54 protein-coding genes and 1 pseudogene are annotated in these 56,291 nt (G+C 57.8%); 36 read left to right on the top strand and 19 right to left on the bottom strand.

Translation table 11 applies throughout. The features are described 5' to 3' along the window. Positions 1 to 528: 528 nt before the first annotated feature. Positions 529 to 1,425 carry a LysR family transcriptional regulator gene (locus tag RAC79_RS13500; protein ID WP_374997119.1) on the bottom strand — a complete coding sequence of 299 codons (897 nt, stop codon included), beginning with the start codon at positions 1,423 to 1,425 and terminating at the stop codon, positions 529 to 531. 123 nt (positions 1,426 to 1,548) lie between these two features. On the opposite strand from RAC79_RS13500, the gene RAC79_RS13495 reads away from it, so the two are divergent. The 6 genes from RAC79_RS13495 (at position 1,549) to RAC79_RS13470 (ending at position 8,595) form a co-directional block, all read left to right on the top strand. After that, a complete protein-coding gene (locus RAC79_RS13495) occupies positions 1,549 to 2,445 on the top strand; it encodes an arginase family protein (RefSeq protein WP_374997118.1) in 897 nt (298 codons plus the stop codon). A gap of 240 nt (positions 2,446 to 2,685) precedes the next feature. Next, a complete protein-coding gene (locus RAC79_RS13490) occupies positions 2,686 to 2,970 on the top strand; it encodes a YMGG-like glycine zipper-containing protein (RefSeq protein WP_374997117.1) in 285 nt (94 codons plus the stop codon). Between the two features lie 201 nt (positions 2,971 to 3,171). Continuing rightward, positions 3,172 to 3,846, top strand: coding sequence for a response regulator transcription factor (locus tag RAC79_RS13485; RefSeq protein WP_137005972.1), 675 nt, complete (start codon positions 3,172 to 3,174; stop codon positions 3,844 to 3,846). 1 nt (position 3,847) lies between these two features. Beyond that, positions 3,848 to 5,197: a sensor histidine kinase gene (locus RAC79_RS13480; RefSeq protein WP_374997116.1), complete on the top strand. Its 1,350-nt coding sequence runs from the start codon at positions 3,848 to 3,850 to the stop codon at positions 5,195 to 5,197. Between the two features lie 246 nt (positions 5,198 to 5,443). Then, positions 5,444 to 6,637: an efflux RND transporter periplasmic adaptor subunit gene (locus tag RAC79_RS13475; protein WP_374997115.1), complete on the top strand. Its 1,194-nt coding sequence runs from the start codon at positions 5,444 to 5,446 to the stop codon at positions 6,635 to 6,637. An 8-nt stretch (positions 6,638 to 6,645) separates the two neighbouring features. Then, positions 6,646 to 8,595: a MacB family efflux pump subunit gene (locus RAC79_RS13470; protein WP_374997114.1), complete on the top strand. Its 1,950-nt coding sequence runs from the start codon at positions 6,646 to 6,648 to the stop codon at positions 8,593 to 8,595. A gap of 446 nt (positions 8,596 to 9,041) precedes the next feature. On the opposite strand, the gene RAC79_RS13465 is transcribed toward RAC79_RS13470, so the two are convergent. The 3 genes from RAC79_RS13465 to RAC79_RS13455 all read right to left on the bottom strand — a co-directional run bounded on the left by RAC79_RS13465 (position 9,042) and on the right by RAC79_RS13455 (position 11,628). Next, the gene (locus RAC79_RS13465) at positions 9,042 to 9,779 is read right to left on the bottom strand and encodes an SDR family NAD(P)-dependent oxidoreductase (protein ID WP_374997113.1); all 738 of its coding nucleotides are present in this window, start codon (positions 9,777 to 9,779) and stop codon (positions 9,042 to 9,044) included. Positions 9,780 to 9,872: 93 nt separating this feature from the next. Further along, positions 9,873 to 10,826, bottom strand: a complete 954-nt coding sequence (locus tag RAC79_RS13460) for a zinc-binding dehydrogenase (RefSeq protein ID WP_374997112.1) — start codon at positions 10,824 to 10,826, stop codon at positions 9,873 to 9,875. A gap of 67 nt (positions 10,827 to 10,893) precedes the next feature. Then, on the bottom strand, positions 10,894 to 11,628 hold the full coding sequence (locus tag RAC79_RS13455) for an NADPH-dependent F420 reductase (RefSeq protein ID WP_374997111.1): 735 nt from the start codon (positions 11,626 to 11,628) through the stop codon (positions 10,894 to 10,896). Between the two features lie 52 nt (positions 11,629 to 11,680). Between RAC79_RS13455 and RAC79_RS13450 the strand changes: the two genes are divergently transcribed. Next, positions 11,681 to 12,610: a LysR family transcriptional regulator gene (locus RAC79_RS13450; RefSeq protein WP_137005811.1), complete on the top strand. Its 930-nt coding sequence runs from the start codon at positions 11,681 to 11,683 to the stop codon at positions 12,608 to 12,610. Positions 12,611 to 12,777: 167 nt separating this feature from the next. Continuing rightward, positions 12,778 to 13,542 carry a 3-oxoacyl-ACP reductase family protein gene (locus RAC79_RS13445; RefSeq protein WP_374997170.1) on the top strand — a complete coding sequence of 255 codons (765 nt, stop codon included), beginning with the start codon at positions 12,778 to 12,780 and terminating at the stop codon, positions 13,540 to 13,542. 70 nt (positions 13,543 to 13,612) lie between these two features. Here RAC79_RS13445 and RAC79_RS13440 read toward each other — a convergent pair whose 3' ends face one another. Beyond that, positions 13,613 to 14,539 carry a LysR family transcriptional regulator gene (locus RAC79_RS13440; protein ID WP_374997110.1) on the bottom strand — a complete coding sequence of 309 codons (927 nt, stop codon included), beginning with the start codon at positions 14,537 to 14,539 and terminating at the stop codon, positions 13,613 to 13,615. Positions 14,540 to 14,740: 201 nt separating this feature from the next. Between RAC79_RS13440 and RAC79_RS13435 the strand changes: the two genes are divergently transcribed. The 8 genes from RAC79_RS13435 (at position 14,741) to RAC79_RS13400 (ending at position 23,669) form a co-directional block, all read left to right on the top strand. After that, positions 14,741 to 15,727, top strand: a complete 987-nt coding sequence (locus tag RAC79_RS13435; RefSeq protein WP_374997109.1) for a zinc-dependent alcohol dehydrogenase family protein — start codon at positions 14,741 to 14,743, stop codon at positions 15,725 to 15,727. Further along, positions 15,724 to 16,056: an antibiotic biosynthesis monooxygenase family protein gene (locus RAC79_RS13430; protein WP_374997108.1), complete on the top strand. Its 333-nt coding sequence runs from the start codon at positions 15,724 to 15,726 to the stop codon at positions 16,054 to 16,056. Before RAC79_RS13435 ends, RAC79_RS13430 begins: the two co-directional genes overlap by 4 nt. 114 nt (positions 16,057 to 16,170) lie before the next feature. Further along, positions 16,171 to 16,893: an alpha/beta fold hydrolase gene (locus RAC79_RS13425; protein ID WP_374997107.1), complete on the top strand. Its 723-nt coding sequence runs from the start codon at positions 16,171 to 16,173 to the stop codon at positions 16,891 to 16,893. 159 nt (positions 16,894 to 17,052) lie between these two features. Next, positions 17,053 to 18,189: a Gfo/Idh/MocA family protein gene (locus RAC79_RS13420; protein WP_374997106.1), complete on the top strand. Its 1,137-nt coding sequence runs from the start codon at positions 17,053 to 17,055 to the stop codon at positions 18,187 to 18,189. Positions 18,190 to 19,081: 892 nt separating this feature from the next. Then, positions 19,082 to 20,983: a S9 family peptidase gene (locus RAC79_RS13415; RefSeq protein ID WP_374997105.1), complete on the top strand. Its 1,902-nt coding sequence runs from the start codon at positions 19,082 to 19,084 to the stop codon at positions 20,981 to 20,983. A gap of 12 nt (positions 20,984 to 20,995) precedes the next feature. Beyond that, positions 20,996 to 21,745 (top strand): MerR family transcriptional regulator, encoded by a 750-nt coding sequence (locus RAC79_RS13410; RefSeq protein WP_374997104.1) that lies wholly within the window; start codon positions 20,996 to 20,998, stop codon positions 21,743 to 21,745. A 159-nt stretch (positions 21,746 to 21,904) separates the two neighbouring features. Further along, positions 21,905 to 22,822, top strand: coding sequence for a LysR substrate-binding domain-containing protein (locus RAC79_RS13405; protein WP_374997103.1), 918 nt, complete (start codon positions 21,905 to 21,907; stop codon positions 22,820 to 22,822). A gap of 124 nt (positions 22,823 to 22,946) precedes the next feature. Next, the gene (locus tag RAC79_RS13400; RefSeq protein WP_374997169.1) at positions 22,947 to 23,669 is read left to right on the top strand and encodes a L,D-transpeptidase family protein; all 723 of its coding nucleotides are present in this window, start codon (positions 22,947 to 22,949) and stop codon (positions 23,667 to 23,669) included. Positions 23,670 to 23,722: 53 nt separating this feature from the next. Here the strand turns inward: RAC79_RS13400 and RAC79_RS13395 are convergent, their stop codons facing one another. From RAC79_RS13395 to RAC79_RS13385, 3 genes are all read right to left on the bottom strand, one after another. Beyond that, positions 23,723 to 24,700: a LysR family transcriptional regulator gene (locus RAC79_RS13395; RefSeq protein WP_374997102.1), complete on the bottom strand. Its 978-nt coding sequence runs from the start codon at positions 24,698 to 24,700 to the stop codon at positions 23,723 to 23,725. 30 nt (positions 24,701 to 24,730) lie between these two features. Beyond that, entirely contained in the window at positions 24,731 to 25,747 is a 1,017-nt protein-coding gene (locus RAC79_RS13390; RefSeq protein WP_374997101.1) for an aldo/keto reductase, read from the bottom strand. A 130-nt stretch (positions 25,748 to 25,877) separates the two neighbouring features. Next, positions 25,878 to 26,978, bottom strand: coding sequence for a Gfo/Idh/MocA family protein (locus tag RAC79_RS13385; RefSeq protein ID WP_374997100.1), 1,101 nt, complete (start codon positions 26,976 to 26,978; stop codon positions 25,878 to 25,880). Between the two features lie 482 nt (positions 26,979 to 27,460). On the opposite strand from RAC79_RS13385, the gene RAC79_RS13380 reads away from it, so the two are divergent. The 6 genes and pseudogenes from RAC79_RS13380 to RAC79_RS13355 all read left to right on the top strand — a co-directional run bounded on the left by RAC79_RS13380 (position 27,461) and on the right by RAC79_RS13355 (position 32,563). Next, positions 27,461 to 28,315: a pirin family protein gene (locus tag RAC79_RS13380; RefSeq protein ID WP_374997099.1), complete on the top strand. Its 855-nt coding sequence runs from the start codon at positions 27,461 to 27,463 to the stop codon at positions 28,313 to 28,315. A 270-nt stretch (positions 28,316 to 28,585) separates the two neighbouring features. After that, positions 28,586 to 29,704: an NAD(P)-dependent alcohol dehydrogenase gene (locus tag RAC79_RS13375; RefSeq protein ID WP_374997098.1), complete on the top strand. Its 1,119-nt coding sequence runs from the start codon at positions 28,586 to 28,588 to the stop codon at positions 29,702 to 29,704. Between the two features lie 44 nt (positions 29,705 to 29,748). Beyond that, the gene (locus RAC79_RS13370) at positions 29,749 to 30,828 is read left to right on the top strand and encodes an MBL fold metallo-hydrolase (RefSeq protein WP_374997097.1); all 1,080 of its coding nucleotides are present in this window, start codon (positions 29,749 to 29,751) and stop codon (positions 30,826 to 30,828) included. Between the two features lie 124 nt (positions 30,829 to 30,952). Next, positions 30,953 to 31,647: pseudogene (locus RAC79_RS13365) on the top strand (aldehyde dehydrogenase family protein). Further along, positions 31,583 to 31,756 carry an aldehyde dehydrogenase family protein gene (locus tag RAC79_RS13360; protein ID WP_374997096.1) on the top strand — a complete coding sequence of 58 codons (174 nt, stop codon included), beginning with the start codon at positions 31,583 to 31,585 and terminating at the stop codon, positions 31,754 to 31,756. Before RAC79_RS13365 ends, RAC79_RS13360 begins: the two are co-directional and overlap by 65 nt. A 288-nt stretch (positions 31,757 to 32,044) precedes the next feature. Continuing rightward, positions 32,045 to 32,563, top strand: coding sequence for a hypothetical protein (locus RAC79_RS13355; RefSeq protein ID WP_374997095.1), 519 nt, complete (start codon positions 32,045 to 32,047; stop codon positions 32,561 to 32,563). Positions 32,564 to 32,806: 243 nt separating this feature from the next. Here RAC79_RS13355 and RAC79_RS13350 read toward each other — a convergent pair whose 3' ends face one another. After that, positions 32,807 to 33,706: a LysR family transcriptional regulator gene (locus tag RAC79_RS13350; RefSeq protein WP_374997094.1), complete on the bottom strand. Its 900-nt coding sequence runs from the start codon at positions 33,704 to 33,706 to the stop codon at positions 32,807 to 32,809. A 407-nt stretch (positions 33,707 to 34,113) separates the two neighbouring features. Here RAC79_RS13350 and RAC79_RS13345 point away from each other — a divergent pair, with 407 nt between their 5' ends. The 3 genes from RAC79_RS13345 (at position 34,114) to RAC79_RS13335 (ending at position 35,495) form a co-directional block, all read left to right on the top strand. Continuing rightward, positions 34,114 to 34,707, top strand: coding sequence for a nitroreductase family protein (locus tag RAC79_RS13345; protein WP_137005977.1), 594 nt, complete (start codon positions 34,114 to 34,116; stop codon positions 34,705 to 34,707). Between the two features lie 189 nt (positions 34,708 to 34,896). Beyond that, a complete protein-coding gene (locus RAC79_RS13340; RefSeq protein ID WP_374997093.1) occupies positions 34,897 to 35,205 on the top strand; it encodes a type II toxin-antitoxin system RelB/DinJ family antitoxin in 309 nt (102 codons plus the stop codon). Further along, entirely contained in the window at positions 35,202 to 35,495 is a 294-nt protein-coding gene (locus RAC79_RS13335) for a type II toxin-antitoxin system RelE/ParE family toxin (protein ID WP_374997092.1), read from the top strand. Before RAC79_RS13340 ends, RAC79_RS13335 begins: the two co-directional genes overlap by 4 nt. A 271-nt stretch (positions 35,496 to 35,766) precedes the next feature. On the opposite strand, the gene RAC79_RS13330 is transcribed toward RAC79_RS13335, so the two are convergent. The 3 genes from RAC79_RS13330 to RAC79_RS13320 all read right to left on the bottom strand — a co-directional run bounded on the left by RAC79_RS13330 (position 35,767) and on the right by RAC79_RS13320 (position 41,473). After that, positions 35,767 to 38,304, bottom strand: coding sequence for an autotransporter outer membrane beta-barrel domain-containing protein (locus tag RAC79_RS13330; RefSeq protein WP_374997168.1), 2,538 nt, complete (start codon positions 38,302 to 38,304; stop codon positions 35,767 to 35,769). A 1,508-nt stretch (positions 38,305 to 39,812) separates the two neighbouring features. Then, complete coding sequence (locus tag RAC79_RS13325) at positions 39,813 to 40,442, bottom strand: alpha/beta fold hydrolase (protein ID WP_374997091.1); 630 nt, start codon at positions 40,440 to 40,442, stop codon at positions 39,813 to 39,815. 137 nt (positions 40,443 to 40,579) lie between these two features. Next, complete coding sequence (locus RAC79_RS13320; protein ID WP_374997090.1) at positions 40,580 to 41,473, bottom strand: DMT family transporter; 894 nt, start codon at positions 41,471 to 41,473, stop codon at positions 40,580 to 40,582. 143 nt (positions 41,474 to 41,616) lie between these two features. Here RAC79_RS13320 and RAC79_RS13315 point away from each other — a divergent pair, with 143 nt between their 5' ends. Then, complete coding sequence (locus tag RAC79_RS13315) at positions 41,617 to 42,504, top strand: LysR family transcriptional regulator (RefSeq protein WP_374997089.1); 888 nt, start codon at positions 41,617 to 41,619, stop codon at positions 42,502 to 42,504. Positions 42,505 to 42,751: 247 nt separating this feature from the next. Here the strand turns inward: RAC79_RS13315 and RAC79_RS13310 are convergent, their stop codons facing one another. The 3 genes from RAC79_RS13310 to RAC79_RS13300 form a co-directional block, all read right to left on the bottom strand. After that, the gene (locus RAC79_RS13310; protein WP_374997088.1) at positions 42,752 to 43,744 is read right to left on the bottom strand and encodes an MBL fold metallo-hydrolase; all 993 of its coding nucleotides are present in this window, start codon (positions 43,742 to 43,744) and stop codon (positions 42,752 to 42,754) included. Positions 43,745 to 43,902: 158 nt separating this feature from the next. Then, positions 43,903 to 44,805 carry a LysR family transcriptional regulator gene (locus RAC79_RS13305; protein ID WP_374997087.1) on the bottom strand — a complete coding sequence of 301 codons (903 nt, stop codon included), beginning with the start codon at positions 44,803 to 44,805 and terminating at the stop codon, positions 43,903 to 43,905. After that, on the bottom strand, positions 44,802 to 45,485 hold the full coding sequence (locus RAC79_RS13300; protein WP_144579120.1) for a TetR/AcrR family transcriptional regulator: 684 nt from the start codon (positions 45,483 to 45,485) through the stop codon (positions 44,802 to 44,804). Before RAC79_RS13300 ends, RAC79_RS13305 begins: the two co-directional genes overlap by 4 nt. A 72-nt stretch (positions 45,486 to 45,557) precedes the next feature. Here RAC79_RS13300 and RAC79_RS13295 point away from each other — a divergent pair, with 72 nt between their 5' ends. Together RAC79_RS13295 and RAC79_RS13290 are read left to right on the top strand one after the other, a co-directional pair. Next, entirely contained in the window at positions 45,558 to 46,289 is a 732-nt protein-coding gene (locus RAC79_RS13295) for an SDR family oxidoreductase (protein WP_374997086.1), read from the top strand. A 237-nt stretch (positions 46,290 to 46,526) separates the two neighbouring features. Beyond that, positions 46,527 to 47,435: a helix-turn-helix domain-containing protein gene (locus RAC79_RS13290; protein WP_374997167.1), complete on the top strand. Its 909-nt coding sequence runs from the start codon at positions 46,527 to 46,529 to the stop codon at positions 47,433 to 47,435. Between the two features lie 47 nt (positions 47,436 to 47,482). Here RAC79_RS13290 and RAC79_RS13285 read toward each other — a convergent pair whose 3' ends face one another. Continuing rightward, a complete protein-coding gene (locus RAC79_RS13285; protein ID WP_374997085.1) occupies positions 47,483 to 48,445 on the bottom strand; it encodes a hypothetical protein in 963 nt (320 codons plus the stop codon). Positions 48,446 to 48,613: 168 nt separating this feature from the next. On the opposite strand from RAC79_RS13285, the gene RAC79_RS13280 reads away from it, so the two are divergent. The 5 genes from RAC79_RS13280 (at position 48,614) to RAC79_RS13260 (ending at position 52,433) form a co-directional block, all read left to right on the top strand. Then, on the top strand, positions 48,614 to 49,471 hold the full coding sequence (locus RAC79_RS13280) for an alpha/beta fold hydrolase (protein WP_223565053.1): 858 nt from the start codon (positions 48,614 to 48,616) through the stop codon (positions 49,469 to 49,471). Between the two features lie 203 nt (positions 49,472 to 49,674). Beyond that, positions 49,675 to 50,073 (top strand): RidA family protein, encoded by a 399-nt coding sequence (locus tag RAC79_RS13275; RefSeq protein ID WP_223565054.1) that lies wholly within the window; start codon positions 49,675 to 49,677, stop codon positions 50,071 to 50,073. Between the two features lie 200 nt (positions 50,074 to 50,273). Beyond that, the gene (locus RAC79_RS13270; RefSeq protein ID WP_374997084.1) at positions 50,274 to 51,023 is read left to right on the top strand and encodes an SDR family oxidoreductase; all 750 of its coding nucleotides are present in this window, start codon (positions 50,274 to 50,276) and stop codon (positions 51,021 to 51,023) included. A 55-nt stretch (positions 51,024 to 51,078) separates the two neighbouring features. After that, positions 51,079 to 51,627 carry a flavin reductase family protein gene (locus RAC79_RS13265; protein WP_112967575.1) on the top strand — a complete coding sequence of 183 codons (549 nt, stop codon included), beginning with the start codon at positions 51,079 to 51,081 and terminating at the stop codon, positions 51,625 to 51,627. Positions 51,628 to 51,701: 74 nt separating this feature from the next. Continuing rightward, on the top strand, positions 51,702 to 52,433 hold the full coding sequence (locus tag RAC79_RS13260; protein WP_252755133.1) for an SDR family oxidoreductase: 732 nt from the start codon (positions 51,702 to 51,704) through the stop codon (positions 52,431 to 52,433). Positions 52,434 to 52,520: 87 nt separating this feature from the next. Here RAC79_RS13260 and RAC79_RS13255 read toward each other — a convergent pair whose 3' ends face one another. After that, positions 52,521 to 52,976: an Rrf2 family transcriptional regulator gene (locus RAC79_RS13255; protein WP_374997083.1), complete on the bottom strand. Its 456-nt coding sequence runs from the start codon at positions 52,974 to 52,976 to the stop codon at positions 52,521 to 52,523. 111 nt (positions 52,977 to 53,087) lie between these two features. On the opposite strand from RAC79_RS13255, the gene RAC79_RS13250 reads away from it, so the two are divergent. The 3 genes from RAC79_RS13250 to RAC79_RS13240 all read left to right on the top strand — a co-directional run bounded on the left by RAC79_RS13250 (position 53,088) and on the right by RAC79_RS13240 (position 55,120). Then, a complete protein-coding gene (locus RAC79_RS13250; protein WP_374997082.1) occupies positions 53,088 to 53,765 on the top strand; it encodes a class I SAM-dependent methyltransferase in 678 nt (225 codons plus the stop codon). Between the two features lie 39 nt (positions 53,766 to 53,804). After that, positions 53,805 to 54,491 carry a glutathione S-transferase family protein gene (locus RAC79_RS13245; RefSeq protein WP_112967579.1) on the top strand — a complete coding sequence of 229 codons (687 nt, stop codon included), beginning with the start codon at positions 53,805 to 53,807 and terminating at the stop codon, positions 54,489 to 54,491. Positions 54,492 to 54,706: 215 nt separating this feature from the next. Beyond that, the gene (locus RAC79_RS13240; protein ID WP_374997081.1) at positions 54,707 to 55,120 is read left to right on the top strand and encodes a hypothetical protein; all 414 of its coding nucleotides are present in this window, start codon (positions 54,707 to 54,709) and stop codon (positions 55,118 to 55,120) included. 331 nt (positions 55,121 to 55,451) lie between these two features. Here the strand turns inward: RAC79_RS13240 and RAC79_RS13235 are convergent, their stop codons facing one another. Then, complete coding sequence (locus RAC79_RS13235; protein ID WP_374997080.1) at positions 55,452 to 55,823, bottom strand: hypothetical protein; 372 nt, start codon at positions 55,821 to 55,823, stop codon at positions 55,452 to 55,454. Beyond that, entirely contained in the window at positions 55,820 to 56,248 is a 429-nt protein-coding gene (locus tag RAC79_RS13230) for a DUF6516 family protein (RefSeq protein ID WP_374997079.1), read from the bottom strand. Before RAC79_RS13230 ends, RAC79_RS13235 begins: the two co-directional genes overlap by 4 nt. Between the last annotated feature and the right edge of the window lie 43 nt (positions 56,249 to 56,291).

Here is a 56,291-nt window from a genome sequence, read left to right as displayed (position 1 = left end):
GGCGCTGGTGGTTTCAAGGTCCGGGAACATTGGCGGCAAATGTGTTTTCACCAGCAAGTGGGACTGTCTATTACGATCCGGTCATCAAGCTGGAGACCGATGTCGCGGGAAACTCCCGGATCAAGCGACGCAGCCAGTTTCGTATCCGGCACGATCGGCTCGGGCGAATATATCACACGACTGAGGAGGTTCAGCTTTCGGTCTGAAGTCTGGCTTTGTAACCGAGCGTTACCGTAGTCGTTAAGAGTCAAAGCTCGGCGACGTCAGATTGATGTCCTTGGGATCAAAACTCTTTTGGTGGGCTCTTGTAGGTCAAATCCTCATGCCGCGGGTTCAAATCCTGCCCCCGATCTGAGGGCCAAGTTTTCTGCGGCAGCCGAAGCGTATTTGACGGAGTTGGCTCCGGAGTCGACGATGGAAAAACACTTTGCAGAGCTGACGCAGGGCTCGGTATCGACGTTGACCGCGATACCGGCGGGGCGGGAAAACCGATAGCGTCAGTCGGCAACGTGCATCATATACCAATCATCAAAGCCGTAGGCCGGTTGCGAGAAGGTCGATGAACTGTCGAACCCTTGCGTCGAGGAGCCGGCGGTCCGGGTAGATGACACTGATCTCAACCGTCTCGCTCGGTATTTCCGGCAGGATGTGAACGAAACGGCCTGACTGAATATCTTCGCCAACCAGGAAGTTCGGCATCAGGGCGATGCCGAGGTCACGAGCTATCGCGCTGTGCAGGGCCTCGCCGCTATCCAACCGCAGTCGGCTTCTGATCTGTGCAGAAACCCAGTGTCCTTCAGCATTTTTGAAACGCCATTGTTGCCTGCTTCCTCGACTGCTGAAGGCGAGACACGGATGGTCCGCCAATTCATCGAGGCTGTCCGGCTTCCCGTGCTGGTCGACATAAGCTGCCGACGCGACGATCAGATATCGGTCGCGGGCAACGACCCGCGACACCAAGCGGCTATCGACCGTGGTGCCGCCGAAGCGGATTACGAGATCGAAACCCTCCTCGACGATATCGACCAGCCTGTCGGTGAAACTTGCCTCGATTTGCGTCTCAGGCCATCGGGCAAGGAATTGCTCGATGAAAGGCATTATAACACGCTGACCGAAACCGTGAGGCGCTGACAGGCGAAGCACACCGCGCGGCACGCCGGTCGGGCTGGCGACGCTCGCCTCCGCCTGATCCACCGCGGCGATGATGTGCATCCCGTGCGCATGAAACGAGCGCCCTTCATCGGTAAGGCTCAGCGCTCTGGTCGTCCTGTTCAACAGGCGTACCCCGAGCCTCTCTTCCAGACGCGCCACAGCCTTGCCGGCTGCGGACCGGGTAAGGCCGGAGACCCTTGCGCCGGCGGCAAAACTCCCGGTATCGGCCACGGCCATAAACACAGCGATATCGTTGAGGTTTGCGCCTGCCATCGGATCCGTCGCTGCGAAAATTCGTGGCCTCTATGTATCCTATAATTCCCCAATAGCCCATAGCTCGGGAGTAATACGATCGCTACATATTCGCAATCAGCAATTGGCAAGGAGTGACATTCCATGGATAACGGCAACAAAACGCTGCGGCTGCTCTTTCCGCAATGGCAGGGCGGCGGCGACCCGTCTTACATGTTTGGTGCAAGGCTTTTGGCATGGCTTGCGCCTCATACGGACGGGCCTGTCGAAGAGGTCTCGGTAGCGGAACCGGACGGCACGCCCATGAAAGTCGTTGACGGAATATTGGCGCGCGACGTGGTGCTGCGCCAGGTCAAGGATGCCCGCAGACGTATCGACCGTCATCAGCCGGACCGAATTGTCGTGCTCGGTGGCGATTGTGGAGTTGACCTGGTGCCATTCGCTTATCTAAATGAGCGATATGGCGGAGACGTTGCGGTCCTCTGGATCGATGCACATAGCGACCTGTTTTCGGACAAGGTTTTCCCCAATTCCCACGCACATGTGCTTGGAAGCTTGCTCGGTCAAGGCGATCCGGAATTTCTGTCTGAGGTAAGGACACCGATCAAGCCCGGAAATGCACTGATTGCGGGTTGGCGAAGGCTTCCGGATAAATTTGCCGAACTGCAGACGTTCGAGGATGAGCTTGCCGGGCGCATGCAAGTTCAGCGGGTAGGGCCCGAGGAGTTGGCTGGCGATAGTGAGCCGGTCCTGCAATGGCTGCGCGCAACAGGCGCCAAGCAGGTGGCGGTCCATTTCGACCTCGACGTTCTCGACGCTGACCTCTTTCGTTCATTGACCTTTTCGAAGCCCGGCGCGTCGGCTCCGACGGAGGACGATATCCAAGCAGGGCGCATGACGCTGCAGCAGGTGGTGCGACTGCTGGGTGACGTCGCGAAAGAGGTCGACGTAGTGGGTCTCGGTATTACGGAGCACATGCCTTGGGATGCGATGGCGCTTAGAGACGCACTTGCCGAACTGCCTCTTATCGGCCGCGCCTAGCAACAGGCCTGATCCGGCGTCTGGCGCTCACCATAACCAACAGTTCGGGTTGAACCCGCGCGAATCCGCCCCATACTCCGCAGGCAGCTGCTGAATATGAGCGCTGCGCGCGATCGACCGATGTGGATGCCGATGGTTCCGCGTAACTTCCACGTAATTTTCGGTGGCCATACGTCCCCCCCTTGGGGCGCCTCAACGGTTGGCAGGCGACCGTAGCGGCGATGGATCGAAAGGACAGACATGAAAAAGATCATTTCAGGCATATTCGTTTGCTTGACGCTGACAGCGTGCAGCAAAACGGAAAAGGGCGCCGGCATTGGTGCGGCAAGCGGCGCTATCATCGGTGGGTTGGCAAGCGGCACTTGGGAAGGCGCTGCAGTGGGAGCCGCCGCAGGAGGGGCGGGAGGCGCGGTCATTGGGAACATCAGCGAACGAAACGACAGGAACCGCCGCGATCGCTGGGAACATCGCGACCGGCGCAATTACGATTGCAGATATCGGGATAACTACGGCCGCTGCCAATAAAGAGCTGGGCTTGGGGGACGGGGGGGCTAAGACCAGCTGGATATCGGGCAGGTTTCGCTTCCCGGTGCCGAACATCTGGACCGCTGATTGACTTGGCGGCCAGACGGTCACGACAGTCGAGTTTATGAAACACACATATATATAAATTTGCTGTTAGAATTCTTGAGAACCGCTGTCCGGGACTTGCACGATCAGGCCACTATGAAACTTCTACTTATCGAAGACGATCCGGAAATGACGGATGCTTTGAGGACGGCCCTCTCGCAGCATGGCATCGTGCTGGACGCTGTTGGAGATCTGGCGATGGCGCGGGAAGCAATCGCTATGGCGGACTACGATATTGTCCTTATCGACCGGCAACTGCCGGATGGTGATGGCAGTACCTTTCTCGCCGATTTGCGTCGCAGAGGTTCAAATACGCGATCGATCATCATCTCCGCTCTGAGATCGACCGACGAGCGAATTTCCGGCCTCAATGACGGCGCCGATGACTATTTGCCGAAGCCGTTCGAAATTCCCGAGCTGATTGCCAGAATGAGCGCTGTACTGAGGCGGGCTCCGACAACGGGATCGTCCGTCCTGGCTGCCGGAAATGTTACCTATGATCGTGTTTCATGCGATGTGCATGTCAACGGCGTCCGGCTTGCGCTTACCCGCAGGGAACTGCTCATCATCGAAACGCTTCTGAGAAACCGTGGTCGTACCGTTTTGCGCTCGTCCCTTGAGGGTCAGGTCTATTCCTTTGACGACGAAATCCAGTCGAACTCACTGGAGTCCAATATGTCTCGCCTGCGCCGAAAGCTTGGCGAAGCGGAGGCCGACATTGTTATCAAGAACATTCGTGGCATAGGCTACTACCTTCATGAGCAGAAATAGGATGACCAGCACATCCCTTCGCTGGCGATTCACTTTTGGTTTTATTGTCCTGCAGCTCTGCGCGGTCATCGCCTCGCTCGGCCTGGTTGTCTATCTCCTTTCTGGCCTCAAGCCCGATGTGGCGATCACGTCCATATGGCTGTCTCAGGAAATCGCAGACTCGGTTCGTCTCGAGCCGAATGGCCGACCCCATCTGGTTCCGACGGTCGAGCTTAAAGAGATTATTGAGGAAGCGCCTGACCTGTGGTTCGTGGCAGACCTGGGCAAAGATATTGTCCTTGCACACGGTGCACCTCCCGGGAAAATTGCCGACAACATGCCATTCCTGCGGACGTTCAGAAGTGTCGAGCTCCATGGTGACCTGAACGATCCGCTGAGTGTCGCCCGCATGGAGCGTTTTGACACAGAGGCCGGTGAGGCAACGATTTTTGCTGGCGGTGTTTCGATGTCCCAATATGGTGTGACCGTGCTGTTGGGGAACCTTGCCATCGGCGTGCCGGCGCTGATCCTTGTCGCCATTTCCCTGATTGGCGTCCCGTTTGTCACACGCTGGGCTTTGCGGTCCTTCAGCGATCTGACCAGGCGTCTCGACAGGATCGATCTCGACACACGTGGCGCCCTGGTGGAGGAGCGGGGCTTGCCCACTGAGGTACTTCGTCTGGTGCGCGACATCAACAGGGCGCTGCGCCGTCTCGACAGCGGCTTCGAGGCGACGGAGCGCTTCTTCGTCAACGCGGCCCATGAACTTCGAACGCCGATTGCTGTCCTGCAGGTGAGAATCGATACGCTTTCACCAGGTGCGGACAAGACACACCTGCAGACGGCCATCAAGCGACTTACAGCAATCGCGAACCAGCTTCTCGACACCGAGAAGTACCGGCAGAAGCCTCAGCAGAATGCACCTGTCGATCTCAACAGCGTTGTGTCCAAGGTGGTCGCCGACCTTGCTCCCCTGGCGATCGCCGAAGGTTACGAGATTTCGTTCGATAGCGATGCGGAAAACCTGTTCGTTCCCGGCGATGCCGAAGCTCTTGAGCGTGCATTTGTCAATCTGGTTCGTAATGCAGTCCAGTACGGAGGCGGACAAGGACAGATATCGGTCAGTATTGAAGCTGACGGCAGCGTGACTGTCGCCGATCAGGGCTGCGGAATTGCCGGCGACAAGCAGTCGCGCATATTCGAGCCGTTCTACCGGGTCAGCCCTCACGGCTCAGGTGCGGGTCTGGGGCTCAGCATGGTCAACGAGATCGTCACCCGTCACGGCGGTTACGTTGAGCTTTCGTCCGCTCCAGGCAAGGGCAGCGCATTTGCCGTACGCTGGCGCGAGAAGCGTGTTTTCCAGCAGCGGTAGGTCCGTCGCCTGCGCCAACAGGTCAAGGCGTTTTCATCCGTCGATGTTGGCTGAGCACGGCCGCGATCGCTTGATGTCTGGCGGGCAATCTCTGGCACGCCATCCACATTACAAACACTCGTTGCCGATCGGTTGATTTTACAACGCGTGCCAAACGGATAGGCGCGACGACGGCTCCCCGTAATTTTCAGGTAACTCTCGTGACAGAGAAAGCCCGCAAATCTCAATGGCATGGACCAAGACTACATGACACGGCACATTACCCGCAAGCGTTTGATCCTCGGGGCGGCAACCCTTGTCGGTCTGCTGGGCGTCTGGCTGCTGTTTCTGCGTCCGCCGGCAAAGCTTGAACTGGTGACAGCTCAGGCGCGAACGGGTGATATTGAAGAGGTGGTGCTGGCGACCGGGATTCTCGAACCGCTCGAGCTGGTGCGTGTCGGCGCCCAGGCCTCGGGTCGCATTGAGCATCTGGCTGTCAAGATCGGTGACATCGTCGAGGCTGGCCAATTGGTGGCCGAGATCGATTCCCAGACCCGGCGCAACACCTTGCGGGACCGCGAGGCCGCTTTGGCCAACATCCGCGCCGTTCACGCCGCGCGCAGCGCCGGTCTGGTGAAAGCCGAGAAGGATTTCGAGCGCGAGCGTGACCTGCTGGCAGGTGGTTCCACGCCGCGCGCCCAGTATGACGCCGCGGTCGCGATGCGAGACACCGCGCGGGCTGAGGTTCAGTCGCTGGACGCTCAGGTCTCCCAAGCGCAGGTCGCGCTGGAGTCTGCTGGTATAGAATTGGACTATACGCGTATCACTGCCCCAATCGCCGGCACAGTGGTCGCGATCGTCACTGACGAGGGCCAAACCGTCAATGCCCTGCAGACCGCGCCGACCATCGTCATGATCGCACGATTGGACACAATGACGGTGCGCGCGGATATCTCCGAGGCTGACGTCGTGCGTGTGCGGCGGGGCCTGCCGGTCTGGTTCAGCATTCTTGGCGATCCGAAGCGCCGTTTCGATGGGGAGTTGCGACAGGTGGAACCGGCCCCGGCCGCCATCGCCAACGAGAGCAACGCCGCCGCGAGCCGGATTGGCTCAACCAACGGCGCGGTCTATTACACCGGGCTGATCGACGTGGCGAATGCGGACGGGGTCCTGCGGCCCTCCATGACGGCGCAGGTGTCCATCGTCTTGAGCCGCGTCAGCGGCGCCGTGCTGGTTCCGCTCAGTGCAGTGGAAGGCGCGCGCCGGGCCGGTGATACGGCGCGTGTGCGCATACTGGACGCGATGGGCGAGGTCCAGATCCGACAGGTCCAGGTCGGTATCGATAACGGCGCGGACATCCAGATCCTTGGCGGTCTTCAGGCAGGCGAGACCATCGTCCTGGGAGCATCCACGGACGAACGCACGGATGGCCAGGCTCAACTGGCCGCAGCGAAGCGGTAGGGCGCGCTATGACGGAGCCACTGATCCGGGTACGTGGGGTATCTCGCGCGTTCCCCGCAGGCGACGAGATGGTGCGGGTCCTGAAAGACGTCGACCTCGACATCGAGGCCGGCGAGATGATGGCCATCATCGGCGCTTCGGGCTCCGGCAAGTCGACGCTGATGAACATCCTTGGCTGCCTCGATCGTCCGACGGACGGCAGCTACTGGATCGAAGGACGCGAGACCTCGAAGATGTCCGTGGACGAACTGGCGGCGCTACGCCGTGAGCGTTTTGGTTTCATCTTTCAGCGTTATCATCTGCTTGGCGATCTCAGCGCGGCCAGCAACGTCGAGGTACCAGCCATCTATGCCGGACGCAGCCGATCCGACCGGCACAAGCGAGCGATCTCCTTGTTGACCCGACTGGGCCTCGCCGAGCGGACGGGCAATATCCCGGGCAAGCTGTCGGGCGGCCAGCAGCAGCGGGTGTCGATCGCCCGCGCCCTGATGAACGGCGGCGAGATAATTCTGGCCGACGAACCGACCGGAGCGCTGGATACGCATAGTGGCGCCGAAGTCATGAAGATCCTGCGCGAGCTTCACGCCGAGGGGCACACCATCATTCTCGTCACTCACGACAAGAAGATCGCCGAACACGCGGATCGGGTTGTAGAGATCAGCGACGGCGTTATCATTTCCGACGAGCGCAATATATCCAAATCCGCCGCGACGGCCCGTCCCATCCGCGAGCACGCGCCGGGCGCCGGCTGGCGTGGTGCAATTGACCGGATGACTGAGGCCTTTCGTATGGCGGGCGCGGCAATATGGGCGCACAAGATGCGCTCGCTTCTGACCATGCTCGGCATCATCATCGGTATCGCCTCAGTGGCGGCTATTTCGGCACTGGGAGCCGGCTCGCAGCAACAAATCCTGAACAGTATCAGTTCGCTCGGCACCAACACGATCGAGGTGCGGGCCGGAAAAAGCTTCGGCGATCTGGAAGCGGGCAAGATACGGACCCTGGTTCCCGCCGATGCAGAAGCGCTGGTGAACCAGCCCTATGTCGACAGCGTGACACCAACCGTCACGACGAGCGTAACTGTCAAGCGCGCCGCCGTGGCCGTCAATGCGTCAGTCACCGGAGTTGGCGCGGACTTCTTTCGTGTACGGGGCCTTGAGCTGGCGCATGGACAACTGTTCGACGCCCAGGACGTTATCGCCTACAGCCAGAATGTGGTGATCGATGCAAACGCTGCGCGAGACCTGTTTCCAGACCGGGTAAACCCGGTGGGGCAGGTCATCCTTCTGGGCACAATGCCGGCGAGGGTCGTGGGTGTGACGAAACGGGAAAACTCCTTCGGCCCGGCGGTTGATCCGTTGACCGTTTATGCGCCTTACACAACCGTCATGGGCCGCATGCTGGGTCGTCCGAACGTCGACGGCATAACGGTCCGTATCAGAGACGATGTCGACCCGGGCAATGTCGAGGCCGCAGTTTCCCGCCTTATCGAGCGTCGGCATGGCGCGAAAGACTTCTTCCTCACCAACTCGGCGACCATTCGCGAGACTATCGAGACCACCACGCAAACCCTGACGCTGCTGATTTCGTCAGTCGCAGTGATCTCGCTGATTGTCGGCGGCATCGGTGTGATGAATATCATGCTGGTATCCGTGACCGAACGTACCAGGGAGATCGGCGTTCGTGTGGCTGTCGGCGCGCGCTGCAGCGACATCCTTTCCCAGTTCCTGATCGAGGCCATCATGGTCTGCCTTGTCGGCGGCTTCATGGGAGTGATGCTCGCCCTCGGGATCAGCGCTCTTTTCAATTTGCTGAGCCCCGACTTCAAAATGATCTTCTCTTCGGGCTCCATCATGGTGGCCTTTGCCTGCTCGACCCTGATCGGAATCGTCTTCGGCTTCCTTCCCGCCCGAAATGCGGCAAAGCTGGACCCGATCGAAGCCTTGGCGCGCGACTGATGAAATACAAGCGTCCGCTCGGTAGCCGTTGTGGTTCGCTTGTCATTATTGAGGTTGGCGTATGTCCCTAGACCGACGGTTGCAAGGCTGCATCGAGCAGCTTGCGCCCATTGCCAGCGAGCCAAGACCTGAAAGTGAGAAGGTCGGGGTTAATTTCGCGCATGACTTTCAGATCGACGAGCTCGGCGAGCGGCCCGTCTACCAGGCTCTCTGCCATATGCGCGAGAACCGTGTTTGCAGCGAGAACGTCATCGGAAAACCGTTCATAGGTTATCGAGCGACCGGCCGCTTCGCTGAAAGCGTGCCCGGTCAGTCGATCGCTCGGGCCCTTAAGCGTTGTGCCACCTGTTCGGGGTACAGAAAAGGGAGCGTAGCGCTGTGCCGGAAATGTTGAGCGGACATCAACTGGAATGTCTATGTCCGCTCCTTGCTATACCTACCGGTGCTCAGGTCAGTGTGCCGCCATCAACGGTCAGGATGGTTCCGGTGATTTGTCGGGCCGCGCCGGATGCGAGGAAGGCTACCGCAGCCGCGACATCCTCCGGCTCGCCGTACCGGCCGAGCGGTATCAGGGCACGCTGGAAATCTCCGAACGCGCCGTCCGCCGGGTTCATTTCCGTGTTGGTTGATCCCGGCTGAATGAGATTGACAGTGATGTCACGGGGGCCAAGTTCTCGCGCCAGACCGCGGGTAAACGATTGAAGTGCCGATTTGGTCATTGAATAAACCGTCGATGGTCCGACAATGCGTTCTGCGCCTGCGGAGCCAATTGTGACGATCCGGCCACCTTTGCCAAGATAAGGCATCGCGGCTTGCGATGCCAGGATCGGGGAGCGAGCGTTGACAGCGAAAAGAGCATCGATCTCGGCAACGGTGAAGTCCGCCACATCCTTGTAGATCGCGATAGCCGCGTTGTTCACCAAGATGTCGAGGCCGCCCAACGCTTGCGCCGCTTGATCAACCGACCGCTTGACCGCCTCTGGGTCCATGCTGTCAGCCTGGATAGCCAATGCCTTGCGGCCTTTGCCTTCGATTGTTGCGACGACTTGCGCTGCCCGATCAGCGGCGCGTTCGTACGTGATCGCAACGTCGGCGCCTTTTTCTGCCAGAGCTATCGCTATCGCGGCGCCAATGCCGCGGGACGCTCCAGTCACGAGCGCACGTTTACCTGCTAGTTCACTCATCGATCATTCCTTTCATTATCGATAGGGGAAATGTTCGCCCGGCCGAATTGCGCAGGGCGTCGTGCGGCCTGCCGCCGTACGATTATTTTCGGTTCAAGCGATCAGGACCGGCAGACCGCTCAAGCGGCGATTGTCCATGTCGTCATGCGCTCGGGCTATCTCATCAAACGGATAGCGTGTCGTTTCGAGATCGCCGAAAATGCCTGAGCGCAGCGCATCCCATAGCTCGGACGTTGCGGTCTCAACTGCTCGTCCCCGGACATATTGAGGGGTTCCACCACTGCGGACAGCTACCCCCCGACGCACAAGATCGGGAGGCGGCGCTGGCTGACCCGTCGCCGCTCCAATCGCGGCAATCACGCCACCATCTCGGACACTCGACGCGCCCAGAGCAAAGGTCGCCCGGCCAACCAAATCATAGACGATGTCGACACCGTCAGGTGCGATCGCACGGATCTTGGCGGCGATGTCTGGCTCGCCAGCGTGGAAGGCATGGGTGGAGCCGGCCGCGACCCTGTCGAACTTGTTCCGCGATCCCGCGACGCCGATCACGGTTGCGCCCAGCGACTTTGCCCAGCGAGACAGGATAGCGCCTACGCTTCCCGATGCCCCAAGTACCAGCACCGTCTCGGCGGATTTGAGATCGTGGAGACCACGCATCCCCATCCAGGCCGTCGCACCCTTCGCCAGGAAGGTTGCCGCAGTCTCGTTCGAAATATCGGCGGGCAGCCGGATGAGCGGCGCTGTCGGAATGATCCTCTCGGTGGCATAGGCGCCTTCCGAAAAGAAGTAAGCGACCCGGTCACCGACCGACAGCCCCTCGACGCCGGATCCGACCTCGGCGATCGTCCCGGCCGCTTCAAAACCGGGAACCGCCGGCAACGCCATCGGATACTGACCCTTTCGTACCATCGTATCGACGAAGTTGAGGCCGATCGCGTCTTGAATGAGCCTGACCTCGCCGGCACGGGGCGCGCGCAGGTCTTTCTCGATAACTTGCAAAACCGACGGTCCGCCCGCCGACTGCATTTGAATGAATCTTGTCACGATATTGTCTCCGGGTTTCAGATGGCGCGCCGCGCTCCGATTGCAGACGGCTGGAGCGCCGCGATGTTCAGTCGAACTTGACCAGATTGAGAGCGGGCAGGGGGCCGCCTGGGAACTGAAGCAGCTGGCTGCCGACCGCAAGCCCGCCGAGATCGATCCCGAAGAAGCCGATTCGATCAATGATGGCGGCGACCTCAGCCTTCGCCCTCATATCGTCGCCCGAGTAAAACAGGACGCGCCTGCCTCTTTCCGAATGGGGGTCGCCCGACAGTTGGCTTGGCGCCAGATGGTTGAACGCCTTGACGACGCGCGCGCCTGGCACAAGGGCGGTGAAAATATCCGTAGAGGTGCGGCCGCCAAGGTCCGCCGGCCTGTAAAGCGGCGCTTCGATGGAGTTGTTGGCGTCGATTACGATCCTGTCGTCGAAGTTCAAACCGGCGAGCGCGCCAGGTATCTTTGACCAGGGGACTGCCACGAGAACGATGGCTTGCGCCGCGGCCTCTTGGACGCTTCCAGCCCGGATTGAGCTTCCAAGTTTTGAAACAAGCGCCGTGAGGCTTTCCGGTCCTCGGCTGTTTGCAATCACGGCTTCGATTCCTGCCTTGCCGAGCGCAGTGGCAAATGCGCCCCCGATATTGCCGGCTCCGATAATTCCAATGGTCATCACCCACTCCTTTACGTTCGTGAGAATTCTGTCTGCGACGGTCGGTTTTCCCGCTACATCCTGGGCCTGATGCCGGTGGCGTTGCAGAAATCCGCTTTTGCTGTTGACTGGAATATGGCTGGCAAATACACGCAACATAAGTCATAGGTGGATTGTTTTAGTTTCAATCAATACTTGAAGGTTACGTTTTATGGAGACACTGGCAAACCTCGAAGCGTTCGTTCGAAGCGCAGAAGCGAGCAGCTTTTCTGGGGCCGCACGGCGTCTCTCGATCACGCCGGCCGCAGTCAGCCGGAATGTTGCAATGCTGGAACGTAACCTCGGTATACGGCTGTTTCACCGCTCAACGCGGAAGTTGACCCTGACCGAGGCGGGGGAGTCGTTTCTGGCAAGCATCGGCGACAGCCTGAACCACCTTCAGGGGGCAATCGACGGGGCATCACAAACGAAGGGCGAGCCCGTCGGCGTTTTGAAGCTCAGCATGAGTTTGTCGTTCGCGATGGGATACGTTCTCCCCGCACTGCCCGACTTTCTGGCCCGTTATCCGGGCGTCCGACCTGACTGGCATTTCGACAGCCGCAAGGTCGATCTTATCGCCGAGGGTTTCGACGCCGCGATCGGCGGTGGTTTCGAACTCAATCCTGGCATCGTTTCCACGACGCTCGCGCCCGTACACGTTATCGCGGTCGCATCGCCCAGCTATTTTGCTGCACGTCGCCGGCCGACCAGCCCCGCCGATCTGGCCGATCATGCCGGAATCTTGATGCGATCCTCAAATTCGGGCCGGATCAGGCAATGGATGATGCGGGACGCTCAAGGACGCGAAGAGCGTGCGCTCCTCGACGAGACGATTGTGATGAGCGACGCCGCGCCCATGGTGCAGGCGGCAATCGCGGGGTTGGGCATTGCATTGTTGGCTGTACCTGATGTGCTGCCACATATGGAAAGTGGCGCACTCGAACGTGTCCTTCCGAAGTGGTATGCCGACGCCGGATCTATCTCGCTCTACTACTCGGGCCGCGCGCTCCAACCGCTAAAAACACGTGCTTTCATCGACTTCTATACGGAATATTTCCGTCGCGAGCGCCTCAGTGCCCGGTTCGCAGGCAGTCTCGGCTAATGTCCACACGCCTTGTTAGCTTCTTTGAAAACCGTGGTCGTTTGACCGCGTCGAATATCCCATATTCAACACATGCTTGAAGATGATCCAACCGATATGATGCTAATATTCCAGGACATGAACGGGCAAATATATCACTCCACGGACACGTAAAAGGAGTGAAAAAAATGACTGAATTAACCTCGTCTCGATATCTTCCACTAAGCGGAAAGATCGCGCTGGTCACCGGTGGATCGCGATCAATCGGCGCATCAATCGCCCAGCGTCTCGCAGCGGATGGCGCTCAGGTTGCTTTCACCTTTCGCGGATCGCCTGCGAAGGCCGAGGAAGTCGCTGTCGCCATAGAAAAAACGGGCGCGCGCGCGCTGGCCATCGCCGCTGATGCCGCTGATCCGGACGCGATACGCGCCGCCGTTGCCGCGACGGTCGATAAGTTCGGCGGCCTCGACATTTTGGTGAACAATGCCGGTATTGCCTTTGCCGGTCCCATCGACGAAATCGCCTTCGATGACTATCAGGCAATGCTGGCAGTCAATGTAACCGGCGTTTTCGTTACCACGCAGGAGGCCGTACGTCATATGAAGGATGGCGGCCGGATCATACAGATCGGCAGTTCGATCACGAAATATGCCGGCGTTCCTGGGCTATCAGTATACGGCCTCACCAAAGGGGCAGTCGCCGGTTTCAACCGCAGTTTGGCTCATGACCTCGGGCCACGCGGCATTACAGTCAACACGGTGCATCCAGGCCCAACCGACACTGACATGAACCCTGTTGATGGTGAGTTTGCCGCTATGCAGATCTCGCGTATCGCGGCGGGCCGCTATGGAAAGCCCCAGGAAATTGCGAGCGTTGTCGCATTCCTTGCAAGTCCGGAAGCCTCCTTTGTAACGGGTGCCGACATCCGGGCCGATGGTGGTTTCACATCCTGAAAATGCCGGGGCGAAATGCAAAATTCGCTTCGCCTACGCGCGCGCATCGGAACCGGACAATAATCACGTATCATCGACGGTGGTCGAGGATGCTTTCCAGCCCTTTATCCCAATAGGGTTGATTGCCGAACCGATTGACAAGCCAGTCGATGAACACTCTCACTTTCGGTGCCAGTTCGCGAGAACTTGGATACAATGCCCAAAGCGTCTGGGTTGAGATCAGCGGGTACTCCGGAAGGACCGGCACCAATGCGCCGGACTGTAGTTCTTCCGATGCGCACCATGTGGCCATCAGCGCAATGCCCAGCCCGTCAGAAGCGGCATCGCGCACTGCAGTGCCGTCATTGATGCGGAGACTCGGAGTAACACGTCGTTCGATCACCACCGAACCTTTCCCCCGAAATGTCCACAGATCCAGCGTGCCGACGACGAGGCAGGTATGTTCCGCCAGGTCGTCGGGCGTGCTGGGCAGGCCGTGTCTTTCGAGATATTCGGGCGACGCGACCAGCACGCGATTGTCGGGAGCAAGCCGCCGCGCGACAAAGGATGAATCGCTGAGCTCAGTATAACGAACCGCGACATCGAAGGCGCCCTCGACCAGATCAACGATGCTGTCCGAAATGCGCAAATCAAGTGCCAAGTCGGGATATTGCCTGCAGAAGTCAGCCAGACCCGGCACAATATGCATTCGCGCGAACGAGGCGGGGGCCGCTATTCGTAATGTGCCGCGAGGCGCTGCTTGCTCTCGCCCAAGTGCCGCTCTGGCAGCCTCCGCAGCGACGACAATATGTTCCGCATGCGGCAGGAACGCCAGACCGTCTTCAGTCAAAGTTGCTTGCCGTGTGGTACGATGGACGAGCCTTGCACTGAGTTTTCGCTCAAGAACCAACAGTTTGGCGCTGGCGCCAGCAGGCGTCAGACCCAAGTCGCGCGCTGCGGCACTGATGCTGCGCAGTTGAGCAATCCGTACGAAGAGATTTAATTCGTCCACGTCCATTCGCTGACTTTCAAATTTTTTTTGAAGGTGATCCTTAATCTGGGCCACTACCGAAAGCAATCGCGATAAATCACATAGGAGCTATTGAAACGGCGGCGGACGCTTTGAGGCCGGCAATGCTCCAACGGCGGAGCATGTTTCTCGTCCTACGCCGACGCCGGCGACCAGAATCATCACCTTCGACAGAAGAGGAGCCTGAAAATGAAAGCGATGTCACTCAAATCCTTTGGCGGTCCGGAAGCCTTTGATCTCGTCGAAGTTCCAAAGCCTCTTCCGAAGGCGGGACAGGTTTTGGTACGGGTCCATGCCACATCGATCAATCCCCTCGACTACCAAGTTCGGCGAGGCGATTATCGCGATCTGGTAGCGTTGCCGGCAATTACCGGCCATGACGTATCGGGCGTTGTCGAAGCTACCGGTCCGGGGGTAACAATGTTCGCTCCAGGGGACGAGGTCTGGTACACGCCACAGATCTTCGACGGGCCAGGCAGTTATGCCGAATACCACGTTGCGAACGAAAACATCATCGGGCGCAAACCCAGCTCGCTGACCCATCTTGAGGCCGCGAGCCTTAGCCTGGTTGGCGGAACCGCCTGGGAAGCGCTTGTCTCGCGTGCTGCCCTGAGGGTGGGTGAAAGCATATTGATCCATGGCGGCGCGGGAGGGGTAGGGCACGTCGCTATCCAAGTTGCGAAAGCCATCGGAGCAAAGGTCTACACGACTGTCCGCGAAGAAAACTTCGAGTTTGCGCGAAGTGTCGGAGCTGACGTCGTCATTGATTACAGGAGAGAGGATTATGTGGCCGCCATCATGCGGGAGACCGAAGGCCTCGGAGTAGACGTCGTGTTTGACACCCTCGGCGGCGAAACATTGTCCCACAGCCCGAAGGCGCTTGCACAACTCGGTCGCGTCGTCTCAATCGTGGACATCGCACACCCGCAAAATCTCATTGAGGCATGGGGCAGGAACGCGAGCTACCACTTCGTCTTCACGAGGCAGAACCAAGGCAAGCTCAACGAGCTGAGCACTTTGGTGGAACGCGGTCAGCTGAGGCCGCATGTGGGCGCCGTCTATTCGCTCGCCGACCTTGCGCTTGCCCATGCGCTCCTTGAGAAACCAAACAACGGTTTGCGCGGTAAGATCGCGATTGCCGTTGACCCGCAGGCCGACACAAAGGTGCAATCATGATTTATGAGATCGCTGTGCTGCCTGTCCAAAAGGACAAGATCAGCGAGTTCAGGCAAGCGTTCGGAGGTGTTGTTCCTCTGCTCACGCGTGCGCGGGGTTACCGCGGTCATGTCCTCGCCCAGGGGATCGAAACGCCGGAGGTATTCAATCTGATCGTGCGATGGCGGTCGCTTGACGATCATACTCCGGGTTTCGAAGCGAGCGAAGACCATGAGCAGTTCATGGGAGGCATACAGGAATACTTCTCGGGCGAACCGACGGTCTATCATCTCGAGGGCGACAACACCGGCCGGTGTGACTATCGTCGTGGGGAAAGCGGCGCGGCTTAGAGCGCACAACGGCAAGGGTTCCGCTAATAGCAACGCCGGGTTTCTCTGACGCCGACTTCCGCGATGCCACCATGTCCCTATTCTCCTGACAACAACCACCAAGGAGATCGCGACATGCCTGCAGTCCTCGTCCACGGCGTACCCGACACCCACCGGATCTGGGACACCGTTCGCTCTCATCTTGAACGCAGTGACATTATCACGATCGATCTTCCCGGCTTCGGTCATCCGTTGCCGTCGGATTTCAGGTCAACAAAGGAAGAGTATCTCGACTGGCTTATCAACCGGATCGATGAGATCGGCGAACCCGTAGATCTGGTCGGTCATGACTGGGGCTGCCTGCTGACAGGCCGTCTGACGTCGAGCCGGCCGGATCTGGTGCGGACCTGGACCGGCATTAGTGGGCCGATCGATCCGGAATATCCATGGCACTATCTCGCCAAGATCTGGCAGACGCCAGGTGAGGGCGAGCAATGGATGAAGGATCTCGACCTCGCGGAATTTGCGGCGAAACTCGTCGAGGCGCAGATGCCGAGAGATGCGGCGGATGAATCGGTTCGGCATCTCGATACCACTATGCGGGCAAGCATTCTCGCACTTTACCGTTCCGCAATCGAGGTCGGGGCGGAGTGGAAGCCGGGTCTGAGCAGCATAACTGCGCCAGCACTGGTGATCTGGGGCCTGGACGATCCGTTTCTGCCGCACCGCTTCGCCGACGAGCTCGGCAATGCCTCGCACGCACGCGCCGTCGTTAAGCTGCGCGCCTCGCATTGGCCGATGATAGAGCGTCCGGCCGATGTCGCGCGCGAACTCGAGGCCCATTGGAGACGCGCTTAACTCCCTACGCTTGCGTCACTTGGGCTCAAACCCACGCAGCCGCAACGTGAACGGCAATGCTTGGTCACTCGCTTGCGCCCAAGCATTTGTCCGGAAACGAAACCATGTGGCGCAGCAAGGCGAGCATTGCCGGGCTGTACCAGACAGGAGCACGCCTACATGACCAATTCACCAAACACCCGGATCGGCGTCGGCATCGTCGGCGCCAGTGCCGATCGAGGCTGGGGCGGAATTGCTCACGTCCCGGCACTGCGGGCGCTCGATGCATTCCAGATTCGCGCCGTCAGCACGAGGCGCATGGAGAGTGCGAACGCGACCGCTAGCCGACTGGGCGCCGATCTCGCCTTTGACACACATCAGGCACTGGTCGTTCGGCCGGAGGTCGACTTGGTGGTGGTTGCGGTCAAGGTGCCGGATCACAAGCAGATCGTTTCCGACGCGCTCGCCGCGGGCAAGATGGTCTATTGCGAATGGCCGCTCGCGCGAAATCTATCGGAAGCCGAAGCGCTGGAGGGGCTTGCCCGTAAACGGCGGCTGCGTACGGTTATTGGCCTGCAGGGTGGCCTGCACCCGCCGATCCGCTACGTTCACGACCTCGTCCGGCAGGGCGTGATCGGCATGCCGCTTAGCACGAGCATCCGAGCGCATCTGAACGACGACATGTGGGGCGGCCGATATGACCCGCCATTCGAGTATATGGCTCGCGCAGAGAATGGCGCGACGCTTCAAAGCATCATGCTCGGCCACGCGCTCCAACCACTGGCCCACGTACTCGGCGGATTCGAGAGCCTGTCCGCCATCGTCGCCAATCAGCGCGGCGACGGCGTCCGCCTTTCGGATGGCTCGTCTCTCCTGAAGGATTCGCCGGACGAGATCATCGTCGCCGGCGTTCTCGAAGGCGGGATCGTCACTTCGCTGCATTACAGTGCCGGACAGTCCGCCGGCTTGGTGTGGGAGATCCAGGGCACGGAAGGCAGTCTGAGCGTGGAGACGGCGTCGGGCTACATCCACTTCGGTGATATGACCATCACCTTGCGCCGCGGCAGCGAGCCTGTCCAGCAGCTACGGGTCCCAACAGCATATGCGGCTCCCGATCTGCAACTCGAAGCGCCCGCGGCGGGTGTCGCCCGGCTCTACGCCCAACTCGCCGCCGACCTCCGCGACGGAACCGCAGATGCGCCAGACTTCGCAGTCGCACTCGATCGTCATCGGGTGCTCGAGGCGATCACACAGGCCGCTGAAACGGGTCATCGGCAGCATCTGTCCCTCCGCGATACAGGCAAACCCAATCCCTAAAAACCCAGGAAGGGCTCTAGCGTGCGCGCTGTGGCTCATCTGCGCGCGTGTAACCGAAAGGCCGAGCAACCGCGTAAGCACCCAGCCTGCTTTCGAGTATGCTCTAGGTCGACGTGTTGAGCGCCCCGGCAATGCAAGCAAAGTCTGGCTTCGGCACAGTTGTGTGGTCGGGTTCCAGCGTGTGTCCGGCGTTAGAAAGCAGCTTCAACACGTCGCGGGCCTTTATGGAATACGAAGATCAGATCCAATTAAGCCACCGCTTTCCGGTATTATGGCTTCGACCAGACGCGGCTTACTTAAAGGGGCGCATCATTGGTGGGAGGCTGGGCGCAAACGTCTCCGCTCGAGCCTCACACCGAACTCGGAACTAGTCCCGTCGTCTCTCTCTTCTCATGCGCTCATGCTGCCGGCGTGCATCTTCTGCCATGATCTGGCTTAGCCTTGCTGACTCAAGGGTCCGCAGTTGCGCCTCGTCGCGACGCTGCTGTTGCTGGAGCATGCATGCGGTATGAGACGATGATCCGTATCTTGTGCCCATTCCAGAGCAGGTGTCGAAATCGGCGTAGCGTTCCTGTTCCGGTGTCTGGCAACCGGTCAGAATAAGGAGGCCTGCGAACATTGTTCCGGCAGACAGGCGTCGGACGACGATGTGATCTTGGGAGGCTTTGCTCATTTGATGTACCTTCTTTTTAGGCAAGTCAGTCAATTGCGAGAGCGAAGCGCGATCCCGCCAAAGCCATATGGAATCTCACAGTTACGCAGAAATTACGTGATCTCGGAGCGAGCTGATTTTCACGGTTGACCCCGACGCGACGTCATAGTTCAGGCAGTGTGTCGATATTGTTTGAGTGTGGCGGCCCGCGATGGCGCCGTCGACGATACGAGGTTCGATATGACTGCACCTGATCTCATCCCGATTGAAACACTTTTTGGAATGCCAGAATTTTCGCGGGCGCAGATTTCGCCCGATGGCCGGCTGGTGGCCTATCTGGCGCCCTGGCATGGGCGATTGAATATCTGGGTGCGGCCAGTCGGACAAGGCAAGGCGCGGCGACTGACGGGCGATGACATGCGCAATATCGACGGCTTCAGTTGGACGCGTGATGCTCGCTACATTCTCTTTGTACAAGACAACCTGGGCGACGAGAACTGGCACCTTCATCGTGTGGAGGTGGACGGGGCAGAGACGGTGGGCGGGAAGGCCAGGACTGTCGACTTGACGCCCTATTCCGGCGTGCGGGTAGTGGGACTGGACTTGTCCGCCGCGTTTCCAGGTAAGGCTTTCGTGCAGATGAACCTCAGAAGTCCGGATTTGATCGACCTGTACGAGGTCGATATCGAAAGCGCTGAAACCAGGGGCGCTGCCTTGAATCCTGGTCGGTTCGTACGCTGGATCGTTACGCCGAATGGACCGATGCATGCCTTCATCATCAACGACGTGGGTGACCACGAACTGGCTCGGTACGAGAACGGTGCTTTCACCACGTTGGCGAAGCTGAGCGGACGCGACCAGCCAATCGGGCCGATGCCGCTGATGGTGGCGGCGGATGGAAAGAGCATCTTGGTTGGCTGCAACGCGGGCAGCGACCACACCTATCTTGCTGCCATTGACCTTGCGACGGGCAAGCACAGCGTAGTCGACAGCCAGCCCGATTTCAGCCTCGATACGCCGCGGCCCGAGGCCGATCCGCGCTTTCCCTCAAGCCTGATAACCAATCCTGTGACAGGCGAGCTGCTGGGACTACGGTATCTTGGCAAAAGACAGGTGATACAGCCTCTGAACGCGCATTTTGCCGCCGTGCTAGACAGCCTGCAGCGGCTGTCGGAGGGGGAAATAGGATACATTTCCTGCGATGCCGATGGGCGACAATGGGTGGCAGAATTTTGGGATGACCGGCATCCCGGCACGACATGGTATTTCGAACATGAGAGCGGCGAAGCGCATGTGCTTGGCGAGCGATTCCCAGCGCTCGAAGCCGAGCGGCTGGCGAGCGTGCGACCCGTCGATGTGATGTCGCGCGACGGATTGACGTTGCCGTGCCATGCCACGCTGCCCGTCTGGTTCGATGCCAAGGATGAGCCGCGTGCGCTGCCGACCGTGCTTCTGGTACATGGCGGGCCATGGTATCGCGACGCCTGCGTTTATGATCCGGAAGTCCAGTTCCTCGCCAACCGCGGCTATGCCGTGCTGCAGGTGAATTTTCGCGGCTCGACCGGCTATGGCAAGGCGTTCATGCAAGCCGCGATAGGGGAGTTCTCCGGGCGCATGCATGACGACCTGATCGACGGGCTCGACTGGCTAATCGGGCAGGGTATTGCCGACCCGGCGCGGGTGGCGATCTACGGTTGCTCCTATGGCGGTTACGCCGCGCTGGTGGGCGCCAGCTTCACGCCGGAGCGCTTCGCCGCAACCATTTCCTACTCCGGCATGTCCGATCTCCGGATGCTGGTGGATGGAGTTGTCCCGTTCGTAAGGCCTACGCTGATCAACACCTACCTTTCTTACATGGGCGACCCTGACATCGAGACGCAGAACCGGGACATGATTGCACGCTCGCCGGTCAGCCGGCTTGATTGCATTTCCAAACCGCTTTTGGTGGTTCACGGCGCGAACGATGTGCGTGTCGCAAAGGAACAGGCGGATCTGGTGGTGGAAAGGGTGCGTGCGAATGGTGTGGAGGTCGACTATCTCCTCAACGAGCGCGAAGGGCACTGGTTCATCAACGAGGATAGCAATATTGAGCTTTATCGGAGGATCGAGCGCTTTCTTGCGCGGCATTTGAGGGGCGAATAATGAGGGCGGCGCATGCGCAGTAAGGAGATTGCAGGACTGGCGGGCGTGAGCATCCGCACGCTGCGGCACTACCACCAGATCGGACTCTTGCCGGAGCCGCCAAGACAGAACAATGGGTATCGCGCTTACAGCGTGCCGCATTTGATCCGACTGCTGCGTATCGGTCAATTGACAGCGCTCGGTTTCTCGCTCTCGCAAATCCCGGCGTTTCTCGACGGTCGTGCCGAGATGAGCGAGGAGCGTTTGGACGCTCTTCTTGAGGGGCTCACGCGGCAGATCGAACTTCTGGAGCGTCAACGCCGGACTGTTACAGCCCTGCGTGACGGCAAAGGACCGCCCGACATGGCACCGGAATTTGCTGCGTCTCTGATGCCGCTGGAGGTCGGGCGAGAGCCTAAAGCGGTGCGGGCCGGTCGGGAGCAATCCGTACTCCTGTCACACCTTTTGGATGAAGGGCAGCGCGCAGAACTGGCCCGGCTCTATGACCAACTCGCGGATCTCGAATATGGTGCTACCGTGCGAGAGCTGGGGGATCGTTTCGACGCGTTGGGGCCAGATAGTGATGACGTCGAGATTTCAGCGCTTGCCGAAGATTACATCGCCCATCTTGGATCATGGATGAGAGACTTCGACAACGCGTTGAGCGGCGGCAGGAAGCACCAGGCAGCAACGCTGCTTTGGCTTCATGCCCTGGAGAATACGAACGATCAGCAGAAACGCTTACTGAGGGAAATCAACAGCGGGCTGAAATCCAAGCGGTGATTGCCCGCTTTGCGCTGATAGTCGTGAGATGATTGACCGATTGCGGGCGGCAAGCGGATCCATGACGTTGAAATGCACCCCTGTCCCGCGCAGACATCATCAAGCCATATTCCAAACATTTGGTTATGGTTTGGGTCAATCATAACCAAGCGCAATATCATGGATATCAACGTTGCTTTAAAAGCCTTCATCCGCACTGTCGAGAAGGGGTCGATTACTGCTGCGGCACGGGACCTAGGGGTAACGCAGCCGGCGGTCACGAAGCATATTTCGAACCTCGAACGGCTCGTTCAAGCCAGGCTTCTGGAGCGCTCGTCGAAAATCGTTCGCCCGACGGCGCATGGGCTCGAATTATACGAGGCCAGCCGTGTTGCGATCGCATCGATCGACGCGGCGCTGGAGGGCGTTCGCATCAACACAGGTGAAATCGAAGGCAATCTAAAAATTCACGCCCCATCCTGCATTGGTGTTGGTCATCTCGAACAGATGGTCGGGGAATTTCAGGATAAGTATTGCGGGATCTCCGTCGAACTGGCTCTCGACGAGCGCACAGTCGACTTGGTCTATGACAATTTCGATTTGTCAGTTCACTACGGGAAAATCGAGGATCAGGACGTCATCGCACGCCGCATCGGGTGGGTGGAGCGATTTCTCGTCGCTTCCCCTCTCTACCTGCAACAGGTGGGGCAGATTGACGATACGGGACGACTTTCAGAGCTTGAGGTCATTGGCACGCCGAAGATGCTTGCCCAGCGCAATACTATTTCCCTGTTGGGACCTGATGCGCGCGCCGAAGACGTCACCGTCAGGCCATTGCTCATAACGAACAATGCGCATGTCATGATTGCAACACTTTTACGAGGACGGGGTGTGGGACTTGTGCAGAAGAACCTCGTATTGGACTTGTTGGCCAGCGGCGAGCTTGTAAGGGTGCTTCCCGAATATTGGCTGCGATCTACCGAAGCATTTCTCGCTTATCCGTCCACAAAGTTCATGCGACCGGTCGTCCGGGCATTTACGGACTTTGTTATGCCGCGGCTCAGGAACATTGACGGGATCTCCCCGGAGCAGCGGTAACGGCGCATGGCATAGCCAACGGTTATGACGGCTATCACTCATGCAGATATGGAATATTCCGTCTGTTGGAGGATACCGTGCGATGCAAGCACGTGTGCCAGCCGCAACCCGAAAGTCGCCTTCCATGATGCAGAACCGAAACAGTTTCATATCCCGTCGTACGTTCATAGTCGGCTCTTTAGCCACGCCGGTCATACTCGGCGGATGCACAACAGTTCAGGAAAGATCGGCGTCAGGCTCGTCCCAGCCCATTGCCACTCCGCAGCCTTCACCGGTCGACCCGGATCTCGCTTCCCGTTACGCTGCATTTGAGGACGGGGGACATTTCGTTCCTGCAGTTCCTTTTGAGCGAATGAACCCGGAATATCTCAGGCAGCGCGTTGCTGACCCGACCGGGGAGGCGCCGGGAACTGTTGTCGTCGATACGCCAAGGCGATTTCTCTATCTGGTGGAAAACGGCGGAACTGCGTTACGATATGGCGTTGGCATCGGGCGCGACGGATTTTCATGGGAAGGGAACGGATATATTCACTGGCGTCAGCATTGGCCAAGATGGAAGCCGCCAAGCGAGATGATTGCAAGGCAACCCGAACTGGAAAAATACTCTGTCGCAAACGGAGGGATGGATCCTGGACTGCATAACCCGCTCGGCGCTCGCGCTCTTTATATTTTCCAGAACGGAAAAGATACGCTGTATCGTCTCCACGGCAATCCCGAATGGCAATCCATCGGCAAGGCTGTTTCATCCGGCTGCGTCCGCCTTATGAACCAGGACATCGTTGACCTTTACGACCGCGTTCCGTTCCATGCGCCAATCGTCGTGCATCAGACGCCGATGGCCGTGTGATGGTAAATTGAGCGTTACGCGTTCCGAGCTGCTTGCCGCGATACGATGGCCACCTAATAATACTGCGGGGCAAGATCGCTGCAGATATTTTCTGAAGAGAGCCACACGTGGGGAAACGCGGCTAGCAGGCCGTTTCTCAGCCATTGCTGTGCCGGGTGCCCGTCATTGCGACGATGCCAGGACAGCACGAATGGTACAGGGTTTAGGGGGAGCGGGAAATCGAAGACTGCAAGACGCTCCGCAAAGCCTGAATGAGCAACCACGCTTTCGATGACGGTCGCGACCATATCCGATGATGCAACCAATGCCGGCGCGGCGTGCATATGGGGAATAGTCACGGCCGCCCGCCTCCTGAAATTCTTCGAAGCCAGTGCGGCATCGGCAACATCCAGACCCTCGTTATCGGGCGCGACCAGGATATGCCTCAGAGACAGAAACGTCTCGCGATCGAAAGGGCGGCCGAGGATTGGATGATCCTTCCTAAGGATACAAACGAACCGCTCCTGGAAAAGCCGGGCGCTCAGGATCCGGCTCGTGGGCGTGGGGGGAATGCCGACCGTCAGATCGACGCCGCCGCTGTCGAGCAGGGTAACCGCGTCATCACGGCTGCTATAATCCCTGACCTTGATATCAATTCCGGGGGCTTTTTCCTCAAGCAGCGACAGGAGGCGCGGCAATATGACTGAACCTGCATGTGCCGAAACGGCAATGGAAAAAGACACGGTCGATTTACCGGGATCAAAACCCTGCGTGAATTGCAATGTCCGCTGGATTTCCCGCAGAGCAAGTGAGATCGGTTCGGCAAGTTCTACCGCTCGCGGTGTAGGTTGAAGTCCGTTCGGCCCGCGAACGAATAATTCGTCCCGCAGCAGAAACCGCAATCTCGACAAAGCCGCGCTCATGGCCGGTTGGGTCCGGCCAATACGGCTTCCGGCACGTGTCACATTGCGCTCGGAATTGAGAGCATCAAAGGCAACGAGAAGATTGAGATCGATACCGTGTAAATTCATAGAATGGATAATTAAACTCATCCTTCATCGATCTCAAGCATCTTTTCCGCGTCAGCGCGAGTGTCCGTTTCCGTCATTCAGCAACCAACCCGGATACTCGACGGGTAGACGACTGACCTCATCGAGCTTCGCCATGTCGTTGTCGTCCAGCTCCATCGATGCGGACCGAATGTTTTCCTGCAATTGCTCGACGCGCTTGGCACCGACGATGACGGTCGAGACGATGCTTTGCTTCAGCAACCAGGCGATCGCGATCTGCGCCGGGCTAGCGCCGTGTTTCTCCGCGACGGCTTTAAGGGTCGCGATCAGGGGCTCTCCCCGGATGCGATCGATGGGTGGAAAATCCAATTCCGTTTGTCTGCCCCCTACAGCATTGCCACCTGCGGAATACTTTCCGGTAAGATAGCCGCCGGCAAGCGGACTCCAGACCATGAGGCCAACACGTTCAGATGAGAGCAGCGGGCCGATTTCGCGCTCCAGATCGCGCCCGACAAGCGTATAATATGCCTGCAGTGACGTGACTGGTGCGAGGGCTCTGGCGCGTGTTATCCCGATCGCCTTCATGATCTGCCACGCGGCCCAGTTCGAAAGGCCGATGTAGCGGACGTCCCCCGCACGGACGAGTGTGTCGAGCGCCTCCAGCGTTTCCTCGATCGGCGTCGCGGAATCGAATGCGTGGATTTGGTATAGATCGATGTGGTCCAGACCCAGCCGGCCGAGGCTTGCCCGGCATTCGGAGATTATATGTCCACGCGAAGTGCCGCGATGGTTCGGTCCGTCACCCATGGCGGAGGCGACTTTGGTGGCGATCACGACATCCCTGCGCGACACACCAAGGTTCTTCAGCGAGCGTCCCAGTATTTCTTCGCTGCGTCCGTGCGCATAGACATTTGCTGTATCGAACAGGTTTATGCCGGCGTCGAGAGCGCCCTTGACCAGTGCATTGGCATCCTCCTGGTCAAGTCTCCCCACTTTTCCCCAAAGTCCGTCCGTTCCTCCGAATGTCATGGCGCCGAAGCCCAACTCCGACACGAACAACCCGCTTTCACCCAGCTTGCGCATTTGCATGATGTCGTCCTTCTTTTTGAATTTCCGAGATTGGCCGGCAGCGATAGTTTTTGTTGAGCGTATTCCCAATTGATTGCGCTAACGGCCGGCTCGACATCCGTTGCGAACGCCGAGCCGTTCTGCGACAACCTCAGACGAGGTGTTGCCGTTCGCCAGTTCTTGCCGCAAGCTCGACGGCCGCGATCAAACGGCTGTTATGGCAGGCATGGTCGAAACCGGGAGTGGTATATGTCCCATTCGTCAGATCGCGCCCCAGGGACGCATAAACCTCCCCGACATTGATAGCGGCTCCTGCCCAGAAATCGGCGGCTGTTGGGCCGACACCATTGGCGACCGGCCTATCGGGTGCAGCAAATTCCAGGCTTGATGAAATTGAAATGTCTCCGACCTGTACGCCTGCCACATGATTGCCGGTGAGCTTTAGCCAGCCCTGCGAGCCACGGATCTCGAAAACGAAGCTCGCGTCATCTGCAGGGACGCCGGCCAGAATCTGCACGGATACAGGCGCACCGCTTGCCGTCTTTGCGATCAGATCGAGATGATCCGGAATCTCTCGCTTTGAAGTCTCACCTGTATCGACGATCTCGATCTCCGGCCAGAGCAACTCCGTGCGCGCATCGACCTCGATAATGTTGCCGAGCACTGCCTCAATGACGTCCAGCACGTGGCCTGCCGTAATCGTCATGAAGCTGGCGCCAGAAGCGGCCTTGTTGAAATAGTCGTACATGCTTGGAGATTGCGGACCGTAGCCGAATGTGGTCGCGCCGACACGCGCGGACATCATGCGACCGAGTTTTCCTGACGCGACCAGTTCCGCCGCACGCCGGACAGCAGCATTATGCCGGCCTTGCAGGCCGATCGCGGTATGCAAAGACCCGACTGCTGCCGCCATCTCGTTAGTTTCCTCCAGCGTTGCGCCCAGAGGTGCTTCGCAATAGACAGCTTTACCCGCCCGCAGGGCGGTCATCACGAGGTCCTTGTGGGCCGGCACTTTCACGGCGACCGTGATGACGTCAATGCTCTCGTCTCTTATCATCACGTAGGGATCGGCAAACCAGAGTTCTGCGCCGAATGCTTCGGCCGCCGCCTTGGCGCTTTCCTCGCGTCGGGTCGCGACTGCCGCCAGCGTTAGGTGGGGTTGTGACGCCAGGGCTGGCACATGCGATGCGCCTGCCCAACTTGCGTGAGTGTCTGCTCCGATGATACCCACACGAAATTTCTTATCCGACATCTGCAATGCTCCAAATCACGTTACGGAACGCTACCCCGCGTCCTGAGCAAGATGTAATCGACCCCCGGCACTGCGACGAAATCGATAAATGGTATGAGCAACCATCCACGCCATGGATATCCCTAGCGTGACGATCGAAAGTGCTCTGGGGTGTTCGTCGCCGCCTCCTAACGCCGTCAAAAGTCTGGCGCCGCCGGCGACCAGCGACCACTGGTCTTTCATGCTCGGGAAAGTCCCATGCTTCCTCACGGAAATAGCTGCGAACACGCTGCGTCAGTCTCATCATCTTGCTCTCGTTGTCGGTTTGTCGGCATCAATCCGCAGCAGCGTACCGCAATTCCGGGGGCCTGGACGTTGCTGGTTTGGCAACATTGGGTTCGGGGAATCGTGACTTGTTGCGAGCGGTGTCTCGTTCAAAATCACTGCACATCCGTTGACAGAGCGGACAGGTTTCACCTCTCAACTTCACGAGGGCAGCAAGGATGTTTCAGAGGTCCATCGACAACGTTACAACCACACCGCCTCTCGGCCCCGGCTTTGCGGGTGAGAGACACAAAGCAGCCCTCGTCGTCGCACCGGGAAATTTTTCCGCGACCGACCCGTTCTTCCTGATGGCGGACGATCACGTGACCGGCGAGGGGCAATTCGGCGAAGCCCACCCTCATGCCGGCCTGGAGACCGTCACGTTCATGCTTCACGGCACCATGGAGGATGCCGGAGGACGCCTGGTCGAAGGCGACGTGGAATGGATGACAGCCGGAAGCGGTATCGTGCATTCGGAAGATGCCCGGGTTTCTGCAGGTATGCGTTTGTTTCAGCTATGGCTCGTTCTTCCCGAGCGGGCGCGCAACATGGCACCGAGGGTACAGATCCTGAGACGTGAGGAGATGCCGGTACACCGCGGTCACGGCTTCGAGGCAACGGTCTACAGCGGTCGTTCGGCAGACATCATTGCGCCAGCGAAGAACGCGGTGCCGGTAAGCCTGGTCGATATCCGACTCGATGCCGGAGCCGAGTTCGAACAGTTGCTGCCGTCGTCCTACAATGGTTTCGTCGTGGTCATCGCCGGCGAGATTGAGGCTGGCGCAGGAAGGACAGCTCTCGCCGAGGACAAAGTCGGCTGGACCCGTCCGGTGGCGGTTCACGGTGACAGTTTCATGAGGCTGAAGGCGGGGAAGGGCGGTGCTCGGGTGCTTTTGTATGCAGGTCAGCCGCAAAACATCAACGTCGTTGCGCAGGGTCCTTTCATCGCGGGCTCAAAAGACGAGCTTGCCGGCTACTACGCCGCATACCGAAAGGGAGAGTTCCCGAATGCCGGCGCGATGAGGCCTGTTTGATCCGCATACCCAGCCGCGTGAAGCCGCAAAGGGTTTCACTATCAGCAACCCGACGTTCCACAGTTGCCCTCTTTTTCAGCCTGACGGCACAGGTATTCTCAGGAACAGCAGCGCGAAAAACGGACTGAAAAAACCAGCTACTTCATCGCCGTGACGCTCGTTATCCGAAAATCGAGCGGATCGTATCGAGCTCTTGCAAACATGGATCGTGGCCGGTCCGTGAACGGGGTCGCGCGGCCCACATCAGAAATCAGCCCATGGAGAAAAAGGATGACCCAATTAGCGACCGCAGCGGTACTCGAAGAAAAGGACGGCCCTTTCATTCTTCGGGAAGTGAAGCTTGAGGCTCCGCGCCCCGACGAAGTGCTCGTTCGCATGATTGCTACGGGTATTTGCGCGACCGATGCGCATGTCAGGCAACAGTTCATGCCAACTCCGCTGCCGGCGATCCTAGGCCATGAAGGTGCCGGCATCGTCGAAGATGTCGGATCGGCTGTATCACATCTGAAGCCCGGCGATCACGTCGTTCTTTCCTATCACTCCTGCGGTCACTGCAAGCCCTGCATGTCTTCCCATCCGGCCTACTGCGACCACGTCCGGGAAACGAATTTCGCTGGCGCCAGGCTCGATGGAACGATCGGCGTTACAACGCCCGACGGCAACAGGCTCCATGCGCATTTCTTCGGCCAGTCCTCATTCTCTACATATGCGCTCGCTCACCAGCGCAATGCCGTCAAGGTCCCGGACGATGTTCCGCTCGAACTGCTCGGACCACTCGGTTGTGGCTTCCAGACCGGTGCCGGCTCGGTCTTAAAAGCCCTGGATGTGCCGGTCGGCGCTTCGATCGCGATCTTCGGAGTGGGGGCGGTGGGACTGGCTGCGATCATGGCTGCCCACGTCGCCGATGCGGCAATCATTATCGCCATCGATGTCAATGCCGAACGGCTGAAGCTCGCTTACGAACTTGGCGCGACGCATTGCGTCAACCCGCGTGAGCAAACCGATGTTACCTCGGTGATCAGGGGTATCGCTTCTCGCGGCGTCGAATACGTTCTCGACACGAGCGGTAGGAAGGAGAACCTCGACGCCGGCATCGGCGCTCTTGCTCCGATGGGGCAGTTCGGTTTCGTCGCCTTCAACGACCATTCGGGCGCGGTTGTCGACGCATCCCGGCTCACGGTGGGGCAAAGCCTCATCGGGATTATCCAGGGCGATGCCATTTCCGGCCTGATGATTCCGGAACTGGTCGGCCTCTATCGAAACGGTCGTTTCCCTTTCGACAGGCTGCTCACCTTCTACGACTTCGACGACATTAACGAGGCGTTTGACGATGTCGCGGCGGGGCGCGTGATCAAGGCCGTCCTGCGCTTTCCCCCGCAAGCCGCTTAACCACCCACTTTCTTTCGATATCGCGAACATTGAGGATTGAGCAAATGTGCGACCGACACCAGAAGCTGATCAGAGCGACCGACGAGCCAAACTTTTTCGGGATCGACCATTACGGCTTTCCGGAGGCCGGGGAGCACCCGGCTGATCCGCCGGGATATTATCCTGAGTATTTCTCCTCCGAACGCTTCCAGAGGCTCGGCTACCATGTCGAGGAGCTTCGTGGCGGCTTCTATTGGGTCACCAGCGGTGGCTATGACGCGGCCTTCGTCGTGACCAATGACGGTGTCGTCGCCATCGACGCACCGCCGACGATCGGTGAAAACATGCTGGCCGCCATCGAAGACGTCACGGACAAACCGGTAACGCATTTGATCTACAGCCACTGGCACACCGATCACATCGGCGCCGCCTCTGTTTTCGGACCGAATGTCGAGATCGTCGCGCACGACATCACCAGGGAATTGCTAGAGCGGTTCCCCGATCCGAACCGACCGGTGCCAACCCTGACATTCGACAAGGATCGTCAGCTTGTCGTCGGCGGGGTGACGTTGGAACTGTCCTACAAGGGCGAGAACCACTGCCCCGGCAACATCTTTATCTATGCGCCAACGCAAAAGGTGCTGACCGTCATCGACATCGTCAGTCCAGGCAGCGCCACGTTCATGCATTGCGACGCATCGCAGAATATTACCGGCTGGTACGAAGCACAGAAGCAACTGATGGAATATGACTTCGATTTCCTCGTGGCTGGCCATCATATGAAGTACGGGACGCCAGATACGGTCGCAGCTTCAATCGAATATTTCCAGGACGTTCTCGACGGAGCACAGGCAGCCGTGGATCGCTTCAGCCGATCGGATGCGCTCGTAAGCATCCTGGAGGGCGCCGGCTGGGACAAAGTGTTTTCAGGCACCGAGAACTGGATCAATTCGATGGCCAATTTTGCCACGAAATACGTCCTGGAAAAGAAGAGCAGCAATGGCCAGCTCTGGTCCGAGCGGCTTGCCGGCGTGACGACCCAGACGAAGTACCACGCCTATACCGTGCTGGAGTCTATCCGCCTGGAAAGGCCGCGGCCGAATTATCGCTTGCGGGGCGAAAATCCGCCACCGTTCCTGACCTGACCGGGATCGTCCTCCGGCACACCTCGAAATCGAGTGGGCATAGCATTACCCTGTTGTGTCCGGAGGCCGCCCATGAGCGCGGGCCGGATCTCGCGCGCCCTTGCGACATCAGAAAGACTAGTCAATGACGACGTTTTCCGCACATAACTGGATCGACGGCACCTTTGTCTCGTCTTCCAAACACGGCCGCTCCATCGATCCAGGGACATATGAGACGATCGGAGATTATCCGGACGGCGGAGCGGCCGCGCACTCTGCCATCGAAGCCGCGAAACGCGCATTCCGCGCAACCGCCTGGCGAGACGACACTGATATCGACGCCATGCTACCGGCTCTCGAAAATGCACTGACCATCTTTGCCGGCCAGTTCTGTAGGACGGGCTCGCGGCTGCTGGTACGGAGTTCAATCTACGAACGGGTCCGCCACGGCCTCGCCGAAAGGCTGCGTGCTGTCAAAGTCGGACCGGCATCCGACCCGGCGAGCGATATGGGGCCACTCATCGACAAGGAGAGCGTCGCCCGTGTCGACAACGTGGTGAAAAATGCGCTGTGAAGGGCTGCAGCTGCGGTCGTTCGAGGAGGGCCCGTGAAAGAAGGCCCTTTGGCGAAAGGTGCTTTTTTTTCCGTCCTTCGATGCTGGAGGTCTCCGACAATAGCCTGCCGGTCGTACAGCAGGAAACATTCGGTCCTGTGATCACCATCCAGCGGTTCTCAGAAGAGCGGGAAGCAGTCGTGCTGGCAAACGATAACGATTATGGCCTGTCTGCCTCGATCTGGACGCGGACCTGGATCGCTCGTACGGGTCGCACATGCGCTTGAAGCGGGCAGCGTGTTCATCAACGACTGGGCCAGGGTGTATGACGGGACGGAGGAGGGTGGATTTAAGCAATCCGGTCTCGGCAGGCTGAACGGAAAAAGCCGCCATTGAGGACTTTATCGAATACAAACACATCGCCCTTAAATCTGGCTTGCTTCCATAATTGGAGCTGGTCGGTCAGAAAACTTCCTCCAGGCAGGCTTCTGGTGCTGGAGCTTTAACGGAAGTTTGCATTCGGTCGTGTTGCGTAATTTCCACTTAATGTTGCCAATCCAAATTCGCAGATCGATGGAGATGTCTCACCAACTCGGTCGGCATCTCCCGAATGGGATACGGGACTTCTGAAAGGATAATGATTTGCAGGACAGAGTTGACACCTTGAAGCAGACGGAAAGAGTTATGATGGATGCGATACATGCAGCTATCAGCCAAGCGGCAGTGGAATCGGAGGCTGCATTTCAGTCAGGTGAACCACGAGCCACTGCCCAGACTTACTTCGCGGACGTCGCCATGCGTCGACTGTTTTTGCACCTGTGTGGTGCGAATGCGGATACGGCCAAGGGTGGTGATCCAGACCACGCGTGGGACATACTCTATGTGGGGCGCGGTGTGGCCCGGTATTGGGAAAAAGAACACGGAATTCTGTCGAGGCGCCGAAAGGCAGAGAGCCATGCAGAGCTCGAAAGGGAGAGACACGAGAAATCTACTCTTACGCAAAGCGCTCAAAAGCTCGCAACTGACACCGCCATCCGCGCGCTGATCGAACATGCGAGCATTTCCGACCCAGACCTGCGTGATCGCTTGGTGGCGACGGTTGAAGCGCGTGCCAGCGTCACCGATCCACTTTCGCAAGTCGAGCAGGATTTCGCCGATTTGGCGAAAGTCTCGATCGTCCGCCTTATTGGCGCGGTCACTTGAAAGCCATCGGCAATACGGAGCCATCGCCCGTTATCCGGTCAAGAGCGTCTGGTGCTGCGGTTCTCATCGCAGGATCGCGACCTTCAAAGGGCGTTAGGATTACGGCAACCTGGGTTTCTCAGACTTAGAGTGGTTGGTCCTAAAGGTGCAGTGTCTTGAAATCCCGGGGCAGGCATCATACTCCGATGCCGGCCGAAGGGGGCATCCACCCCATCAGTTATCGAGCTCGACGAGTGGCAGTCATTACAACTCACGTTCGAATTTCTCATACAGGAAGTTTACCAGCGCGCGCACTCGAGCGATGCCTGCGCGCGCTGGTGGCATCAATATGTGCAAATCTGCTCCCGCGTGAGTATAGCCTGGGACGACGACTTCCAGCTCACCTCTGGCAAGCGACTCTTGAACCATGAAGAGGGGCAGCACCACGATACCAATTCCGCCCCGAGCGGCGGCAAGCATCATTTGACCGTTGTCTGTGCGAAATTGTGAGTTAACGCGGACTTGTTCCCATCCATCCGGACCTTGAAAACGCCAGCTGACCGTATCGAACGAGTAGAGTATGGCGTTGTGCGCGGCCAGTTCAGCGGGCTTTGAGGGTCGCCCTCTGGCTTCCAGATAGGATGGACTGGCGACGACAGCCCAACGTACCTTTGCAAGTTTTCTCGTAATCAGAACCGAATCCGGGATGCTTCCGATCCTTACCGCCAAGTCATACGCTTCGGCGACAAGATCCGGCTGACGGTCTTCAAAGCGGACGTCGAAATGGATCCTTGGGTGGAGGAGGGCGAACTCTGCCAACAGCGGAGCGAGACAGAACTCTCCGAAAGCGACGGGAACCGAAACTCTAACCTGACCAGATGCTTCGGTCGTCGACCTTACAACCATCTCCTGCGCTGATTCCAGTTCGGCCAACCCAGATGCTGCTCGTACATGATACTCACGGCCGACGTCTGTAAGGGTTGTTCCCTTTTGGGAACGTGTGAGGAGCGTTGCGCCTAGAAAATTCTCCAAACGACTGACGCGGCGACTGACGATCGATTTAGCGATCCCCAAACGACTAGCCGCACCAGCGATACTACCAGTTTCGACCACCCGAATGAAGGAGATCAAGTCCAGGATCTCGACAGATTCAGGTTCCGCCATTAGCAACTCCGAACTCCAGTAAACGCGGCTACTGCAACACTGGGTGCACGATATTGTCAAGTCTTCCAATTCGTCCGGCGCTCACACTGACGTCCTACAGCGTCCCCTACAGGTCGAGCTGAATAAACGAACCGAGCAAGTTCCGTGGTTGGTAAAAATCGCTGTCCGCCGTCGCCCTGGAAACCGAGCAGTATGGGTGCAGCGGCTCAGTGGAGCGTTGCCGCATCGACCTCACCTCGCCGGATCGCATAACGCTGCATAGGGTGCTGGCATCGTTCTTTTTTCCGCAACAATGGGTTTCGCTTTGGCAGCCTATTTCTCCAACGATTGAGGTCGCATGATTGAATTGATAGAAAAGCCAGGAGAGAAAATTGGACCTCCCAACGCAAAATCCCGATAGCCGCAGTATGACGGTGCAACTTCTTGCAAAACGTCGGACGCAGTATTTTCTGGGCAAAAACATCGCGTTCTCTGACGAAGAGATTGATGCACTTATTCGCGAGGCGGTTCGCCTGTCACCTTCAGCCTTTAATTCGCAAAGTTCGCGCGTTGTGATCCTGCACCGCGATGAAAATCAGAAACTCTGGAACATCGTAAAATCGGAGTTGAGTCATATCGTTGAAGGAGAGGCGAAGATGCACTCCTTCAGAAAAATCGATAGCTTCGCTGCTGGAGCAGGCGCAGTTCTTTTCTTCGAGGACCGAAATGTGGTCAGGATATTACAAGATCAGTGGCCTTTGTACGCTGATCACTTTCCAGATTGGTCCGAGCAGGCCTCCGGGATGGCGCAACTTTCGGTCTGGATCGCGCTTGCTGGCGTGGGTATTGGAGCCAGTCTCCAGCATTATAACCCGCTGGTTGACGCAAAGATCAAAAGGCATTGGGACATACCGGAGACATGGAGGTTACGCGCGCAGATGCCGTTCGGCTCGAACGAGGCACCTTTTCCCGCAAAGACAATCATCTCCGATGGTGACCGCTTCCGAAGCTTCTTTCGCTAGACCTGCGGGAAAGAACCTATGCCTCTTTATTCAGTGTATTCATTGAGTTAGGAGAATTGAAGCGTAGGCCCAAGGTTCACATCCTTTCAAGAGCATTTGAGCGCCGAGAGCGGATTATTCCGGCACAAAACTGCATCTGGAAAACGTCATTCAATTGCATTACTATCTCTGAAAATGTAGGAGATAGTCATGGCTGCAAACGCTCTTGTCCAAACACGCATTGATGCCGAAGTTCGGGATCGGGCTTCGGCCGTGCTTGAAAGCATGGGACTCACGGTATCTGATGCGGTTCGTATTATGCTCACCCGGACTGCTAACGAAGGGGCGCTACCTCTTGAACTTCTTTCTGGGAGTGAAACACACGATGCCTGGTTTCGGACCAAGGTGCTCGAAGCGTTAAATGATACTCGGTCGGATTTAACAGACGACGAGGCCGAGGCGCACTTTGCCAAACGCCGAGCGGCGGCCCGCCTTAAAGTGGGTTCGAAAGAATCGTGAAGCTTACTTGGTCGGCGTTTGCGCTATCGGATCGCGACGCCATCTTCACGTATATTGAGGCAGATAATCCTGCGGCCGCTATTCTCATCGATGAGCGGATAGTATCCGCCGCCCGTCGCTTGCTCGACTTTCCTGCCAGTGGGCGCTTGGGTAGAATCGCCGGTACACGCGAACTCGTCATCAACGGTACACCTTACGTCGCCGCCTACGCCATTACCGAGACGACAGTTCGAATTCTTCGCGTACTCCATGGCGCGCAGGAATGGCCAGAGTATCTGCTGCAAAACTGATCAACCACAGTCGAACCGGACCGACCAGTATCAACACTGCCGATCGATCCCGCGGCGTTTCGTATGGTCCGTTGTGCAAGCGCGCAATCGGTCCGTCAGCATAGCGCTATCTAAACCCACCCTGATGAACTGCTCGCGATGGCCAGAATTATCGGCTTCCGGGGCAGATTCGGAGTATCGGTCCGATCTATGAATTTTCGATCACGGGTGCCGATATCGTCGACGTTCAATACATCGACACGTCCTGGAATGGTCCGATACCGTAAGCCTTTTACCACTTCACGCGTAGGCCCACCTGTCCCTTGACGGAGTAACTGTCGCCGAAGTCATTCAGGCTGGTCTGAACCAGAGCTTCGCCATAGATCGAGTACTTGTCGTCGTCCCAGCTATAGGTTCCTCCGAGCCCCAGGCCGCCCCATATACGATCATCTCGGTTGGTGAAGCTCACGCCCTGGACATTGACACTCGTCCCTTCAAGAAACTCATAGTAGAGATTGCCAATGCCGTAGACGTGAGTGCGATTGAGCAGCCCCTCGTCATTCCGCCGCGAACTTTCATGGTCGAGGGTCACACCGAGACGGCCTTGCAGACTTTCGCCACGGTCGAGGCTGACACGGGCGCCGAATGCATCGGTAAACGCGTTGAAGTCGACATTGGAATAGACCAGCTGGGCCTGCGGCGTGATGGACCAGGCTGGATCGATGGCAATGCGCTTGCCGCTTTCCAACGACAGTGTGTAGCCAAAACCGTCATTGTTGTCGGTGAGGTTCGTACGGGCAAGGAGAGAGTCGAGATCGCTCGTGTACCAGGTCATTTGGGCCTGCCCGTCCAGATACAAGCCACTCTCGCCATACCAGGTCAACGTCCCGCCAAGACCGTAACCTTCCGTGCTGATCTCACCATCGCCGTAAACAGAACCGCTGTCGGTTTTGCCATGGGCGTAATGGACTGTGAACCCGCCAATCAGCATGCCGCTTTCCGTTTCTGTCAACAGCCCATCAATACCGGCCTGAAGCTTGAAGACATTCTGGTCGTACTCGGTGCCGGAGGCGGAGAAACGCGGCTCAATGTGGTTATGTACGCCTTCAATGCGACCCCATACACCATTTCCTTCGACCGCAACGCCTGCTTCTTCGGGAGTGACATAAGGTGTGCCGACAGACGCGCCATTACCGGCCCAGAAACGATTACCGACACGTTGCTGCAAGGTTGGCAGACCGTTCAGACCCAGCAATGCCCGGGGGTATGCCTCGTAGGTCGGAACACCGGCCTGGTAAAGCGGAGCAGTCGGCGCCGGATTCGACACGGTCAATTGCGAACGCAAATACCAGTTGCCATCATTCGGTGTTGAAGTGCCCCCCTGATAAAGCTGATAGGCGTAGGCGCCTGCAACGACCGCCTGCCTGTCGCCGATCGTGTAATCGCCAATGAGCGAGAACGAACCGCTGGAAGCACCGTTCACTTCGATGATACGGATACCTTCACTGGTCTGCGCACCCGTGCCTCCGACGTTATTGACGACGACATTAGTCGTGCCCGATGTGTCGCCATTGACGATGACCATATCCGTCCTGGAGTTGTCGTCACCAAGAGCAACATCGAACAACATCTGTCCGCCATTGCCGTTATAATTTCCACCGATGACGACAACATCGCCGACAGCATCATCTACCGTGGTGATGGTTCCGGCGTTGGCCACATCGCCGCTGAACGAATAGACCCCGGTTCCATTGCCCGTTCCGACTAAAGTGGACGTTGAATCAATCGTCATATTGCCGTCGAAGGCGAGTGATGTCATGCCGTCAAGTGTGGAATTGTTGTTCAGGAACACACCGGTCGTTGCTTCGTCCGGTTCGCCGACATGCCATGTGCCGTCGTCGATCGACAGATTGGCACCATCCAGATTGACAACTTCCCAATTGATGATCCTGCCGCCATTCGTGGTCGCTTTCACACCGCGAAGCGTAAGCGTATCGATCATGCCGTCGGCAACCGAGGTATCATCGCCGCCATCAAGAACCTGCGAACCATCAAAGGCCGATGCGCTTACCACAGCTGTATCGGATCCGTCTTGACCGTAGAAGCCGCCAGCCAGAGTGCCGCCCGTCCAGGTGAACGTATCATTGCCTTCATGGTTTGTGACACCGTCGTTGCTTCGAATGTCGTCTCTGTCGTCACCGAAAATATTACCGGTATAGGTTCCGCCAGCCAGATTGAAGGTGTCATCGCCGAGGCCGAGGATCGCATCACCGGTTACGATGCCAGCGCTGTTAACGGCGACATTCCCGCCAATCGTGTCCGATGCAATCGGGTTACCCGCAACGCCGCCGTCACGAATGGCTGTTCCGGACGTTGCCGTGACCGTTGCAGAAGCTGCGATATCGATCATCGAGCCGTTCGCTGCAATCGTTTGAATACCCGCGCCCGCGCCGCCACTCACCGTACCACCGACACTGACCAGCGAGGCGCCCGTACCCCTATTCGACGCCAGAATGCCGGTTCTGCCAGCAATAGAACCCGCCGTCTGTCTTACAGTCAGATCCGAGGCGCTGCTGGCATTACGCGAATAGACGCCGTAGTCACCGGAGGCGATCACATCGCCGGACAGTGTAACCGTTGTGGAGCCGGTTCCCGCATTGTCTGCGAAAACGCCATAGGTGCCGCCTTTGACGGTTCCGGAGGTCTGGCTTACAACGATACTGTCCGCTGTGGCCGCGTTATAAGCGTAAAGTCCAGCGCGTACGATTGCCGTGGCATCGCCGGAACTAATGATCGTCGTTGAGCCGCTACCCTGGTTATTGGCATACATGCCGAACCAATTGCCGGAGATCGATCCCGCGGTCTGGGTAAGAATCGTATCTGTCCCGGCTATGGAATTGTAGGCATAGACACCAAAGGTGTCGTTATTTGCCGCGCCAGTCTGGGTCTGGTTGATGATCCCGGCTGTCGTGATCGAGATAGCGCCGGCCGCCCAATTATCGGCGCGGATGCCATGCGTATAACCGGTGATCGTGCTACCGGCTGCCTGGGTAATCGTGATGCCTGTCGCGTTAGAGAAATTTTGCGCCCATATACCGTTTTCGGCTACACCGTCCACATTGCCGGCGACACTAATTGCGGTCGCTCCAAATCCCCGATTGGTCGTGAAAATTCCGTTATCCGCGCCAAAAATCGTCCCGCCCGTCTGGCTGACGGTCAGGTCTGTTACGAAGCCGTCATTGGAAACATAGACACCATTACCGATTGTCCCAATCGCCGTGCCTGAGGAGGTGACCGTTGTGGGACCTGTACCGGTATTGATGACATAGATACCGTCAATGCCGGTGATGTTTCCATTCGATGTTATTTCAACCGCGCCGAAAACATCATTGATCGCCAAAATACCCTGCCCACCAGAGGACGTTATGGAGGACGCATTTCCGTCCGTTATGGCGATCCCTCCGATGGTCTCGACTCTGATAGCTTCCCCAGAGGCTGACAAACCAAATCCTGGTTGTGTGACAACCGTTACGGGCGCGGAGGAAAAGATCACCGCCGACGGATCGCTCCCTGTGGCAGCGCCGGAACAGCTCCAGGTTCCAGGGCCAGCGGGATCGCAGCTACCTGCCAGCGATGGCGAAGACCAAATGAGCACCGATGTAACTGCCGCCGCCGAAACGACGGACAAACTTTCAAACGACAGTACCAAACGCGCTTCACAAGGCGCTATGCCACCGACGATCCCCTTACACTTCCCCACTCGGCCGCCACGGATGAGCGTGTTATTTGCTCGATTTGTATCAGAATTATCGAAGTAAGACCCACCCCCGCTAGATGGACGCTTCTCGAAAAATGCTGCAGGTGCGGTCACTCACGGTCCCCATCTTCCGTCCCGAAAAAGCTGAAGAGTGCTTCTCGCGGAACCATCTCCCCGAATCGAATTCGCCCAACGGTTGTTCCAGATGATTGAGATCTATATATTACTAAAATATAATCAACGGTGAACTCGAAGTTGCGTAACCGTTAGAAGACTGGACCGACGCAGCCGAAATGGTTGGTGGTCCGCATCCAGCGGCACCTGGCGTATTAATTTAGGGTGTCGTGGGTCCACACTACTCTTTGCAGCGTTAACCATATAGGGAACCGCCACCCCAAATCCGCTTCGGTTATGTTAACCGTTGGTAAACAGGGGCGACAGGACGGACCAACGACGTGGGCTTTGTGTTGGAGAAACACTGGGAGCGGCTGCTTAAGGAAATCGCGGCCTGCGAAATGGCAGTTCGAGAGATTGAAACCGATCTCCGACTCATCTAAGCCGAAATCAGGCAGAAATTCCACTTATCCTAGCTGTGCAGATTTCCCGAGCCACCTCTCATACATGCTGTAGCGATCAGCGCCGACCTTTTCGGTAAGCTTTTCGACGACGTTGGTCAGGTTCTCGAATGTGTAGGAAAACTGGGTATGGTCCGGTGCGTCACTCTGGCCATAGCCGGGATAGTCGGGGGCAATCACGCGGTAGCGGTCGGCCAGCAGCGGAATGAGGTTGCGGAACATATGGGACGAGGTCGGAAATCCGTGCAGGAGAAGGAGCACCGGTGCGTCCTTGGGACCGGCTTCACGATAGAAGATGTTCACGCCATCGATCACAGTGTTTTTGTACTGAATGACGGGAACGGCCTTCGCGGCGATGACTGGGGTGTTCGGCACGCAGCGGGCTTCAGCTGCAACGGGTGAGATGGCCGCGAGAAGTGCGACAGTGGCGAGCAGATGCTTTTTCATGATGCTTTCCTTTTTCCAGATTGGGTGCCGATCCACATCAGCGCCTCTGGAAAAAGGACTAGCATCGCCGGTCTTCGGACCTGGGATAAATAAGGGTAAAAAGTTGAACAGTTGGCCGTCGAAGGACTCACAATGAGCAGCGTGAATGGCTCGATCCAAACGAAAGCCGATCCATTGAAGCAGCCTCATGGGAGGCTCTCCACGTCTGCGGTTCTTTGAACGACCGATAGTTATGACGATCAGAGAGAGTGTTTTTGCGATAAAATCAGCGTGATAGGTTCTTCGGTTTGCCGGTTCTGGGTTCGATTCCTATCAAGGCGCATCCTTTACGGCCTAGACGTCATCCACACGCCGACTAGAGTTATCACCAGCCCGCTCAGCATCATCAACGTCAGAGGCTCCGAAAACAGCATCCATGCCCACAGCATTGTAACTGGCGGGCTGAGGTAGATGGCCGCGCTGACCTTTGCTGCTGGGAAGAGCCGAAGGCTGGTGTAATACACCGAGTAGGCTAGGAACGTCGCGATCAGCACCAGCCAGGCCATGGCGAGAGCGAATTTCTGCGTGAGAGGAGGCACAAGGCTGCCTTGCATGGACGCGCAAAGCCCGAACAGAACCGCGCCCGTCAGCATTTGGACACAGAGACTTTGATGGACCGGCATGCCGCTCGTCGAGTTCCTCCTGTTCACAACAGAGGCGAGAGCGAGGATCAACATTGATCCAACCGTGAGAATATAGGCCCAGGCCGGAGCGGTGCCTATACCGAGGCTGTCAAAGGATACGATCAACACACCTGAGACTGCGATTGCGGTCCCTTGCCACTGTCGTGTCGTCAAGCGCTCACCGAGGACGGGTTGCGAGAGGGCAGCAACAGCAAGCGGAAGGAGGTCGGCGATGAGTGCTACCAAACCGGTTGGCACTTTCTGCTCTATGGCGAGCGCGAAACCGCCCAGGTACAGAAAAACCGCCATGAACCCGAGCAACGCTTGATACCTGACTGCAGCTAGCGACATTCTGGGACCAAAGGCCAGCGCGAACGGAAGTAAGACCAGTCCGGCCAGCAGGGTGCGCCAGAAGAGCAGCAGCATGACGCTTGCCTCCTCATTCGCATATCGGATCCCCACGAACCCGGAGCTCCAGCCAACGATCAGAAGGGTGGCCAATAGCGGCCACGAACAAAGGCGGTGATGTTGGCCCTTAATGCCTTCGAAAAAATTCATTGTGCCTCGTACATGCAGCTACGTTCCAGGATTAACGAGCCGACATCGCAATGCCGCATGACAAATGTCGATGATGCCATGACATTCGTTCTGTATCTGTCATACTGTTAGGATCGCCCTGCAACACTGACGCGGATGTCAGGATGATCGAGATCAACAGTCGCCGTTTGGAAATTGACGCACTGCGGGCAATGCGCGCGATCAAGCACCACGGCGGAATCACCAGGGCAGCGGCTGCCTTAGGACTTTCGCAATCGGCCGTCAGCCACAAGATCCGGCGACTTGAGTTGAATCTTGACTGCGAGTTGCTCTCGCGCCGAACAGGCGGCCCAGTTTTCACCACAGCTGGTCAAGAGCTCCTGGACTATGCGAACAAGATACTAGACCTGCACGATGAGGCTTTGCGGAGCCTCGCGAAGACGCCACTCGCGGGCCGACTGCTGCTGGGTTTTACAGAGGATACCGCTTGCAGCGACCTTGCACGCGTACTTGGACGCTTCAAAAAACTGCACCCGAATGTGGCTGTTAAGACGAAGGTTCGAATGAGCCTTGTCCTCCGCGGCATGCTGGAGCGTGCCGAGTTGGACGCCGCAATCGTTCAGATTTTTGATCATGAAGTGAGGCCCACGGATGTTGTTCTCTACAATGAAGCTCTTCGCTGGGTAAGCCACCCCGAGCTAGAGCTCCGACGCGAAGAGCCAGTCCCGTTCTTGTCCTTCGATGATGACTGCTTTTACCGGAAGTGGGCGCTTGATGTGGGGCGGGATGATGTCGTTCTGGAAACGGTTTTTGAGTGCTCCAGCTCGGCGGGTATTGTCTCTGCGGTCAATGCCGGGATGGGAGTCGCATTGTTGAGCGATCGTCATATCAGCCGCAACATGCGCCTCATCTCCGATCGCTTACCCGCACCCCCTTCGCTTGCCTATGTTGTACGGCGGGCACGGAAGGCGCGGAACCCGGCTCTTGATAGCCTCATCGCTGAAATACAAGCCGAGGTTGGGCGTCAGGGAGGACTGGCGTTGATTGGCTAAGTTCGACTGGGTTCGGCTTGATGCCACCATCGTTGCCAACTCCGCTCATATAGTCCACGTGCCGAGAGGCAGGCGCCACCTGAATGTGGGCCGGGCCCTACGACCCAGCCCGTGCCGCGATCAGAATTGTCGTCGATGTGACCAGAGAATAAGTGGCGACGCGGGTAACAAGCGACCCATTGCTGTGCCCTCTGTGTATTCCCCCATCGACGAACGATCTAGCTCCTACATCGTCGCCATCAGGTTCTCATCTCACCATGCCAGCTTCACCATCAGAGTAATTCACCGGCATCCAGTCGAAGTGTTCGCCTTCTTTGAGGACATTGCCGATCCCCGGAAAGGCAATATGCGCGCCGGCGACGAGATAACCTTCCGCGATGGCTTCGGCGAAGGCGTCAAGCCGGGATCGCACTGCCCTCGGACGATCGACGTCGAACTCGATGGTCACATCAGGCTGCTCGAACTGAACGATATCGCCATGCGTGATGTCGCCCCAGAACACCAGTTTTTTGCCGCCGCTTTGAACCACGATCGAACTGTGGCCCGGAGTGTGGCCAGGGCGCATGATCGACTGGAAACCCGAAATTACCTCCTTATCATCCTGAAACACTTCAACCCGGCCCCGCTCGAGATACGGCCGAAGGCAATCCTCTGCTTCCTTGAACAGCTGCTGGTTCAAGTCTTTAGGTCGCGCCTCTACCGGAGTTTTCAGCCAGAATTCAAGTTCACGCGCGGGAACATGCAGGGTTGCGTTTTCAAAGACGAGCTTCCCGTCCCGAACCAGGCCACCGGAATGATCCGTGTGGACATGGGTCAAAATGACATGATCAATCTCAGAGGCCTTGTAGCCGGACGCTTCCAGGTTGGCGAATAGATGCCCGGCCTCCGCGCCTAAGTAGCTACCACTACCGGCATCTATGAGGACGAGACGCTGACCGTCATTGACGAGGAAGGCGTTGACCGATGTGTCAGTCGGAATGTCACGGTAAGCTGCGCCAAGCAGTTGAGTGGCTTGCTCTGCGGTCACGTCACGATACATGTCCGGAAGAGGGAGGGGCAGTGTGCCATCCGAGAGTGCCGTGATTTCCAGATCGCCAAGAGCCATCCTGTAAAAACCGGGCGACTGAAAGTGTTGCTTACGGGCAGCCGCGAAAGTGAGGGAAGGGGCTCCCGAAATGGCCGCGACCGTGGTTAGCATGGACGCCCCCTTGAGGACGTTTCGTCGTGTTACGCTGTTCATGATAAATCCTTCATGCATGGTCACCGAGCAGCGCCAATTCGATGCGCCCGGCGATTACCGGATGAAAGTAAGTGGTGGTCGTTCGGGCGATTAGGCACCGAACCTTGATCGCGCTGTCAGCGATTTGATTACAATAAGGGATCGAGCAGTGAGACTGCTCAGGTCAGCTGCAGCACGTTTTCGAGGTTCTCACTCAGATAGTCGATGAAGGACCGGACCTTGAGAGGCTGGACGCGTCCACCGGCCCTGACGGCATACAATATGGCACTGGGTCCGGACCATTCAGGGAGAATACGGACGACGTCGCCGGTTTCCACCGCTTGATGGGCGAGGTGGGGATTGGTGAGCTGTATGCCCTGTCCTCGGATCAGAAATTCGAACAAGGCCTCCGGGTCTGTTGCGACAACCACCGGGTTGATCGGGAAATCCATTACCTCACTCTGCCTTGTCAAAGGCCATGAGTGCTGAGGCTTCCCGTAAAACAATTGCGTCACCAGGCAGGCATGGTCTTTCAGCTGCGACGGATGTTGTGGGACTCCGTGCTGCTGAAGGTATTGCCTCGACGCGTAAAGGCCTGTCTGAACGTTGGCCAAGCGACGGGCGGCGAGGTTGGAATCGGGCATGGGGCCGTTCGACAAGCGGCAGGCGACATCGATATCCTCCTGCACGATGTTCTTGACGTCGTGGTCGAGAAGCAGTTGCAGTTTGACCTCTGGATAGGCTTCTCGAAACCCGACCATGAGCGGGGCGAGGGCCTTGGTGACTAGCCAGTGCGGCGCCGTCACGCTCAACCACCCAGAGGGTTTGCCATGCACCTGCTCGACCGCGCTCTCCGCGTCACCGATAAGCCGCGCGAGATCGCGACAACGATCAAAATAGATCGATCCCGCCTCCGTCAGACGTATGTTGCGGGTGGTTCTGTGAAGGAGCTTCACCCCCAGCCTCTGCTCCAGGTCCTGCACCTTCTTGCTGATCCGCGCCTTGGATGTTCTGAAGCTCTCCGCTGCAGCGGTGAAGCTTCCCCGCTCGACGACTTCAACGAAGGCTAGCGTGTCGCTCATGTCTCGAAGCATCTATGTCGTTCCTCAGGCGGCCGGATTGTCGCACACACCTCACCGGATGCCATAGCGAGGTAGGCGAGACACATGCGCTTCAACTCATCGCGTATGGAAGTCTGCTCCGAAGGTGGCAGGTTGCGCTCGAAAACATTCCTGACCGTTCCGAAGATGACGGAGAGAAGCGTGAGGTTGACGAGATCGATGTTTTCGTAGCGAGCATCAGGAGCGCTCAGCAGCATCGCCCTCGTCGCTGCATCCATGCGCTTGGCGAAAGCATCAATCAGCGCCTCATTATCCAGTTCTACCGCAGAGCTGTAGAGTGCGCGCGTGACATCGCTACGCTCCGTCTTTGCTTCCCAGTAAGTGGTAATAAGCGCCTCGACCATCTCGTCGGTCGACCGAGCATGGTGTGTACGGCAGGTCATCTCCACGCGCTCCGCCAATTTGTCGAGATAGCGTTCGTTGAGCGCGTAGAGCAAGGACTTCTTGTGGGGAAAGTACTGGTACATCGTACCGACCGAGACGCCGGCGCGCTCTGCCACACGCGTGGTGGTCAGCCGGTGCGTTCCCTCCGTAATCAAAACCTGAATAGTCGCCTCGAAAATAGCGTCGATCGTAGTGGCGGAGCGGGCCTGACGCGGCTGTTTCCGGGCCTTCAGGTGGCGAGGGGGAGGCACATCCATATGCGAATCCAAAATCTGAACTATCCTTCATATATTTACCGTCGCATCCTTCCCAAATGCAAAGGTGAATGAATGACAGATACAAAGAAAATCGCGCTCGTCACAGGCGCTAACAAGGGCATCGGCTTGGAGATCGCAAAGCAACTGACGGACGCCGGCGTCACTGTAATCATGGGCGCCCGCAGCTATGCCCGCGGCCAGACGGCTGCGAAGGAACTGACCCAGGCCGGACTGGCTGTGGAAGCCATCGAGGTGGATCTCAATAGGGAGGAGACCATTCTGGCTGCGGCCGCAGCGATCTCGGCCCGCCACGGCAGGCTCGATATCCTCGTCAACAATGCCGGTATTGTCGACGCCGAGGACGGACCGCCCTCGGTTGCAACAGTTAGTGCGGCCAGACGGCTGATGGAGACAAACTTTCTCGGGACGCTGGCCGTGACACAGGCCATGTTACCGCTCTTGCACAAGTCGAGCGCTGGCCGGATCGTCAACCTGGCGACAACGCTCGGCTCACTTACCGTGAATGGTGATCCCACGTCTCCTTACTACGAAGCACGCCTCATCGGCTACAACGCGTCAAAGGCTGCATTAAACATGCTGACGGTGCAACTGGCCGCCGAACTCAAGGGCACCTCCATCATCGTGAACTCGGTCGCGCCAGGCTATGTTAGGACGGACCTGACGGGAGGCAATGGCTACATGACGCCCGCAGAGGGGGCTCGTCTTCCGGTCGAATATGCGTTGCTCGACGACAATGCGGTCTCTGGCCGATTTGTCGCCCCCGAGGGCACTGTCGCTTGGTAGCGTCACGTCATTCGGGCCGGCCTATGCCGGCCCTCTCCGACATCTCTGTCGCGCGACCGCGAACCAAGCCTTTCCCCGGGTATCGATAGCGGGCGTCAGTGAAACGGATAACCGGCACGAAGGCACTTAGTCCCAAGGGAACACATGGTAGAGACAGTCGCAACCTCCGAGTATCCTGAGCCCGGTCCTCTATCGCCAGAGGATGATGAGGATTTTCCGCCGGGCGCAGATGCACCTATGCTGGACCGAACTGTCCCAGATCGCACGTCGCCCCGTGGCCTGGAGCAGTTCATAGCGGGCCGAACCTTGTTGAGCGGGGACGGTCTGGCCTGGAGTGACCTTTTCGTTCAAGTCTACTCACGCCATCAGAACCAAGAGCCGTTTCTGGTCCCGGCAGTGGCCGAACCGTTGGTGGTCTGGGTTATGTCGGGTGAGGCCATCGTCGAAGAGCGAGATCTCGATGGAGAGTGGCAGACTGCTCATGTGACCGTTGGCGATTTTTTTCTGACCCGCACGGACCGGCCTTATGAAATGCGGTGGCGCGCTCTCGGATCCGATCCGTTTCAGGTGATGCACCTATACATGTCTGTCCCTCTGTTCGAGCGGGTCGCAGGCGATGTTCTTGGCTGCGACACTCTTCCACGGATGCGCGATGTGTCGGGAGGCCAGGATCCACGGCTCGCACATTTCCTGGCTCTCATTCACCACGAGCTCACGGCGCAAGGTAGGGGGAGCCAGTTGTATGTCGAAGGGCTAGCCCAAAGTCTTGCTGTTCATCTAATACGAAACTACGCCTCGAACGGCGGCGATGATGATCGGCAAGCCGCATTGCCCGGCTACAAGCTGAGAAGGGCGATCGCTCATCTGGAAGAACACTTGGCTGAACCGTTCAATCTGGCGGAGCTTGCTGAAAAGGCTGGGATGAGCCCTTTCCACTTCAGCCGCTTGTTCAAGAAAGCGACAGGGCTGTCACCTTCTCGCCACTTCATCCGTCAGCGGATGGCGCGCGCCCAGCAACTTCTACAAGAGACAGATCTCAGCATCATCCGAGTAGGCATTGCTGTCGGATACACCAGCCCGAGCCATTTCTCGCAAGTCTTCAGACGGGAGACGGGACTGTCACCCAGCCACTATCGCAAGACGTGAAAACTGAACGCCGCATATCCGGGGTCGTCTTCCGGTGTACTCACACATCAAGGTTCTGGCGGTATCAGGACACGCGTTTGTTTCTCCCACCGCCAGGATGTGTGCCCCAGCAATCGGGTGCCGCCCCACCAGCGATTAACGCCATGCGTCTCGACGAAATCAATTTCGCCCGCGATGATCTTGTGCCCGTCAGCCGTCAATCGAAGGTGGCTTTCGACATACGTGTCCCAGGCGTCGACATCATCAAAAAAGTCTGTCGCCCTCAAGCGTCCAGACAGCCCGGCAATGAGTGGCGAAACGCCTGACGCGAGCGTTGTAATGAGGTCAACGACCAAAGGCAAATCAAGCAGATGCAATGGGTCGCTGGCGAAGGCCCTGGCAACCTCGCCGACGGTACATCCTTCATCGGCGACAGTCTTCAGTACCAGGCGCTCGGACGAGCCAAGGCCCGTTTCGGCGCTCGGCAGATCATCAAGAAGCGCTTCTCTTGTCTGGGTCATAAAGGGAAAATGGGACAGCTCGTCTAAACTTAGGCCAAGCCATGCATGGGGCGTGGAAGCTGAGTAGGCCGACCATATTGCGGCGGCTGCGGTCAGATGCTGATTTTCAACCGACATCGGCGTCACCACCGAACTGGTCTGCGTCTGAGGGGGCTGTTGTCCCCACGGCGTTATGCCCTGGAAGATCAACAATTTTGTGTGGCCGACGTCCGCCGCAAGGGCACGGCTCAATAGATAGACCATCAGCAGTTGGCTGTTGGGGTCGGGATCTATGTACAGCTCCACCTGATCGGCGTCACGCCAGTGCTGCAAGATCTGTTCCACCGCCGGATGGACGGAGGGAAAGGCTTGTTGTTTGTCGCTGTCGCCGAGATCCAATTCACTGACAGGAGGCCTGATGAAGCTGCTGCGCACGGGTATGATTTGTGACCTCGTTGCAATAGATACCTGGCTCGCCTTCAAATAGCCGGCGGCTGCCTCGTCGCAGGTCACGCACAATCGATTTCGCATTCAAGAACCTCAATATTTGTCATGAGCACCGGAGCAAGTGCCGCTGTAGTCTTACTGCCTCAGGTGCAATCTTGACGCCATTTGACGCGAGAGCGCATTGGCGTCCTCGGGCCCAAAGGTGTCGCGGTGGCATCGTTGTTGCCGGCCTGGAGAAGAGTGGAGATACGAATGCAGAATGATCTGATCAACCAGCAGGTTCTCGTCAGGAACTATCGCATTGCCGCGGGGACTCATGGCAACGGTGAACCCATGGTTCTGCTCCATGGAACCCCATCCTCATCGCTTATCTGGCGGAACGTCACGCCACTCCTCATTGAGGCCGGGTTCAAGATCCACGTTTTCGATCTCCTTGGCTTCGGTCTTTCTGAACGCCCGCAAGCAGGAAATGTGGACACGTCCATGTCCGGGCAGGTGCCAATTCTCGAAGAGATGCTGGAGTACTGGGGCCTTGAAAGTTTTCACTTGGTGGCGCACGACATTGGCGGGGGAATAGCGCAAAGATTTGGCATTTCTAGTCCGGATCGATTGAAGACGCTAACGATGATCGACGTCGTCAGCTTCGACAGCTACCCCTCACGGAGGACCAAGCAGCAAATGCAAAATGGTCTTGAGGCGCTGATGAAAGCGCCCGAGGCCACCCATCGGGCGCATTTCCGGGACTGGCTGCTTAGCGCTGTATACGAAAAACACAGGTTCGAAGAAGGCCCGCTTGAGACGTATCTGGATTATATTTCGGGCCCGATAGGGCAGCCGAGCCTGTTTGAGCACCAGGTCAAGCACTACGACCCGGTCCATACGTTGGAGGTTGCTGATAGGCTTGGTGAGCTGGAAAACCTCCCTGTGCAACTGATCTGGGGCGCCAATGACGAGTGGCAGGTCCCAGAGTGGGGGCAAAAGCTTCATGATGCAATCCCTGGGTCAATCCTGACCATCTTGGAAAATTGTGGTCATTTCTCGCCGGAGGATCAGCCGGAGAAAATTGCGGAGCTGGTTTCGCAATTCGTCCAGTCTACTTCGGGCAGGTGATGTGAGGCCATATCGCACGACATGTCGCGGCCTCTTCTTTAGGCCTTAGGCCGATAACCTGCTGTCCCGGCTGCTGCTCTGTCAATTTCAGCAAAAGCCCAACACACGAAGCAAGATCGCGCGAGACGAGCCGCTATCGGCTCCTAGCTTCTTCCCTTTCGACGACGGCGGTTTACGGACCGCCGAGTTAAAGGAGAGAGAAAATGCATTCACGTACCGCCATCTTCCCGCGCGATCGCCACGCCCTCTATCAAGCGCACGGCTACTCGGCAGCCATCGCCTCCGGTGACCTTCTATTCGTTTCTGGCCAGGTTGGAAGCCGGTCCGACGGATCACCAGAGCCCGACTTCGCGGCGCAGGTCCGACTGGCCTTTGCAAACCTCGAAGCCACCCTCTCGGCTGGAGGTTGTAGCTTCGATGATGTTGTCGACGTGACGACCTTTCACACGGACCCCGAAAACCAGTTCAACGTAATCATGGCCGTAAAAAACGAGATATTCCCGGACCCTCCATATCCGAGCTGGACCGCCATCGGCGTCAACTGGCTGGCCGGGTTTGATTTCGAGATCAAGGTCATCGCACGGCTGCCCGGCCAAGGCTGAAGCTCGCCTGGCCTCGCCAAGATGTGGGCTGAGGATCGTGAGCATCGCGCCACCATGTGCGCGCAGATCGCGACTTTTGAGCAAGAGCCCGACAGGCCAAGCAAGACTCCGAAAGAAGCCCACCCAGCGTAGCCTACATCCCAGATTGTCAACACGACAAACCGCTTCTACGCGGCTTCCCAAGAAAAGGAGTGAAGACAATGAGTAAGTTGAATGGAAAAATCGCACTCGTGACCGGCGCCTCCAGTGGTATTGGCGCCGCAACGGCTGTCAAGCTTGCTGAAGCCGGTGCTAAAGTCGGCATTGCCGCGCGCCGCACCGATAAGCTGGAGGACCTGAAGGCAAAGATCGAGGCCGCGGGCGGTGAAGCCCTGGTCCTCGAAATGGACGTCGTCGATCAGGCGTCGATCGATGCTGCAGTGAAGAAGCTGATCGATGCACATGGCGCAATTGACATTCTCGTTAATAACGCCGGACTGATGCCGCTTTCGGATATCGACCAGTTCAAGGTCGATGAATGGCACCGGATGGTAGACGTTAATGTGAAGGGTCTCTTCAACACCACCGCAGCCGTCCTGCCTCAGATGATCAAGCAGCGGTCCGGGCACGTCTTCAACATGTCCTCGATTGCGGGTCGCAAGGTCTTCAAGGGATTGTCTGTCTACTGCGCCACCAAGCATGCAGTAGCCGCCTTTTCGGATGGTCTGCGCATGGAGGTGGGTCCGAAGCACAACATCCGCGTCACCTGTATCCAGCCGGGGGCCGTCGCCACGGAACTGTATGATCACATTACCGATCCTGGCTACCGCCAGCAGATGGACGAGTTGTCCAACCAGATGACCTTCCTCCAGGGTGAAGATATCGGCGATACGATCGTCTTTGCTGCGCAGGCTCCAGCCCATGTGGACTTGGCGGAACTCTTCGTCCTGCCCGTCGAACAGGGATGGTAACGAACGACCCTCCGGCCCCTGTCTGTGCACAGGGGCCCTAAAAGGGAGATACAGAATGAAAGAATTACCCGCATCGCAGGCTTATCGCCTGCTTGAACCCGGTCCAATCGTGATGGTGTCCACGCATGATGATGGCAAATCCAATGTCATGACGATGGGTTTCCACATGATGATCCAGCATGATCCAGCATTGATCGGCTGTGTGATTGGTCCCTGGGACTACAGCTATCGTGCGCTCCGCAAGACAGGTGAATGTGTGATCGCTATCCCCGGCTTAGATCTGGCAGAGACGGTCGTCGACGTCGGAAACTGTTCGGGCGACCAGGTCGACAAATTCGAACGATTTGGCCTTGAGATGAGACCCGCAACAGATGTCGCCGCGCCATTGTTGAGCGATTGCCTCGCCAATATTGAGTGCCGCGTCTTCGACGAGCGGCTGTCTGAGCCATACAATCTCTTTATCCTCGAGGCGAAGCGGATCTGGCTCGATGAGAGCCGGAAAGAGCGTCGAACCCTGCATCATAGGGGGGATGGGACCTTCGTCGTCGACAATGGCACCCTCGACCTCAAGGCGCGGATGGTGAAGTGGCGCCACCTTCCTTGAAGTAGGAGGGAATGACATCCCCACACGCCCTCGGGAGTTTACCGTGAGAGCCAACAGTAAGAAAGGGGCACGTCATGACGAATGTGCAGGATAAGATCGTCCTTATTACCGGTGCCAGCAGCGGTATCGGCCAGGAGACGGCTCGGGTGCTAGCCAGCGCTGGTGCCACAGTCGTTCTTGGTGCGCGGCGCACTGATCGTCTCGAAGAGCTTTCTAATGATATCATCGCAGCCGGCGGCAAGGCCATTTACAAAGACCTTGACGTCACCTCCCGCGACAGCTTTGAGAGTTTCGCCGCCTCGGCCCTAAAGGCTTTTGGACGGATCGATGTCATCATCAACAATGCGGGGATCATGCCGCTTTCGCCCATGGCGTCGTTGAAGGTCGCAGAATGGGATCGGATGATCGACGTCAATATCAAAGGCGTGCTGTATGGCATCGCGGCCGTGCTGCCGGTGATGAATGAGCAGGGATCGGGCCAGATCATCAATGTCTCCTCGATTGGCGGACTTGCCGTGTCCCCGACCGCCGCCGTTTACTGCGCCACCAAATACGCGGTTCGGGCAATCTCAGATGGATTGCGCCAGGAGAACGAAAAGCTCCGTGTCACCTGCGTCTATCCCGGTGTTGTGGAGTCCGAGCTGGCTGACAGCATTACAGATCCGGTGGCAGCCGAAGCCATGAATAGCTATCGCCAAATAGCATTGAAGCCCGCCGCAATCGCCAAGGCAATCCTTCATGTCATCAGCCAACCTGACGATGTCGACACCAGCGAAATCGTTGTTCGTCCCACGGCAAGTGTATGACATCACCCACCGATTGATTGGGTCCGCTTCGACAATCCACTGCGGACCCAGTCTGATGAGCAAAAGAAGATGAGCGCCGTGACTTGTTTATGGGGATGGACGCGGTTTATCTGTGTTGCCCATTGGTTTTGGCTCTGCCTGTGAGGGCATGAGTTGATCCAAGGTTACTTGGCCAAACCTGTCGAGGAGCAGCTTTTCGGCTCGAAGCATCGTTTCTGCGAGTGCGAGGTTGACATTCTGCTCAATCAGACAGGAGGGGTGGCGGTTGCGAGAACCGATGGCAAAGAGGTTCGGCTGTTTAAGTGCGTCGTAGACGGAGAGCAGAGTAATCTGTTCAATGGGTCGCGCTAACTGCCAGCCGCCGCCATGCCCTTTGCCGGATTTGACGTGACCTGCCCGCCGCAGGCCTGCCATGGTTCTGCGAAACACGGCCGGATTTGTGCCCATGCTCCGAGCCAGCACCTCCGAGGTGACCGGCTCATTCACCTTTGCCATATGCAACAGCACATGTAGCACATCAGACAGCCTCGTGTCCTTGTTCACTAGTCCCTCCGGTTGATGAGGTGCTTAATCCGCTGCAAGTCATGTAGCATCGCTTGATACAAGAAGCCAAATCGTGTTACGTAGCTCCAACTGATACATGAAGAGGTTGTCATGAGTGGTGACGCCAACCCATTTCTCAATCCCGCGGCAGTGGCCGACTATGCCGCAGAGACGCCGCGTAAGGTGCCCGGGCTTGCAGACCTTCACAAAATGGCAGCGCTGCTAATTGCCGAACAGGCACTTGGGGCGGCGAATGTTCTCGTTGTGGGCGCTGGCGGCGGTTTGGAAATCAGAGGCATGGCTGAGATCCGGCCGCACTGGCGGTTTACCGGTGTTGATCCGTCTCCCGCTATGCTGGACATCGCCCGCCAAACCACATCGCGTTTCGCGAAGCGGACGCACCTAGTTTGCGGAACGGCGGTGGATGCACCCGCCGGTCCTTTCGATGGGGCAGTGTGCCTCCTGACACTGCATTTCTTAGCTTTGCGGGAGCGGCTGGAGACGCTCCAGGAGATCCGCAGGCGAATTAAACCGGGCGGTGTTTTCGTTGCCGCACATCACACAGAAATCGATGGTCAAGCGCAAATTTGGTTGGCGCGGTCTGCGACATTTGCCGCAGGCCCGGGTTCACTGCCTGCCCAAGCCGCCGCCTCCGCCAGAGCGATGGCCGAGAGGCTGCCGCTGCTTACGCCCCATCAGGAAGAAGCTTGCTTTCGCGATGCGGGCTTCCGGAAACCTAGTTTGTTCTACGCTGCTCTTTCGTTTCGTGGCTGGGTCATGGTCGCCTGATGTTCCACGTAGCGCCCTTAGAGCAAGGAACAGTAAGCCGTGATCGAAATCTTCAATTTCTCCTTTGGGCCTTATCCCCAACGGGTCAACATTTACTTGGCAGAGAAGCAGCCTCGGGGTGTGGCCGTAAAGCTCTATGCGGAGCCGGATAGGCTCACTAACTCACCCCCGCCCGAGATCAGGTCCCTCACTCCCATGGGATCGTTCCCAATGTTGAGGGATGCCGATGGCACCGTGATTGGGCAATCACTGGCGATCCTCGACTACATTGAAGACAAGATACCCCGTCCGAATTTGCGCGGGAACACACCAGCTGCACGGGCAAAGGTCAACCAACTCGTTCAGATGTTCGATGAGGCCCTGACTTTCTTCGGCCTTTGGGCTCGCCACGGAAGTGCACTCGGGGAAGGCGCGGCACGCTCCAGCCACGAAGTTGCGGAAATCTGCGCTGAGCGGTATTTTGAGCAGCTGCGGCTCATCGAAACGTTGATTGGTGATGAACCGTTTATCGCCGGTCAGCACGTTACGCTGGCGGACTGCGTCGCGATGGCTACGCTGCAATACGCGAGAGATTTCTACGATGTGCCGATCCCTCTGGAGTGCGCTAAGCTACAGATGTGGTTCGATAGCTTCATCCAGCGCCCCAGCGCCAAGCGGCCAACCTATCCTGAGCAGCAGCGAAGCAAAGCATTTGGCTTGATGAAGCAGACAGGATTTTGCCTATGACGTTAAATTCAATTCTGACGCTTGGCGAGATGGTCTGAACGATCGGGCGCTAGTTCGATCCCTTTCAAGGCGAAGACGCCGGCCAGACAATTCTCTTGATGCGACCTGCAAAGGACAATGACCGCTTTGCGCCAAAAGCGGACATTGCAGGTTAAACTCCAAGACCATAATTATCATCGCCAAGCCCTGTGGACATGGGCAGTGGAGGTTGGGGAATGGACAACGAACAGAGCTTCTGGATGCAAGTCGGAGATGAGGCAGAGGGGTATTCCGTTGTTGTCGAGGACGACGGCAAGGTAGCCTACGCCTATCTGCTCGATCCGTCTCACGCCATTATCGGCGATGTTTGGCTGTACAACCGAGGGCCAACACCGAAGGCAGTCGACTGGGCTAATCGAGACTTGCTTCCGTTCGCAAACCCACAGGACTTCGCAAGCGCTATAACGATTGAGCCGTTGCAACGCGAGGCCGATGTCCTGGTGCAATGGAAACGGGCTTCAGGACAACCACTTCAGGCTCACCTATACATCCGGGGAGAGCTTTTCGCTATTCTCAAGGATGGCTTCGCTCCGGGGTGGTCGCGCCTTGCCGCAAGAAGCGGCCCTCTGGCGCTAGTGCTGGAAGGCTGACTGAGTCCGCTTCGGGCCGAATCCGGACTACGGAGTCCACGTGCCCGTCTTCGCAGATGGGACAGAGGGAGAGCAGCCACCAGCCCCAGTTCGTCCAGCCCCGGCAGCCTAAGCTCCTTGCTCACCAGCGGAATCTGTGACGCGGAGCTATACAAGGGCAGGGGTCGTAGGTCCGACTCCTTTCAAGAGCGAATACTTTGGTTAGCGCTTGGTCCGGGGTGGTCATGTTTCTGATACAGGCAGTGCCACTATTACATATCGGGCTGGCGAGCCCGGCTCGCAGAAGGTGAGAAGCATCAGAATCGTTCCGCTGGAAGGGAGGATGCCTGCGTCATGCAACCCTTCGTGTGGGAGCCATCACCATGTCGACATGAATATTCGAAAACGGGCAGTTCAGCGCACCGCGCTCATCCTTTTCGATCAGTCCCAATTCGACCAATGCCGCAGCGTCTTCATGAACGCGCTCGACGTCCCGCCCCAGCCTCCATGCGAGTTCCCGCACACCTACGGTTCCGCTTCCCAAGAGCGCGTCCAACAGCTGCCAGCGGCGCTCCGTCAATCGGGAGAAGAAAGCGCCGGGGGTCTCGAAATCAAGCGTCTCACCCTGATACTCCCCACTCTGAATCCCATTCACAGCCCGCTTTCCGGCTGCACGCAATGCTGATTTCCAGTCTGGATTTGTCGTGATGGTCAATGTTCTCATGACTGCCTCCTCTTTTCGACTTCGGACACGAAGTCTTCGATAAGCTGGTCGATTGTGGTAAACCGGTACGGGAATTCCTTCCCGTCCAGATGCATGTGATCACCTTTTCCCCGCTCATTGTCGAAGCCGACCACGCGCACATCGTCCTGGATATAGACCATGCTGTATTTAAACTCGTGGTCGGTTGGGGGAACGGGCGTCGGCACTTTCCAGACGACAGATTGGATAATGCTTCCGTCTGCCTCGACACTCTTATCTCGGTGATTTTCTGCGCCTTCATGTTGTCCATAATGCCAACGTTCTGAAGCGTGGTCGAGTTCGCCGACACTTGATCCCGTGGTAAAGCCGGTAGCAGCGGAGAGACGCTGCGACCTGCGACGGCAGATGTCATTCAGCCGCCTCGGCATCATCGTTGCAACCGTCATTCTAATGCCGAAACACATTTATGGAAAAAAGCGGTTAGCCATT

Source organism: Agrobacterium sp. LR_9, from assembly GCF_041954855.1.
GTDB classification, from domain to species: domain Bacteria; phylum Pseudomonadota; class Alphaproteobacteria; order Rhizobiales; family Rhizobiaceae; genus Agrobacterium; species Agrobacterium leguminum.
Note: the sequence above shows the minus strand (reverse complement) of the source record. Positions and strands in the feature narration are given on the sequence as shown.

What these genes read in the sequence shown, in the direction of transcription:
- RAC79_RS13320 (WP_374997090.1), bottom strand. Translation starts at nt 41,473, where the DNA reads ATGAATTTTTTCGAAGGCATTAAGGGCCAACATCACCGCCTTTGTTCG.
- RAC79_RS13500 (WP_374997119.1), bottom strand. Translation starts at nt 1,425, where the DNA reads ATGGCAGGCGCAAACCTCAACGATATCGCTGTGTTTATGGCCGTGGCC.
- RAC79_RS13445 (WP_374997170.1), top strand. Translation starts at nt 12,778, where the DNA reads ATGACTGAATTAACCTCGTCTCGATATCTTCCACTAAGCGGAAAGATC.
- RAC79_RS13415 (WP_374997105.1), top strand. Translation starts at nt 19,082, where the DNA reads ATGACTGCACCTGATCTCATCCCGATTGAAACACTTTTTGGAATGCCA.
- RAC79_RS13250 (WP_374997082.1), top strand. Translation starts at nt 53,088, where the DNA reads ATGAGTGGTGACGCCAACCCATTTCTCAATCCCGCGGCAGTGGCCGAC.
- RAC79_RS13440 (WP_374997110.1), bottom strand. Translation starts at nt 14,539, where the DNA reads ATGGACGTGGACGAATTAAATCTCTTCGTACGGATTGCTCAACTGCGC.
- RAC79_RS13410 (WP_374997104.1), top strand. Translation starts at nt 20,996, where the DNA reads ATGCGCAGTAAGGAGATTGCAGGACTGGCGGGCGTGAGCATCCGCACG.
- RAC79_RS13285 (WP_374997085.1), bottom strand. Translation starts at nt 48,445, where the DNA reads ATGCGAAATCGATTGTGCGTGACCTGCGACGAGGCAGCCGCCGGCTAT.
- RAC79_RS13300 (WP_144579120.1), bottom strand. Translation starts at nt 45,485, where the DNA reads ATGGATGTGCCTCCCCCTCGCCACCTGAAGGCCCGGAAACAGCCGCGT.
- RAC79_RS13315 (WP_374997089.1), top strand. Translation starts at nt 41,617, where the DNA reads ATGATCGAGATCAACAGTCGCCGTTTGGAAATTGACGCACTGCGGGCA.
- RAC79_RS13260 (WP_252755133.1), top strand. Translation starts at nt 51,702, where the DNA reads ATGACGAATGTGCAGGATAAGATCGTCCTTATTACCGGTGCCAGCAGC.
- RAC79_RS13400 (WP_374997169.1), top strand. Translation starts at nt 22,947, where the DNA reads ATGATGCAGAACCGAAACAGTTTCATATCCCGTCGTACGTTCATAGTC.
- RAC79_RS13430 (WP_374997108.1), top strand. Translation starts at nt 15,724, where the DNA reads ATGATTTATGAGATCGCTGTGCTGCCTGTCCAAAAGGACAAGATCAGC.
- RAC79_RS13330 (WP_374997168.1), bottom strand. Translation starts at nt 38,304, where the DNA reads ATGTATGCCAATAACCAGGGTAGCGGCTCAACGACGATCATTAGTTCC.
- RAC79_RS13325 (WP_374997091.1), bottom strand. Translation starts at nt 40,442, where the DNA reads ATGAGGCTGCTTCAATGGATCGGCTTTCGTTTGGATCGAGCCATTCAC.
- RAC79_RS13340 (WP_374997093.1), top strand. Translation starts at nt 34,897, where the DNA reads ATGGCTGCAAACGCTCTTGTCCAAACACGCATTGATGCCGAAGTTCGG.
- RAC79_RS13395 (WP_374997102.1), bottom strand. Translation starts at nt 24,700, where the DNA reads ATGAGTTTAATTATCCATTCTATGAATTTACACGGTATCGATCTCAAT.
- RAC79_RS13495 (WP_374997118.1), top strand. Translation starts at nt 1,549, where the DNA reads ATGGATAACGGCAACAAAACGCTGCGGCTGCTCTTTCCGCAATGGCAG.
- RAC79_RS13290 (WP_374997167.1), top strand. Translation starts at nt 46,527, where the DNA reads ATGCTGGACCGAACTGTCCCAGATCGCACGTCGCCCCGTGGCCTGGAG.
- RAC79_RS13435 (WP_374997109.1), top strand. Translation starts at nt 14,741, where the DNA reads ATGAAAGCGATGTCACTCAAATCCTTTGGCGGTCCGGAAGCCTTTGAT.
- RAC79_RS13265 (WP_112967575.1), top strand. Translation starts at nt 51,079, where the DNA reads ATGAAAGAATTACCCGCATCGCAGGCTTATCGCCTGCTTGAACCCGGT.
- RAC79_RS13275 (WP_223565054.1), top strand. Translation starts at nt 49,675, where the DNA reads ATGCATTCACGTACCGCCATCTTCCCGCGCGATCGCCACGCCCTCTAT.
- RAC79_RS13375 (WP_374997098.1), top strand. Translation starts at nt 28,586, where the DNA reads ATGACCCAATTAGCGACCGCAGCGGTACTCGAAGAAAAGGACGGCCCT.
- RAC79_RS13230 (WP_374997079.1), bottom strand. Translation starts at nt 56,248, where the DNA reads ATGACGGTTGCAACGATGATGCCGAGGCGGCTGAATGACATCTGCCGT.
- RAC79_RS13355 (WP_374997095.1), top strand. Translation starts at nt 32,045, where the DNA reads ATGATGGATGCGATACATGCAGCTATCAGCCAAGCGGCAGTGGAATCG.
- RAC79_RS13310 (WP_374997088.1), bottom strand. Translation starts at nt 43,744, where the DNA reads ATGAACAGCGTAACACGACGAAACGTCCTCAAGGGGGCGTCCATGCTA.
- RAC79_RS13450 (WP_137005811.1), top strand. Translation starts at nt 11,681, where the DNA reads ATGGAGACACTGGCAAACCTCGAAGCGTTCGTTCGAAGCGCAGAAGCG.
- RAC79_RS13235 (WP_374997080.1), bottom strand. Translation starts at nt 55,823, where the DNA reads ATGAGAACATTGACCATCACGACAAATCCAGACTGGAAATCAGCATTG.
- RAC79_RS13420 (WP_374997106.1), top strand. Translation starts at nt 17,053, where the DNA reads ATGACCAATTCACCAAACACCCGGATCGGCGTCGGCATCGTCGGCGCC.
- RAC79_RS13280 (WP_223565053.1), top strand. Translation starts at nt 48,614, where the DNA reads ATGCAGAATGATCTGATCAACCAGCAGGTTCTCGTCAGGAACTATCGC.
- RAC79_RS13475 (WP_374997115.1), top strand. Translation starts at nt 5,444, where the DNA reads ATGACACGGCACATTACCCGCAAGCGTTTGATCCTCGGGGCGGCAACC.
- RAC79_RS13370 (WP_374997097.1), top strand. Translation starts at nt 29,749, where the DNA reads ATGTGCGACCGACACCAGAAGCTGATCAGAGCGACCGACGAGCCAAAC.
- RAC79_RS13425 (WP_374997107.1), top strand. Translation starts at nt 16,171, where the DNA reads ATGCCTGCAGTCCTCGTCCACGGCGTACCCGACACCCACCGGATCTGG.
- RAC79_RS13350 (WP_374997094.1), bottom strand. Translation starts at nt 33,706, where the DNA reads ATGGCGGAACCTGAATCTGTCGAGATCCTGGACTTGATCTCCTTCATT.
- RAC79_RS13390 (WP_374997101.1), bottom strand. Translation starts at nt 25,747, where the DNA reads ATGCAAATGCGCAAGCTGGGTGAAAGCGGGTTGTTCGTGTCGGAGTTG.
- RAC79_RS13345 (WP_137005977.1), top strand. Translation starts at nt 34,114, where the DNA reads ATGACGGTGCAACTTCTTGCAAAACGTCGGACGCAGTATTTTCTGGGC.
- RAC79_RS13295 (WP_374997086.1), top strand. Translation starts at nt 45,558, where the DNA reads ATGACAGATACAAAGAAAATCGCGCTCGTCACAGGCGCTAACAAGGGC.
- RAC79_RS13240 (WP_374997081.1), top strand. Translation starts at nt 54,707, where the DNA reads ATGGACAACGAACAGAGCTTCTGGATGCAAGTCGGAGATGAGGCAGAG.
- RAC79_RS13270 (WP_374997084.1), top strand. Translation starts at nt 50,274, where the DNA reads ATGAGTAAGTTGAATGGAAAAATCGCACTCGTGACCGGCGCCTCCAGT.
- RAC79_RS13470 (WP_374997114.1), top strand. Translation starts at nt 6,646, where the DNA reads ATGACGGAGCCACTGATCCGGGTACGTGGGGTATCTCGCGCGTTCCCC.
- RAC79_RS13385 (WP_374997100.1), bottom strand. Translation starts at nt 26,978, where the DNA reads ATGTCGGATAAGAAATTTCGTGTGGGTATCATCGGAGCAGACACTCAC.
- RAC79_RS13485 (WP_137005972.1), top strand. Translation starts at nt 3,172, where the DNA reads ATGAAACTTCTACTTATCGAAGACGATCCGGAAATGACGGATGCTTTG.
- RAC79_RS13465 (WP_374997113.1), bottom strand. Translation starts at nt 9,779, where the DNA reads ATGAGTGAACTAGCAGGTAAACGTGCGCTCGTGACTGGAGCGTCCCGC.
- RAC79_RS13380 (WP_374997099.1), top strand. Translation starts at nt 27,461, where the DNA reads ATGTTTCAGAGGTCCATCGACAACGTTACAACCACACCGCCTCTCGGC.
- RAC79_RS13480 (WP_374997116.1), top strand. Translation starts at nt 3,848, where the DNA reads ATGACCAGCACATCCCTTCGCTGGCGATTCACTTTTGGTTTTATTGTC.
- RAC79_RS13360 (WP_374997096.1), top strand. Translation starts at nt 31,583, where the DNA reads ATGGCCTGTCTGCCTCGATCTGGACGCGGACCTGGATCGCTCGTACGG.
- RAC79_RS13490 (WP_374997117.1), top strand. Translation starts at nt 2,686, where the DNA reads ATGAAAAAGATCATTTCAGGCATATTCGTTTGCTTGACGCTGACAGCG.
- RAC79_RS13405 (WP_374997103.1), top strand. Translation starts at nt 21,905, where the DNA reads ATGGATATCAACGTTGCTTTAAAAGCCTTCATCCGCACTGTCGAGAAG.
- RAC79_RS13305 (WP_374997087.1), bottom strand. Translation starts at nt 44,805, where the DNA reads ATGAGCGACACGCTAGCCTTCGTTGAAGTCGTCGAGCGGGGAAGCTTC.
- RAC79_RS13455 (WP_374997111.1), bottom strand. Translation starts at nt 11,628, where the DNA reads ATGTTGCGTGTATTTGCCAGCCATATTCCAGTCAACAGCAAAAGCGGA.